The organism is Hamadaea sp. NPDC050747, from assembly GCF_040654195.1.
Lineage (GTDB): Bacteria > Actinomycetota > Actinomycetes > Mycobacteriales > Micromonosporaceae > Hamadaea.
This window is the reverse complement of the sequence record NZ_JBFAHM010000016.1, coordinates 1-55,646: the sequence shown is the minus strand read 5'-3', so window position 1 is coordinate 55,646 and position 55,646 is coordinate 1. Positions and strand designations below refer to the sequence as shown.

Here is a 55,646-nt window from a genome sequence, read left to right as displayed (position 1 = left end):
GCGCTGGAGATGAACGTCATGCCCATGCCGAACGGGCCGTCCAGCGGCACGACCGCGAGGATGACGAGCGCACCCGTGGTGCAGACCGCGGCGGCCAGCGTACGGAACACCCAGCCGGTCCGGCCCTCGACGAGGGTCTCCTGCAACGCCTGCGCGGGGGCGATCCGGATCGCCCGGCGGGCGGCCAACCGGGCGCTGAACTGCGCGACCAGGACGGTGACCGCGATCGCGGCGAGCAGCACGCCGACGTTGAGGCGTACGGCGAACTGCGGCGGCACCGCGCCGAGGTCGCGGAAGCGGGCGGCGATCACCTCGGCCACCACGACGCCGAGTGGACCGCCGACGATCGCCGCGACCAGCGTCACGAACAGCGTCTCGGCACTGAGCAGCCGCCACAGTTGGCGGGGCGTCGCGCCGGTCGCCCGCAGCAGAGCCAGCTCCCGCAGCCGCTGCCGGACCGTCAGCGCGACCGTGCCGGTCAGCACGAACACCGTGGCGAACGAGGTGATGCCGATGACGAACCCGAAGATCGAGATCGCCCCGATGTAGTCCGGCAACGCCGACGGCAGATCCGCCTTGACCTTGTCCGGTCCTTCGTGGACGGCGTCGGTGCCGAGCGCGGCGCTGACCGCGTCGGCCGACACGGTGCCGAAGATCGCGTACGCGGTCGGGCCGGTCAGCCCGGAGATCGCCGCGACGTCGGTGTCGGCGACGAAGACGGCTTTCTGCTCGTCGAGCCGCTGCGCCAGTACGCCCGACACGACCGCTCGGCGGACTCCGGTCCGGCTGACCATCAGTACCTGGTCGCCGGTGTGCAGCCCGAGCGAAGGGTCGACGGCGATCTGGCCCCTCGCCGGGACGCTTCCACTCTGGAGGGTGAAGGGCATCAACGCGGCGCTCGCCCAGCCGTGGCCCACGGCGTTCCCGGTCGGCGATCCATCCATTGTGGTCAGACTGAGCGGGAAGGCGTAATCGGCCGTCACCTGCTCCACGCCCGGGAGCCCGGCCACCTGATCGCCCCAGGCGGAGGGCAGTGCGGGCGCGCCCGAGAGCCGTTCGGTCTTGGTCTTCGTCTTGTGTTTGCCCTTGCCCTTGTCCTTGACGGTGGTCAGGCTGACCTCGCGGTCCCCGCCGACCATCAGCGCGGCGGCGTCGAACCGGTGCGTCGTCGGGCTGGCGGTCAGCACCGAGAACAGCAGCAGCGCCGCCCCGCCGATGAGCGCCACCGCCAGCACGGCGGCCACGAACGTGCCCAGGAATGCGGCCAGGCGGCTGCGCAGCCCGGCGAGCGCGAGGCGGATCACTTGGTCACCGCCATCATCTCGTGCGCGATCAGCTCGGCGGTCGGCTCCGGCAGGTCGCGGACGATCCGGCCGTCGGCGAGGATGACGGCCCGGTCGGCCCACGCCGCGGCGGCGGGGTCGTGCGTCACCATGATCACCGCGGTGGCGTACTCGTCGACCACGGAGCGCAGCAGCGCCAGCACCTCCCGGCCCGACTGCAGGTCCAGAGCGCCGGTCGGCTCGTCGGCGAAGATCACCGCGGGACGCCCGGCCAGCGCGCGGGCCAACGCCACCCGCTGCCGTTGCCCGCCGGACAGCTGCGCCGGGCGCGCGTTCTCGCGCCCGGCCAGACCGACCTTGGCGAGCACCTCGCGCGCCCACGCCCGATCCGGGCGGACCCCGCACAACCGCTGCGGGAGCAGCACGTTCTGCTCGACGGTCAAGGCGTCGATCAAGTTGTACGCCTGGAAGACGAACCCGGTGTGCTGACGGCGGACGACGGTGAGCCTCGGTTCGCGGAGCGCGCCGAGTTCCTGTCCGGCCAGGCGTACCCGGCCGGCGTCGGCCCGATCGAGCCCGGCCGCGCATTGCAGCAGCGTCGACTTGCCCGATCCGGACGGTCCCATGACGGCGGTGAAGGTGGCGGCCGCGAAGGACAGGGACACTCCGTCGAGGGCTCGGGTGGTGGTGTCGCCGCTGCGATAGGTGCGGCGTACGTCGGTCAGCTCGACGACGGGGGTGGCGTTGTTCATGATCATGATCTTGTCAGGGTCGCCGGCGGAGGGTGAGACGGTCAGCAGGTGTCTTCCGGGGTATGGCCAGCCATGGGGTGGGCCACCGGAACGCGATTGGCCTTCGACAGCGGCCGCGCCACCTGCGATCGTTGGCTCATGATCAGCTTCGGTGCGCTGCTGGGCGTGGCGACGGTGGCGCTCGGCATGGTGCTCACCCCCGGCCCGAACATGATGTACGTCGTCTCCCGCAGCATCGGCCAGGGCCGCCGAGCCGGGCTGATCTCGCTCGGCGGGGTGGCCGTCGGCTTCGTCGTCTACATCGTCGCCACCGCGCTCGGCCTGTCGGCGCTGTTCGCGGCCGTCCCCGAGCTGTACCTGGCGGTGAAGATCGCCGGCGCCCTCTACATCGGCTGGCTCGCCTGGAAGGCGCTGCGACCCGGTGGCGTCTCGGTCTTCGCGCCCGTCGAGGTGGAGGCGCACCCGCCGCACAAGCTCTTCCTGATGGGGCTGGTCACGAACCTGCTCAACCCCAAAGCCGCCATCATGTACGCGTCGATGATCCCGCAGTTCCTCGACGTCGAGGCCGGGCACCTGTTCTGGCAGAGCGTCCAGCTCGGCGCGGTGCAGTTCTGCGTCAGCATGGCGGTCAACGGCGCGCTGATCTTCGCGGCGGGCACGATCGCCGTCTTCCTGTCCCGCCGTCCGAGCTGGCTGCGGATTCAGCGGTACGTCACGGGGACGCTGCTGGGCGCCATCGCGGTGAAGCTCGCGACCGACACGAGTCGGCCCGTGCCCGCCTAGTACGGCCCCTGCTCCGCTGAACAGCGGCCGCTCATGATCATGGTCATTTCTTCGTCGCCATGACGACTCGGAAATGACCATGATCAAGCGGCGGGTCTACACGGTGAGGACGATCTTCCCGGTCGTCCGGCCGCTCTCGCTGAGCGTGTGCGCCTCGGCCGCGGAGGCGAGCGGCAGCACTGTGGATACTTCCGGACGCAGCCGGCCGGCCTCGACGAGGGCGACGATCTCCCGCAGCCCGGCGTAGTCCGGCTCGACGAGGGTGAAGTTCTCGTCGGGCTCGGTCAGCCGGATCAGCTTCCCGCCCGGCCGCAGTACGCGCTGCGACCGCGGTCCGTAGTCGCCGCCGACGGTGTCCAGGACGAGGTCGACGTCGCGTACTGCCTCGGTGAAGTCGACCGTGCGGTAGTCGATCACCTCGTCGGCGCCGAGCCGGCGTACCAAGTCGTGCTTGGCGGCGCTGGCCGTCCCGATGACGTACGCCCCGCGCGCCTTGGCGATCTGCACGGCGAGGTGGCCGACTCCGCCTGCCGCCGCGTGGATGAGCACCCGATCCCCGGTACGCAGCCCGCCGGTCTCGATCAGCGACTGCCATGCGGTCAGCGCCGCCAGGGGGAGGGCGGCCGCCTCGACGTGACTGAGCCCGGCCGGTTTGCGGGCGAACTGGCGGGCGGGCGCGGTCACATATTCGGCGTACGCCCCGGCCTGCCGGGGGAACCACGGCATCCCGAAGACCTCGTCGCCGGGCTGATAGAGGGTGACGCCGAGGCCGACCTCCTCGACGACGCCGGAGACGTCGTAGCCGAGGATCACCGGGTCCTGCCAGTAGCCGGCACCGCTTCGGCGGGACTTCCAGTCGGTCGGGTTCACCCCCGCACCGTGGACCCGCACCAGGATCTCCGTCGCGATCGGCGACGGCCGGTCCACCTCGATCAGTTCCAGCACTTCGGGGCCGCCCCAGGTCCGGGCGCTCACCGCACGCATCTTCATGCGGTCCAGCTTGGCGAGCGCGGGACGGCGTCACGAGTGGCCGGATGGTCACCTTCCGATAAGATCTGGCCATGTCGTCAGTGCACAAGGTCGCGGTCCTGGCTCTCCCCGGCGTCATCCCGTTCGAGCTGGGCATACCGTCCCGCATCTTCGGCGCGGCCGACGACGACGGACGGCCGCGCTACGAGGTGGCGGTGTGCACGCTCGACGGTGGTCCGGTGCGCACCGAGGCCGGCTTCGGCATCACCGTCGACCACGGGCCGGAGCTGCTCGCCTCGGCCGACACCGTGGTCGTGCCGCCGTTTCACCCGCTCGACGCCGTCGCGCCCGGTTCGCCGGTGGCCGCCCAGCTCGCGTCGGCGCTCGCTTCCCTCCCGGCCGGTACGCGGAAAGTCGCGATCTGCACCGCCGCGTACGCGTTGGCCGTGTGCGGTCTGCTCGACGGCCGCCCGGCGACCACGCACTGGCATGAGGCAGACGAGTTCCAGCGGCGCTTCCCGCAGGTGAAGGTCGATGCCGGGGTGTTGTTCGTGGATGACGGCGACGTCCTGACCTCGGCCGGTGTCGCGTCCGGTGTGGACTTATGCCTGCATCTGATCCGCCGCGATCACGGCAGTGACGTCGCCGCCCTGGCGGCCCGGCGCTGCGTGGTGCCGCCGTGGCGCGACGGCGGTCAGGCCCAGTACGTCGAGCGCCCGGTGCCGGTGGAGTCCGGCGTCGGCACCGCCGCGACGCGGGAATGGGCGCTGCGCCGGCTGGCCGAACCGTTGTCGTTGCAGCAGCTGGCCGCGCACGCGCGGATGAGCGTACGCACCTTCACCCGGCGGTTCCGGGACGAGGTCGGGATGACTCCCGGGCAGTGGCTCATCCGGCAACGGGTCGACCACGCCCGTGCTCTGCTGGAGAGCACCGATCTGCCGATCGAGCTGATCGCCCGGCGCTCCGGCTTCGGCACCGCGCTGTCGTTGCGCCAGCATCTGCGAGCGGCGGCCGGGGTGTCCCCGGCGGACTATCGGCGGACGTTCCGGGCCCGGGATTCGGCGATCCGGGAGATGTCGGTGGGTGCCGCTACCGTGCACCCATGATCGACACGAGCGCGCGGGTGCGTCCCCTCGAAGACGGTGGCGAGCGCGAAACCCTCATCGGCATGCTCGACTTCCTGCGGGCGACCGTGGTCCTCAAGGTGGCCGGGCTCACCGACGAGCAAGCGGCGTCGCGGTCGGTCCCGGCCTCCGCATTGACCCCGGCCGGGCTGGTCAAGCACCTGACGGGAGTGGAGCGCTACTGGTTCAGCATCGACTTCGCCGGGCACGATCTGCCCGAGCCCTGGGGTGATGCCAACCCGGGTGCGTTCGCCGTCGAGCCGGGGGACACCTTGGCCGGTCTCGTCTCGGCATACGAGGCGGAGTGTGCCCGGTCCAACGCCGCCATCGTCGACGCCGATCTCGACGAGCGGGCGCACGCCGACGGGAACTCGTTCACCCTGCGCTACGCGTTGACGCACATGATCGAGGAGACCGCCCGGCACTGCGGCCACCTCGACCTGCTCCGCGAGAGCATCGACGGGCAGACGGGCCAATAGCTCGACGACGCTGGAGGCGTGCCGAGCCAAGTCGCGAGACCGCGTTATCCGGGAAAACGCGGTCTCGTCGGGTGTCCAACGCCGCGCCATCCCGGATAACGCGCCTCAATCCGCAGCGCGCAGGCGTCAGCGAGCGAGCAGCTCGCGAAGGATCGAGGCGATCTCGCCGGGTGCCTCCTCCGCCATGAAGTGCCCGTAGGCGACGGTCCGATGGTCGAGGTCAGGCGCCCAGGCCCGCCATCGGGCGGCGGCGTCGAAGCCGAGCGCGGCACCCCAGTCCTGCTGGAGCACGGTGACCGGCATCCGCAGGTGGGTGCCCGCTGCTTGATCGGCAAGATCGTGCTCGACGTCGACGGTGGCCGAGGCGCGATAGTCGGCGACGATCGAGGGGACGGCCGCCCGGCAGGCGTCGAGGTACGCCTGACGGACCTGAGCCGGGATGGCGTCCGGGCGACCGGCCCAGAGGTCGAGGAAGTGGCCGAAGAACGCGTCAGCGCTCGCCTCGATCAGCTGCTCGGGCAGGCCGGGGGGCTGTGCCATCAGGTAGAGGTGGAAGCCGACGGCGGCTGTGGTGCCGTGCATGACGTCCCACATGTCGAGCGTCGGCAGCACGTCCAGGCAGGCCAGATGGGAGACGGCGGCCGGATGGTCGAGTCCGGCCCGGAAGGCCACCAATGCGCCGCGGTCGTGTCCGGCCAGGGCGAACCGGTCGTGCCCGAGCGCCTGCGCGACGGCGACGACGTCGGCGGCCATGGTGCGCTTGGCGTACGTGGTGTCGCCGGACGCGCCGGCAAGCGGCTTGTCGCTGTCGCCGTAGCCCCGGAGGTCCGGCACGATCACGGTGTGGTCGGCCGCGAGGTCCCCGGCGACGTGCCGCCACATCAGGTGGGTCTGCGGGAAGCCGTGCAGCAGGACGATGGGCCGTCCCGATCCGGCGTACGCGACATTCAGCCGGACCCCGCCGGAGCCGGGCAGGGTGGCGTACTCGAAGGAGGGAATGCGTGCTGTCATGCGTCCACGGTGCGGCGCGCCGATGAGCAACGGATAAGCAGCGCTACGCTGCGCCGGGTGCGGGTCGAATTCGGGGTGCTCGGGCCGGTCGCCGCCTGGTCGGGCGAGCACGAGCCGGTCGCACTGCGGGGTCCCCGGCATCGGGCGGTGCTGGCCCGGCTGATCGTGGCGCGGACGCGCCTGGTGCCGCTCGACGTGCTCATCGATGATCTCTGGCCGGTGCCGCCGGAGAACGCCGCCGCGGCGGTCCGGACCTTCGTCGCCGATCTGCGCCGGGCGCTGGAACCGGACCGGCGGCCGCGTACGCCGGCGAAACTCCTGGTCACCGAGGGTCCCGGGTACGCACTGAGAACCGATGCGGTGGACGCCTGGCGGTTCGAAGACGCGGTGCGGACGGCGTCGAAGAGCGCTCCGGCGGTGGCGGCCGAGCGGCTGGCGGAGGCGCTGACCTGGTGGCGCGGTCCGGCGTACGCGGACTTCCCGGACGAGCCGTGGACCCGGCCGGACCGGACCCGGCTCAACGAGCTGCGGTCGCAGGCGGTCGAGGCGCTCGCCGAGGCACGGTTGGAGCTGGGGCAGGCCGCAGCCGTGCTCGGGGATCTCGATACGCATACCGCCGAGCACCCGTGGCGGGAGAACGCCTGGCGGCTGCTGGCGCTCGCCCTCTACCGCGACGGACGGCAGGCCGAGGCGCTCGGCGTCCTCCGGCGCGCTCGCGAGATGCTGTCCGAGCAGCTCGGTCTCGATCCCGGTCCGGAGTTGGCCCGCCTCGAGGCCGGCATTCTGCGGCACGATCCGGCGTTGCGGCCGCTCGCGGGGCAGGTGTGGAGTGCGGCGACCACGGCCTTCGACCGGGCGCTCGCCGCCGACGCGCGGCTGCGTCTGGAGTCCACTGTGGGCATTCTGCGCGGGCTGGCGGTCACGGGCGGCACCGGCTTGCAGACGTCGCGGGAGCACCGGCTGGCCGCGGTCGCCGCCGCGGAACAGCTCGGCGACCCCGACCTGACCGCTCGGGTCATCGGCGCGTACGACGTGCCGGCCGTCTGGAGCCGGGTCGACGACCCGGACCAGGCCGCGCGGATCGTGGCCGCGGCCCGCCGCACGCTCCTGGCGTTGCCCGAGGGCACACCGGTCGGTCCGCGCGCGCGTCTGCTCGCCACCATCGCTCTGGAATCCCGAGGGGTACGCGAGCCGCAGCCGGCCGAGGCCGCGCGGGAGTCGGTGGCGCTGGCCCGGGATCTCCAGGATCCCGGCGTCCTGGTCTTCGCGCTCAACGGCCTGTTCATGCAGAGTTTCGGCCGGTGCGGGCTGGCGCCGGCGCGCGACGCCATCGGAGCCGAGCTGATCGAGGTGTCCGCCCGGCACGGGCTGCCGACGTACGAGGTGCTCGGACACCTCGTACGCCTGCAGGCGCGCAGCGCGCTCGGCGACCTGGCCGGAGCCGCCCGGTACGCCGAAGCCGCCGACGAGCTGGCGAACCGGCACGATCTGCCGCTCGTGCGGGTCTTCACCACCTGGTTCCGAGCGCTCCGGCAGGCGGTCGACGGTGACCCCGACGAAGCCGATTACGCCTACCGCGCCGCCGCCGGGACGCTCACCGACGCGGGGATGCCCGGGTTGTCGGCGGGCCTGCTGCCGTTGGCGTTGCTGGGCTTGCGGCTGACGACCGGCCGTCCGATCGGGGATCTCGGCGATCTCGGCGGCTGGGGTCCCTACGAGCCGTGGGCGCGCCCGTTGCTGCTGCTCGACGAGGGTGCGCCCGATGCTGCTCGGGTGGCGCTGCGAGGCCTGCCCGATCCGCCCGCCGATCACGTTCAGGAAGCCCTGTGGTGTCTCGCCGGCCGGGCGGCGATCGCGGTGGGAGACGAGGATCTCGCGCGCCGGGCGTACGCGGCGCTGCTGCCCGCGGCCGAGGAGGTGGCCGGCGCCGGCAGCGGGATGGTCACCTTCGGTCCGGTCACTGCGCAGCTGAAAGCCCTGGTCGCAGCCATCGGGTGATACCCGGGGTTCGCACGGGATTTCCGCCGTGTCGAGGTTGACTCCGCACGATTGTCACGCTCTGCTAGTAAGCGACTACTTTGTGTGATTTGTTGTGATCTGGGGGGACCGTGGACCTTCACGGCGAGACTTCGCGCAGGCCGTTCTGGCGTCAGCGCACCGTCGCGCTCGCGTGCGCGCTGGGACTCGGCATCGGTGGCACCGTCACCTTCATGGGCGTCGCGTTCGGTGCGTCGGGCACGCTGGCCAGCCAACTGGTCCTGGTGAGCAGCGGCAGCCGGCCGTTCGACGCCACATCGGGTCCCGGCAAGGACGACTCGCCCATCGACGAGGTGGTGCGGACCAGCGACACCGTGACCTACCGGGTGGACCTGTCGAGCCGGGGCACCGTGGACGAGGTCACGGCGAACCTGGTGACCGCCGGACCGGCGACCTTCCAGACCGTCCCGCCGCTCTGCACCAACCGCGAGGACGCGATCAGCCGCGACGGCAAGGCCATCAGCTGCGACATCGGCGCGCAGACGAACCAGACCAACGGCGTCGAGTTCAGCCTCAAGGTCGACGGCGACGCCGCCGACGGGGCCGAGGTGAAGACCACGGCCACGGTCGCCGGCCAGGGTGTGGCGGCGGTCCCGGCCGGGGAGTCCACTGTGGTCGTCTCGGCCGCACCGGAATGGGACCTGTCGGCGACCGAGGCGCAACCGCTGATCACCGGCGGCGCGCGCGACGGCGTCTACGGCAACTTCATCGCCTTCCCGCTCGCGATCCTCCACCGGGGACCGGGCGTACGCGGGGTGGAGGCGCTCAATCCGGCGCTGTCGTTCGGCGTCGACCTGAGCAAGCTGTACGAGGCGGAGGCGCCCGGCACCGGCGACTGGCAGCTCGTCGGGTGTTCCCCCAACGGCGTCGGCGACCCGGTGTTCCCGGCCCTCCCCGGTACGCGAGACTTCGGCAACCCGGCGACGATCGGCTGCACGCGTACGGGCGACACGGTGGACGTGGTGCTCGACGGGCTCGACACGAGCATGAAGCAGTCGCCGCTGCACACCTACGGCAACCTGCCGCTGCCCCTCGAGACCACGTACGCCTTCGCCGGCAAGCTGGTCGTCTTCATCCCTGGTGAGGATCTGCTGAAGTACGGCGAGTCCAAGCAGGGCGTCAACTTCCTGCGGCTGCGGGCCGAGCTGCCGCGGCTCGCCGTGAAGAGCATCTCGGGGGCGCTCAACGAGGGCGACCTGCCGACGAACAACGCGGCGAGCACCGAGCTGAACGACGCCGCCGCCGGTGAGATCGCGACGCTGTTCGGCTCCGAGATGGCCAACGGCGACGCCACCATGGTCGCGCCGGGCCGGGAGACGCCGCTCGACCGCAAGGGCAAGATCACTCCGGGGACGAAGTACACCGTCCAGGTCGTCTCCAAGAACCTCGGCAAGGTCCCGCACGGTGAACCGGGCCGGGTGTGCGCGGTGTTCGACAACTCCGTCCAGCAGCCGACCGGCCAGTACGCCGCGGTCGCCGGGCTCGCCGACGGCGGCAAGGAACCGGTGCCCGGCGCACAGCTGTCGTGGGGCGTGGGCACTGGACCGGTCGGCCCGGCGAGCGGCTGTGGCGACGACGAGGCCACGTGGTATCCGTCGCTGGACGCCGTGCCCGGCGGAGCCGCCGAGGTCGACCGCGCTCGCTGGATCGTCACCGAACCGCAGCCGGTCGGCTCCTACTACCGGTTCGTGCTGGAGGAGAAGATCTCGCCGTCGGCCACCGACGGTACGGAGGTCAAGACGTGGGGCCGGGCGAGCTGGGCCGGGCGTCACGGCGGCGCGGAGGAGCGCCCGGCGCCCGACGACGTCAGCGCGGTCGGCCCGATGTCGGACCGCATGGTGGTGCTGGCCTCGGCTGCCCGGGTCACCGTCAAGACGGCGGAGACGGCCGACAGCGCCGAGCGCCCGTCGGACGACCTTCAGTCGGTCCAGCCGGACCAGCCGGTGCGGTTCATCGTGCAGGCCACCTTGACCGACAGCACCGCCAAGGTCGGCCGGGCCTGCCCGGTCAGCGTGGAGGTAAAGCTCCCGGCCCAGGTACGCGTCGTCGACGCCGCCGCGAGCCTCACCCCGGCCGCCACGACGAAGCTGCCGGACGGATCGACGAGCCTGCGCTGGGAGCTCGGCGAACGGCACATCAACGAACTGCTGCCCGCCATCGATCTGCGGACGAGCGTCACCAAGGACGTCTCGGCCGGGCACGACCTCACCGCGATCGCGACGATCTCGACCGTCTGCGACGTGTCGCCGGCCGAGGACCGTACGGCGTCGCGCTCGCTGACCGTGACCGGGCAGGGGGCGTACCGGGTGGTCATGGAGGCCGCCGCGCCCGCCGTGGCGGTGGGGGACGACGTCTCCTTCCTGCTCAAGGAGACCAACGCCTGGACCAGCCCGGTCCGCTCCAGCGACCTCATCATGAAGGTCCCGGCCAGCGGCGACGTCGCGAACACCGACGTCAGCGGCCCGGTCGTCCTGGAGAAGGTGCAGGCTCCGGCCGGCGCGACCGTCCGGTACACCGGCGTACCCGGCGATCGGATCGACCTCGACGTCAACGACAAGTCCAACCAGCCCGGCGGCGACACCGCCTGGTGCCTGGCGGAGGAGTTCGGCCGGGAGCGGTGCCCGGAGAAGACGGCCGCCGTCACCGGCATCCGGGTCAGCTCCACCGTCCCGCTGGCCGCCAACGGCACCCGGGTGACCACTGTGGTCCTCGACGCGCCGCAGTCCAAGGACGCCGAGGAACTCGGCGGGGTGTTCGGGGCCAAGGCGGACGGGCTGGCACTGCCGGTCCGGTCCAACGACCTGACCGTACGCCTGCTCGCGGGTTCGGTCAGCGGGCGCGTCTGGCGGGACCTGGACCGCGACGGCGTACGCGACGACGGCGAACCCAGCCTGGCCGGGATTCCCGTCAAGCTGACCGGAGACCCGGAGAACTGCACGATGAGCGAGCGCCGGACGACGACCGACGCGCAGGGCCGCTACCGGTTCGCCGAGTTGTGCCCCGGCTCCTACCAGGTGGATCTCGACGCTCCGCCCGGATCCCGGTTCACGACGGAGAACGCGGTGGCCGACCCGCAGCGGGACTCCAATGTGAACTCCGACGGCACCTCCGCGCCGTTGGCCGTACGCCGCCTGTTCGTCGCCGCGGCGACCGGTCGACAGCTCGACGACGTCAGCGACCTCCCGGCAGTCGACGCGGGCCTCGTCACCGAGGCCGCCCCGGCGACTCCGATCGCGACGACCAGCGGTGGCGCGCCGGTGCCCACCACGGCGCCGGGTGGCGGGACGCCAACGGCGGGCAGCAGTGTCGATCCGGTCGGCGCCACCTCGACCGCCGTGGCCGCACCGACGTCGGGAGCGAATCCGATCGGGTCGACGCCGTCCGCCGGCAGCAACCCGACCGCGTCGACGCCCGGATCGAGCGGCGGCACCGAAGATCCCGGCGTCGGCACGCTGGAGGCTCCGGTGACCTCGTCGGCAACCGACGGATCCACGACCGGAACCGACGGGACGGGGTCCCCGACGGCCGGAGCGGACTCGACCACCACGTCGGACACGACGGGCGCGGACGACCTGCCGCACACCGGCGCACCGGGCTGGCTGTGGCCGAGCGTGTTCACCGGCACCGCCGCGGTCCTCATCGGCGCGCTGTTGCTGATCATCACGTTGCGGCGGCGGCGCTTCGAGTAACGCATCCGCGTGCGCGCTGGATCAGGGATCCCGGTCGAATCTTGACCGACCGCACTCCTGGCGGCTCGCCCAAGAGGCTCCCCGGCGAGATTCGACGCGGATCCCTGATCCAGCGCGGAACGACCGTAGGAGGGTCAGCCGGCCACCGGCGTACGCCGGAAGACGACCGGCGCGAACGCGGCGGCCAGGCACAGCCCGGCGACCGGCATCAGGTCCAGCGTGACCGGCGGCAGCAGGATGCCGACGACTACCAGGACGGCGCTCCACCACGGCAGCTTGCGGGCGATCGCCGCGGCGACGGCGAGGACGATCAGGCCGAGGAAGAACAGCTGCGGGCCGACGCTGTAGAAGGCGAGCGTGACGCCGGGGATTGAGGAGAACGAGTCGCTGAGCGAGGACATCTCGGCCTTGTCCGCCGCCAGGAAGCCCTCGACGATGTCCGCTCCGAATTGGACGACCGAGGCCACCAGACCGATCAGGGTCACCACGACGAGCGTGGTACGCCACCTCGACGGCCGCAGCATCCGTCCCAAGGCGAGAACCACCGGCGTGAACAGCAGCAGACCGAGGACTCCGGCGAAGTGCGCCAGTTGCCAGTCCCAGCCGGGACCGTAGACGCCGTCGGCCTTCCCGGCGAGGCGGAGCACACCGTAAAGGGCGAGGAACAACGGTGCGGCGAGAAAGGACGGCTTCACGAGACTCATGCGCTTGATCTTGCTGGCGGTACGCGGACCGCGCCTCCAGGCGTACCCCTCATCGGAACCCGGAGATGCCCCCGAGCCGGGACCCTGAGAGGGTGTAGCGATGATCACGGCCGATCAAGCGATGAATCAGATCAACCGCGCGGTGGGCGCGATCGTTCGCCCGCTGGGTTTTCCGGGCTCGCGGGGCGTCTGGACGCGCGTCACGGGGGAGGGCATCGCAGCGGTCGGCACTACCCGGAGCGTCATGAGTTTCCAGGGCACGGTCTTCGTGCAGGTGGCGATCAGCGCCGTCCCACGGTCCTGGTGGGAGTACCGCAATCACCAGGCCGTCCAGCGGAGTGAGCCGCCGATCGCGTACGACGCGTCGGCGGTCACGTATGACATCGGCTTCGTCGAGGCCCGGCTGCGGCCGGAGCGGGCCTTCTACCACATGAAGATCCCGGCCGGTGGGTACCGGACGGTCCCTCAGGACGAAGTCGACCATGCCGTCGACCTGTTGACGACGGCGGCCGGAATCCTGGCTCCGATGGCGATCGATCTCGTACGCCCCGGCCGCTACCTGGCGGAGATGAGGGCCGACCCGTCCCGGGGCATCGGCTTCTGGGAACCCTTCATCGTGCTGCTGGCCGACGAAGGGCCGTCCGATGAGCTGGACGACGCCATCGACGAGATATGTGCGGCGTACGCCGAGCGCGGAGCGGACCGGCCGGACGACGTCATCGCGTACGCCCGGGCACGGGCGGCGGACGTCGAGCGCGGCTAATGGTCGCTCAGCCAGTCGACGATCGTGGACGCCAGCCAGCGGGCGTGGGACAGGTGGATGTCATGCCCGCCTCCTGCCTCCAGATAGGTCCCACGGGGCAGGGCGTCGGCCATCTCGCGTACCAGGGCGGGCGGGCAGAAGGGATCGTAGGTCCCGGCGATCAGCAGCGCGGGACAGGTGATGCCGGACGCCCGTGACCGGCTGACGTCGCCGCCCGCCTCGATGACGGCGCTCATCGCCTCCGCCCAGCTGCGGGCCATGATCCGGGCCTGGTCGACGCCGTAGTGCTCGGCCAGGTACGCCGCCAGCGGCTTGAGCTCGTCCGGTGGATCGGTCAGCAGGTTCGCGAGCCCGTCGAGTGCCTCGGGGGAGGCGACGATGTGCCCGGCGGCGCCCCACGTGAGGACCGACAGCGCCCGGGACGGGTGGAGCGCCGCCATGAGCAGCGCCTCCTCGCCGCCGTCGCTGAACCCCACCAGGTGGGCGACCTCGACGTGCAGCTCGTCGAGCAGCCCGAGCAGGAGCCAGGCGTCGTCCAGGTAGTAGGTCGGTGGATAGTGCCGCGGTTGAGGCTGCGAGCGTCCCGATCCCGGTAGGTCCACGGCGATCACCCGGAATCCGTACGCGAGCGCGTCGCGCAGGCGGTTGAGGTCGACGACGCTGCTGCCCCAGCCGGGCATCAGCACGACGGTGTCGCCCTGACCGGTGTCCTCGTAGTAGACCTGCTGCCCGTCCGGCCCGTACCAGCTCATCGTTTCCCTTCCCGCGCCCGCGCACCCGCGCCCGCGCCCTCGCCCTCGCCCTCGCACCCGGCACGACGATACGGCGGCAGCGCGGATCGAAGACCGCGTTATCCGGGAAATCGTTCCCTCGCCCGATGCCGAAGGCCGCGTTGTCCCGGATAACGCGAGACACCGCCGGCGCACCGAGGCGTCGATCTAGACGCGAGTCATCGCCTGCCCGTGCGACCGCGTCCAGGCGACCGGGACGCCGTCCAGCGCGAGCAGGTTGTACGTGTTGCCGTCCGGCGGGTGCGGGGCGTCCGGGATGAGGTCGGGGATGTCGTTGGCCAGCCAATGTCCGGGCAGGTCGCGGACGGTCGCACGGAACGACGGCCACCGCGATGGCGGCACTTGGTAGAGCACCGAGGTGTGGAAGACGACCAGCGTGGCTCCCGCCGGGGCCTGGGCGGCGAGCGCTGGCAGGTCCGTGACGAGGTCGCCCCGGACCAGCAGCGGCGGGTCGGCTGCGGCGATCTCGGTCGCCTGACGCAGGCGGTCCCGGCGATGGAGCTGGTCGGGCCAGATGAGCGCGTCGAGCCAGGCGATGTCGCGGGGGTCGGTCACGTCGAGCGGATTCAGGTCGATCCCCGCGCGCCACACCACCTCCGGCCGGGCCGCCGGTGGTTCGATCCCGGTCAGCGTGCTCTCCAGTACTGGGCTGCCCTCGCCGAGGGTGCGAAGACCGTAGCGGTAGCTGTACCGATCGGGGTAGAGGCAGAGGCCCGCGGATGCGCCTACCTCCAGCAGCGCCAGCGGTTGGGGGAGGGACGCGAGGATCGGCAGCAGCACGGCGCACCGGCCGGGCTCGTTGGTCTGTGTTGCCCGCTGTCGGATTTCCGCCTCGATTGCAGGCCACCGCTCGATCGTGAAGTCGCGGAAGGCGACCGGATCGCCGACCGGGCCGCCGAGGAGGCGTACGACGCCGAAGAGCAGCTGGGGCTGGGTCTGATCAGGGATCAGGGCCAGCAGATCCGGGTCGGTGGAGACGAACTCGCCGAGCCGTTCATAGATCGGCGACACCCCACGGGCCTCGGCCGCGGCGAACTCGGCGTAGATCTCCGCCACGCTCATGGGGCCCCTCCGCGACGCGCGATCTCATATATGAGATAGTCCTCGCCATGCCTGAAAGCCTGACGCGCTCCGGTGACACGCTACGCCGCATCGGCACCCTCATCCGCGACGCCCGCCGCCACCGCGGCTGGTCCCAAGCCCGCCTGGCCGAAGCCCTCGGCACCAGCCAGAGCGCGATCAACCGGATCGAACAGGGCAACCAGAACCTCAGCCTCGACACCCTCAGCCGCATCTCCGAGGTGCTCGACTCCGAGATCGTCTCGCTCGGCCACTCCGGCCCGATGCACCTGCGCATCGAGGGCGGCCGCCGGCTCTCCGGCAGCATCAACGTCAAGACCAGCAAGAACGCCGGCGTCGCGTTGCTGTGCGCGTCCCTGCTCAACCGTGGGCGTACGACCTTGCGCAAGGTCGCGCGGATCGAGGAGGTCAACCGCATCCTCGAGGTCCTCGGCAGCATCGGCGTCAAGCACCGCTGGCTCAACGCCGACAACGACCTCGAAATCACCCCGCCCGCACGGTTCGACCTCGACTCGCTCGACGTCGTGGCGGCGCGGCGCACGCGCAGCATCATCATGTTCCTCGCGCCGCTCATGCACGACCACGCCACGTTCTCCCTGCCGTACGCCGGAGGCTGCGACCTGGGCACGCGAACCGTCGAGCCGCACCTGATCGCGTTGCGCCCGTTCGGCCTGGAGGTGAAGGCGACCGGCGGTCTCTACCACGCCGACGTCGACCCGAGCGTGCACCCGGCCCGGCCGGTGGTGCTGACCGAACGCGGCGACACCGTGACGGAGAACGCCCTGATGGCGGCGGCCCGCCGGGACGCGGTGACGGTCATCCGCAACGCCAGCCCGAACTACATGGTGCAGGATCTGTGCTTCTTCCTCACCGACCTCGGCGTACGCATCGACGGCATCGGCACGACGACGCTGACCGTCCACGGCAAGGCGATCATCGACTCCGATGTGGACTACGCGCCCTCGGAGGACCCGATCGAGGCGATGAGCCTCATCACCGCCGCCGTCGTCACCGACTCCGAGATCACCGTACGCCGCGTCCCGATCGAGTTCATGGAGATCGAACTGGCCCTGCTGACGGAGATGGGGCTCGACTACGACCAGACGGACGAATACGCCGCCGCCAACGGGCGTACGCGCCTGGTCGACGTGACCGTGCGCCCGTCCCGGCTCCGCGCGCCGATCGACAAGATCCACCCGATGCCGTTCCCCGGCCTGAACATCGACAACCTGCCGTTCTTCGCGCTGATCGCGGCGGTGGCCGAAGGGTCGACGCTGGTCCACGACTGGGTCTACGAGAACCGGGCGCTGCACCTGACCGAGCTGACCAAGCTCGGCGCCCGGGTGACCCTGATGGACCCGCACCGGCTGCACATCACCGGTCCCACCCACTGGTCCGGCGCCGAAGTCGTCTGCCCGCCCGCGCTACGCCCGGCGGTTGTCGTCCTGCTCGCGATGCTGGCGGCGAAGGGCACGTCGGTGCTCCGGCACGTGTATGTGATCAACCGCGGCTACGAGCAGCTGGCCGAGCGCCTCACCGAGCTGGGGGCGAGCATCGAGACCTTCCGCGACATCTAAAAAGTTAGCAGAGAACCCGGTGGAGGGGTATCGGGTCATTTGCCGAGTGTGCAGCTCACGGGCCGGTCGTAAGGTCTGCTCTGTCCGCCGGAACGCCTGGCGGGCAGAGAAGGAGTCTTGTGACCTACCCGCGTGCCCTCACCGAACTGTTCCTGCAGGACGAACCGAGGGCGAAGGCCCGTAGCATCAACCCTCCGGCCGGCGAGCCCCGGCATGCCAAGCGGATCGCCCTGAAGGCGCGCCGCCGGCAGACCCGGGACCTAGGTACGATCTGACCCTTCGACGAGCCCGGCCCACTGCATGCGTGGGCCGGGCTCCTCGCTTTCCGCCAGGGAGGCCGAAACCACCGCACCTCCGGCATGATCGACAGCCGCACCGGCGGTTGATACCTTCCGGCGGTGAGCCTCCCCGACCTCGCCACCGCCACCGTCGCCGGCCTGCGTACCCTCCTCGACTCCGGCGAGATCACGAGCCGTGACCTCGTCTCGGCCCACCTCGACCGGATCAGCCGGTACGACGCCGTGTTCGGCGCGATCCGCTGCCTCGCCCCGGACGCGCTGGAGCAGGCGGAGGAGAGCGACCGCGTACGCCGGGAGGAGGGCGCGCGTAGCCCGATCGAGGGCATCCCCATGCTGGTCAAGGACAACATCGACGTCGCCGGACTGCCGACCACCGGCGGCGCGCTCGCCTTGGAGCACAGCATGCCGATGTTGGACGCCCCGATCGTCGCCAAACTCCGGGCGGCCGGCGCCGTCGTGCTGGGCAAGACGAACCTGTCCGAACTGGCGAACTTCCTCACCGAGGACATGCCGTCGGGCTACTCCTCCCTCGGCGGGCAGGTGCTCAACGCGTACGACACGGCGATCACGCCGAGCGGCAGCAGCAGCGGCTCCGGCGTCGCCGCCGCCCTCGGGTACGCACCCCTGACCGTGGGCACCGAGACCGACGGCTCGATCACCAGCCCGGCCGACTATCAGAGTCTGGTCGGGATGAAGCCGACATTGGGCCTGGTGAGCCGGACGGGGATCCTGCCGATCGCGCCCAGCCAGGACACCGCCGGGCCGATGACGCGTACGGTGGCGGACGCGGCCGTGCTGCTCGCCGCGATCGCCGGTCCGGACGTCGCCGACCCGGTGACCGCCGCGTCCGGCGGGGTCGCCGAGGCGTTGCAGAACCTCGTCTTCGACGTACGCCACCTGCGCGGCGCACGGATCGCCGTCGTCCAGTCCGACGACGCCGACTTCCCGCACGCCGCGCTCGCCGCACTACGCCAGGCCGGAGCGTCCCTTGTGGACGTGGAGATGCCGGAGAGCGGGCACGAAGACGAACTCGCCGTTCTCCACTACGAGTTCGCCCCGGCGGTCGACCGCTATCTCGCCGGGCTCGGCCAGGACTCGCCGATGCGTACGCTGGCCGACATCCAGGCCTTCAACCTGGAGCATGCGGAGGTCGCCCTCAAGTTCCGGCAGGTCCACGTCGACACCGCGCTCGCGATCGACCACGTCGCGCAGCGGCCGGCGTACGAGCAGACCCGGGCGCGTGACCTCGCCTTCGCCACCGAAAGCCTGCTCGCCGCGCTCGGCGGGAACGAGTTCCTCGCCTTCACCGGGGCGTCCGGCTGCTCCTGGGCGGCTCGGGCCGGCTGGCCGAGCATCGTGATTCCGGCCGCGTACGCCGAGAACAACCGCCGGCCCAAGGGACTGATGCTCGTGGCGCGCCCGTGGAACGACGCGCGTCTGCTGCAGATCGCGTACGCCGCCGAGCAGGCGCATCCGGTGCGGCGTACGCCGTTCCAGGTGAACCCGGCGATCTTCCGCAACCTCTAGCCGCAGCCTCCAGCAGACGCAACCTCTAGGCGCAACCTCCAGTCGCATTCTCCAGACGGGCTGTCGCTCAGGCGCGACGCCGACGGCGTATCCGGAAGAGTCCCACGAGGACGGACAGCCCCGTGGCGACGGCCACCCCGGCGGCGATCGGGATCGGCGCCCACATGCTGCTGGTCGCCGCCTCGGCGATCATCGGGGCGCCGGCCGAACCGCTCGGGGACGGGGCCGGATGCGCCTCCTCCGGCGTCACGAGGTGCCCGACCGAGGTGCCCGACGGGAGACTGAAACCCCAGTCGAGCAGGGCGGCGCCCTGCTGCCAACCGCGCTGCGGCTTGGGTTCGGCGCCCATGAGCGTCACGACGAGGCGACGGCCGTTGCGTTCGGCCGCACCGACGTAGGTGTGCCGGGCCAGACTGGTGAACCCCGTCTTGCCGCCGAGAGCGCCGGGGTACTTGTAGATCAGCTGGTTCTCGTTCTGGATCTGGAAGCCCTTGTGCTTCGGCGGCTGCGCGGGGATCTGCGTACGCTGCGTCAGCGCGTACTTGCGGAAGGTCTCGTTGTCGAAGCAGACCCGGGCGATCAACGCCAGGTCGTACGCGCTGGTGAACTGCCCGGCGCCGTCATAGCCCGACGGGGTCACCGCGTGCGTCTGGAAAGCCCCGAGCTTGTCCGCCTCGGCGTTCATCCCCTGTACGCCCGCCGCCACGGTCCCGCCGCCGAGCCGGGCCAGCACGGTTGCGGCGTCGTTGCCCGACTGGAGCAGCAGACCGAGCCACAGGGTCTCGACGCTGTACTTGCCGCCCTCGACCAGGCCGACGAGGGAACTGTCGGAGGGCACCTGCGCCAGGTCGGCGTGGGTGACGGTGGCGACCTGCTTCGGGTCGAGTTTGTCCAGGTAGGTGGCGGTCAGCAGCAGCTTCTGCACGCTGGCGGGCGTGCCGTACTCGTGAGCGCCGCACGCGCCCAGGATCTCGCCGGTGTCGAGATCGGCGACCAGCCAGGAGATCGCGGTGTTCGCGGGCGGGCCGGCGACGCCGGACGAGACGACCAGACCGGGTGAGGCGAGCTGCTCGCCGCCGAGGGCCTTCTGTGCAGGGTTGTCCGCCGGGGGAGTCGGCCGCTTCGGCCGGGAGGTCTTCGGCGCGATCGCCTTCGGACAGGGGATCGGTGCGCCGGCGCTGGCCGTCGCGGTAGGAGTGGAGGTCGGTTCCGCCAGCGCCGCCGACGGGGTGCTCCAGGGGACCGCGAGGGCCGCGACGGTGAGCACGACGGTCAGGCGGCGTCGGGCGGAGGAACTCATGGGGCGCAACGGTAGCCGGTCCGGCGGCGCGTCGCATGCCAACCCGGCACATCATCAAGCGCTGGATCAGGGATCCGGGTCGAATCTTGGGGCAAGATTCGACTGGGATCCCTGATCCAGCGCCCAGGGAGCAGCGCCTACCTGACCGGTGGTTCGGCGGGGGTGGCCGCCCAGCTGGCCAGCAGCCGGAGGCGTTCGTCGGTCGGCGAGCCCGCCTCGGCGATGTAGGTGACCATCAGGTGGTCGGGGTCGCCGGGCAGCGCGAACGTCTCGTAGGCGAGGTCGAGGTCGCCGACGACGGCATGCCGCAGCAGCTTGCGCCCGTGCGTCTTCTCCTTCACCGTGTGCGCCGCCCACAGCTCGCGGAACACCGGCTCGCGCAGCGACAGCTTGCCGACCAGCGCGGCCAGCTGCGGGTCGCCGGGGTGACGGCCCGCGTCCCGGCGCAGGTAGGCCACGGTCTCCTCGGCCACCGCGGCCCAGTCGCGGTAGAAGTCGCGTGCTCTCGGCTCCAAGAAGGTCTGGTACGCCACATTGCGCGGCCCGGTCATGGCGCTGAATCCGGCGACCGCGTCGGCCAGCGCGTTCCATGCGACGAGGTCCATTCGCCGGCCGAGCACGAAGGCGGGGACCGACTCCATGAGGTCCAGCATCCGGCGCAGCTCCGGCCGTAGCTTGGCCGGTCTCACCGGGGCGGCCGGCTTCGCCGGGCGGACCAGGTTGCGGAGGTGATCCCGCTCGGTGGCGTCCAGGCGCAGCACCCGGGCGATCGCGTCGAGGACCGCGTCCGAGACGCCGGTGCCCCGGCCCTGCTCCAGTCGCGTGTAGTAGTCGACGCTCACGCCGGCCAGCTGCGCGATCTCCTCGCGGCGCAACCCCGGTACGCGTCGCCGTCCGTAGTCGGGCAACCCGGCTTCGGCCGGGCTGATCCGGGCGCGACGCGTACGCAGGAACTCACCGATCTCTTGCACGCCGACCAGTCTGCCTCAGCGGCTCGCACTGATCCTGGTACTGCTAGACCTAGGTTGATCTCGCCCCTGGGTAGGGTCCGCGAATCGTCGCAGGCTTTCGGCATGACTTACTTCGACAGCCTGAACAACCGCACCGCCGTCGTCACCGGAGCCGCCAGCGGCATGGGGGCGGCCGTCGCCGAGCTGCTGGCCGCGTCCGGCGTACGCGTGGCGCTGCTGGCCCGCCGGGCCGACCGGATCGCCGGCCTCGCCGAGAAGATCGTCGCCGACGGAGGTCAGGCGGTCGCGGTCGCCACCGACGTCACCGACAGCGCCGCCGTGACGTCGGCCGCCGAAGCCGTACGCCGGGCGTACGGGCGGGTGGACCTGGTGGTCAACTCGGCCGGGGTGATGCTGCCCAACCCGATCGCCGCCGGTCGGGAGGACGAATGGCAGCGCATGATCGACACCAACGTGACCGGTGTGCTGCGGGTCATCCGGGCGTTCTCGGCCGACCTGATCGAGGCGGCGGCCGAGGGCCGGACGGCCGACCTGGTGAACATCTCCTCGATCGGCGCGCACGTGACCTTCCCCGACTACGCGGTCTACGGGGCGACGAAGGCGGCGCTGACGCATCTGTCGGCCGGGCTGCGGACCGAGTTCGGCCCGCGCGACGTGCGCGTCACCAACATCGAGCCCGGCCTGACCGACACCGAACTGGGCCACCATATCGACAATCCCACCCTGAGCCGGCAGCTCGGCGGTATGTTCGAGGCGCTGGGCGGGCTGTCCGCCGGGGAGATCGCCGACTTGGTCGCGTACGCGGTGAGCCGGCCTCGGCACGTCAATCTGCGTCAGCTGGTGGTGCTGCCGACGCGTCAGGCCTGACGGAGCTGTCCGGCCAGCCAGTCGCCGACGCGGGGGAGCGCCTGCGGGCCGCTGTCCCGCTCGACGTCGGCGACGAGGTCGGCGATCGTCGTGGCGCGGAGCGCGGCTCGCCACGCGTGGTCGGCTCGCAGCATCGCCCGGTGCACCGGGCACAGCTTCGTGCACTGCTCGGGCGGCGTCGCCAGCGGGCCACGCTGCCGGATCTCGGTGCACAGGAAGGTCGACCCTGGCCCGTCGATCGCCTCGACCACGTCGAGCACGGTGATCTCGGCAGCGGGCCGGGTCAGCCGGTAGCCGCCGGCATGACCCTGGACGGATTGGACGATCCCGGCGCGGGACAGGGCTTGGAGCTGCTTGGCGAGGTAACTGCCGGAGACGTCGTGAAGGTCGGCGAGCTGGGTCACCGGGACCGGCGACTGGGCGGTGGTGAGCACCACACAGCAGTGCAGAGCCCATTCCACGCCGCCGCTCAACTTCACGCGCCCATGCTACTTGACTCGGACCGAATGTGTCCGGGTAGCATCTCGGATAGAATTTATCCGAGTTAGACCGTGGAGGTTCGTCATGAAAATCGTCGTCATCGGGGGCACGGGACTCATCGGATCGCAGGTCGTGGGGATCCTGCGCGATCAGGGCCACGAAGCCGTCGCGGCGTCCCCGTCGTCGGGCGTCGACAGCACGACCGGCGAGGGCCTCGCCGACGCCCTCGCGGGCGCGCAGGTGGTCGTCGACGTCACGAACCCGCCGGTGTTCACGCCGGACGGGGTCATGGCCTTCTTCACCTCGTCGGGTCGCAACCTGGCCGAGGCCGAGGTGGCCGCGGGTGTCGGCCACCATGTGGCACTGTCGATCATCGGCCTTGATCGAGCCGGTGACGACGCGTTCTATCTGAAGGCCAAGATGGCTCAGGAGAAGCAGATCCGGGCGTCGGGAGTGCCGTACACGATCGTCCGGGCCACCCAGTTCTTCGAGTTCCTGAAGGGCATCGCGGACTCCTCGATGGTCGGCGACGAAGTCCGGGTGACCTCCAAGACCCTCCAGCCGCTCGCCGCCGCGGAAGTCGCGGCATACGTGGCCGAGGTGGCGGTGGCGCCGCCGGTCAACGGCATCGTGGAGATCGCCGGGCCGGAGCGCCTTCCGCTGGCCGACGCGGTGCGGCAGCGGCTCGCCGCGCTCGGCGACCCGCGGAAGGTCGTCGACGACGACTCCGCGCCCTACTTCGGCTCGGTCATCGGTGACGACACCCTGGTGCCGGGGAACGAACCGCACCGGACGGGGAAGATCACCTTCGCCGAATGGCTGGCCGCCCAGGCCTGAGCCGGGTCAGGCGGCGCGCCGCTGCTGCACGGTGACCTGCTGCCGGTACGCCACCCGCACCGGCAGCGGGTGCACCGTCGCCAACGGCCCGTCCTCGGCGATCCCGTCCGACGGCCCGCCGATCCGCCACGGCTTCGGCCTGCGGTCGCCGGGCGGTTCGCCGAATCCACGCCGGTTGAGCACCAAAAGCAGGGCGAACCCGACGAGGACGAAGCCGTGCGACAGGATGCGGCTGACCTCGACCCGGCCGATGATCGCGTCGTTGACCGTCAGCAGCGTCAGCACGGCGACGAAGGCTGTCATCACCGGCAGGAGCCCGCCGGGACGCGTACGCCGCCAGGCGAGCCAGGCCAGCGCGGCCCCGATCGCGACGTTCCAGGCGGCCGATTCGTGCCACAGGTGCCCGGACGAGACGGCGGCCACCACGGGATCGTGCGAGTGGGAGCCGCCCGCCGCGAGGCTGCTGATCTGGGCGACGCCGAGGAGGAACTGCGCCAGCCCCACGCACAGCAGCGCGATCCGGAGCACGTTGGGCAACCGGGAGCGCTTCGGCGCAGCGGCGACGATGGCCGCCAGTGCCTCCTCGCCGAGCCCCGGGGTCGGCAGCGCGATCGCCGTACGCGTCAGCCGGTCGAGCTGCTGGACCCGCTGCCACCAGGCCGAACACGAGTCGCACCCGGCCAGGTGCCGATCCGCCTCGGCCGATGGCGCGCCCTCCGTCGAGGCGACTGCGCCATCCATCGAGGCCGACAGATAGTCGCGGGTGATTTCGCAGGCCGGTGCCAGTCCCATGGCATACATTGTCGCCACGGTCACCCGGTTGGTTCCCGGTGTGCCCAGGTTCACCGGCTACCCTGGCGGGCGTGCTTGACGACGACGCGTACCTGACCGAGTTGGCGCTCGCCGCCAAGGCCGGTGACCAGCAGGCCGTCGCCCAGTTCGTCGCGCGTACGCAGCGGGACGTCATCCGGTTCGTCGGATATCTGGGGAATCCCGGGGAGGCCGAGGACCTCGCCCAGGAGACCTTCATCCGGGCGATGAAGGCGTTGCCGTCGTTCGAGGCGCGGTCACCCGCGCGTACCTGGCTGCTGGCCATCGCCCGGCACACCGTCTTCGACCACCTGCGTGCCCAGTCCCGCCGGCCCCGTGCGGCCGCCGTCGAGGACTGGACCCTGGCCGCCGACCTGACGCTGGCCGGCACCGGCCCGCGCTTCGACGAGCAGGTGCTGCTCCGGCACCTCGTCGCCGGGCTCGACGGCGACCGCCGTGAGGCCTTCGTCGCGACCCAGATCCTCGGCCTTTCGTACGAGCAGGCCGCCGACGTGCTCGGCTGCCCGGTCGGGACGATCCGGTCCCGGGTCGCCCGTGCTCGGGACGACCTCGCCGCCGCCCTCACCGACGACGGCGACCGCCGCCGCGGCCTCCGCGCGGTCTGACCCTCCCTCACCCGAGTACGCGAATCGTCCGCGCGACGGCCGCGATGAGCAGATCGTTCTCCGGGGCGGGACCGCCGGTCGGGGTGAACCGCCGACGCGTATAGCTGTACGCGAGGCCGGAGTCCGGGTCGGCGAAGGACTCGGCCCCGATCGCTCCGCTGTGACCGAACGCCCGCCGGCCGAGCACCGGGTAGCGGACGCCGGTCGCCTCGAAGCCGAGCAGGAAGTGATCCGGTTCGCCGGTCACCAGATCGGTCCCCGGCGTGTGGAGCGTGGTGAACTCGGCGAGAGTCGCCTCGGTCAGCAACGGCGGCCGCCCGTCGATCCCGCTCACCGCGGCGGCGTACATCTTCGCCAGGCCGCGCGCGTTCCCGACGCCACCAGAGGACGCCGACCCGAGAGCGCGTACGCGTCGGGTGTTGGCGAAGTCGACGAGGTCGGTCGGGGCGTCGGCGTGCAGATTGAACGCGATGCCCAGCAGACTGTGCGGATCGACGCCGGCTCCGGCGGACCGGTCCTGCGCCGGCTGCACCGGGCGGTAGCGGGTCTCTTCGCTCTCCGGCAGACCGAGGTAGAAGTCCAGTCCATAGGGGCGGCGTACGCGTTCGTCGTAGATGTCGCGCAGGGACCGTCCAGTGGCGCGCCGGACCACTTCGCCGGTCAGTGCCCCGATCACGAACGCGTGGTAGCCGTATCCCTCGCCGGGCGTCCAGAACGGCTTCTGGTTCGCCAGCCGAGCGGCGATGACCTGGTCGTCGGCGAGATCCTCGCTGGTGAATCCGCCGTCCACGCCGATCAGGCCGGACTGGTGACTGAGCAGCTGCCGGACGGTCACCGAGTCGAGGGCGAACTCGGGCCAGTACCGCTGAACCGGGCGGTCCAGCTCCAGTACGCCGTCCTGGACGAGCAGCGCCGTCACGAGATGAGCGGCACCCTTGGCGGAGGAGTAGAGCCCGGTCAGGTCGTCGTGGTCCATCCCGGCGGCCAGGTCGACGACCATCCGGCCGTGGTGGTACGCGACGAGCTGGGCGCCGAGCCCTGGTTCGGCCGCGACGACTTCGAAGAACGCGGTACGCACCGGCCCGAAGCCCGCGGCGAGGTAACCGGCAGCGATGTAATCAGCCATGCGGCAAACTGTACCGCACAGTTCAGATGAACTCAACGGTACAGTTCAGGTCGTGTTACGCTGCCCGCGTGGCCAACGACACCCCGCGGGAACTGACCGGCGACCGCGCCGCGCGTAAGCGGGAAGCGATCGTCAAGGCGGCCCGGACCTCCTTTGTGCGTGACGGCTTCGACGCCGGGATGGACGCCATCGCGGCCGAGGCCGGCGTCTCCAAGGTCACCGTCTACAACCATTACGGCAACAAGGAGACGCTGTTCATCGCCGTCGTCGGCGACGCGCTCGAAGAGGCCCTCGCCGAGGCCATCGCCGGGACCGCCGAACGGCTGTCAGCCTCCGACGATCTGCGCAGCGCGTTGAAGTGGACCGCCCGCGCCTGGGTCACGAGCATGACGCGGCCGGACATGGTCGCGCTGCGCCATCTCGTCGTCAGCGAGGTCCGTCGCTTCCCGCAGCTCGGCGTCGCCTGGCGCGAACACGGCCCGGATCGCGCCCGGCCCGCACTCGCCGCCGCGTTCCGCCGCCTGGCCGAGGCGGGGCGCCTGGACATGCCCGACGTCGACCTCGCGATCCTGCAGCTCTACTCGCTCGTGCTCTACCCGCACCTCGTGCACAGCGCGTACGGGACGACGCTCGACGAGGACACCACCGAGCGGCTCATCGACTCCGGTGTCGACATGTTCCTCGGGTTCTACGGCTACCGTTGACGATCATGGAAGACCTCCGGCCCATCGCCGCCCGCCTGGCCGAGATCCCCGGCGTGGTCGCCGTGGCGCTCGGCGGCAGCCGGGCCCGCGGCACCCACCGCCCGGACTCCGACATCGACCTCGGGCTCTACTACCGCGGCTCGCTCTCCGTCGATCGGTTGCGCGCTCTGGCCCGGGAATTGACGGGTACGCCCACCGAGGTGACCGAACCCGGCGGGTGGGGTCCCTGGGTGAACGGCGGCGGCTGGCTCACCGTCGACGGGTGGCGCGTCGACTGGATCTACCGGGATCTCGACCGTGTCCGGGGCGTCGTCGACGAGGTGCAGGCAGGCCGCTACGAAATCGGCGTCCAACCTGGCCATCCCTTGGGGTTCTACTCCCACGCGTACGCCGGCGAGGTGGCCCTCGGCCAGATCCTGGCCGACCCCACCGGCGAACTCACCGGCCTCAAAGCGCTGCTTTCGGCGTATCCCCGGAAGTTGGCGGACAGCTTGGCCCACGGCCTGTGGGAAGCCGACTTCCTGGTGGGCTCGGCGAAGTACGCCGTGGCCGGCGCCGATCCCGCCTACGCCGCAGGCTGTCTGTTCCGGATGATCGGCGTGCTGTGCCACGCGTTGCACGCGCACGACGGAGCGTGGCTGATCAACGAGAAGGGCATGATCGCCGCGACCGGGCGGCTGCCCTCCGCGCCGCCGGAGTTCGCCACGCGAGCGCAGGCGATCTTCGCGGCGCTCGACCCGCTGGAGCAGACGGTGGCCGACGCCGCCGCCCTGGTCGGCGAGGTCCGTTCCATCGTGGACCCCCGCTAGAGCAGGTTCCCGCAGGCGATCCTCGCGCCGGGGCGGTCCGCCGTCGGTCGCTGATGCACGGTGACCTCCCGGATCCCCAGCAGGTGCGCGACCGGCGTCAACCGTCCACAGTCGAACACTCGCTCGTGGAAGTCGGCCTGGTACGACGCGGGCATCGTGATCGTGCTGACCTGCTGGGCGAGCGCGGGGTCGCCCCGCAGCCCGTCCTGCATCTTCCGCTGCGCATCCTCGCTGCTTTCGAAGACGACTTCCTCGACTCCGTCGAGTGCGGACAGCGCGGACTGCACGGCCGCCTTCTGCTCGGCCGTCACGTTCTCCTCCAAGATTGCCATGACGGTGAATCGATGAGCGGGCTCAAGGCGCCCGGTGAGCACGATGACCGCGGTCGCCGCGGCGGCGCCGACCAGAAACGCCGACACCACGGACACGGGCAGCACCCAGCGGCGACGAGCGCTGGACGCCACGGGGTTCGGAGCCGATTCGTCAGCGTCCTGATCAAGGGAGTCGGACATGAAGGTCAGTTCTACCAGCCGGCCCCGGCATCACGCAGCCCCGCGGGGCATCATCACGGGATGAGCCAGATCTTCCGGACGGGTGACGTGCCGGACGGTGTCGGCCGGCTCGGTGACGCGGATCGGTTGCGGGAACTGGCATCGGCTCACGCTCAGGCGATGCCGCGCTGACCCGCGTACGCGCAGCGCCCGACCTGCGGGGAGCGTGCGCCGAGGCGGCACTCGGCCAATTTTGATTCACGGCCTTCACTGGGTGAAGCGGAGTCCATAGACTCTCGGCGATGCATTCCCTCATCCGGATGGAGACCCCATGCTAAGACGACTCGCCATCACCCTTGGCGCGACCGTCCTCGGCGCCGCCACGCTGGCCGGCCCGACCCCCGCTGCCGCGGACACCCTGCAGGCGGCCAGTCTCACCGCGACCATCGCGCTCAGCAACTGCTCGGCCTCGCTCGTCCGCTATCCCACCTCGGTGGACACCGACCGGGCGATGATGCTCACCAACGGCCACTGCTACGAGGGCGGGATGCCTGGGGCCGGCGTCGTGCTGACCAATCGGAGCAGCACCCGCTCCGGCACCCTGCTGAGTTCGACCGGCAGCAGCCTCGGCACCGTGCGGGCCGACCTCGTGCTGTACGCGACGATGACCAACACCGACGTCACGCTCTACCGGCTGAACACGACGTTCGCGTCGATCAAGACGAGCTACGGGGTCACCGCGCTGACCATCTCGGCGTCGCACCCGGTCGCCGGCAGCAGCATGTTCATCCCGTCCAGCTACTGGAAGCAGATCTGGAACTGCTCGATCAACGGCTTCGTCGGCACGCTCCGGGAAGACGCGTGGACCTTCCACGACTCGATCCGGTACGACCCGAACTGCGACACCACGCACGGCACCTCCGGGTCGCCGATCGTCGATCTCAACAGCAACCAGATCGTCGGCATCAACAACACCGGCAACGACAACGGTGAGATGTGCACTTTGGACAACCCGTGCGAGGTCGACCCCGACGGCACCACGCACGCGTACCAGGGGCAGAGCTACGGGCAGCAGACCTACTGGTTCACCACTTGCCTCACCGCCGCCAACGCCATCGACCTGAACAAGGCCGGCTGTTTGCTGCCCGGCGGCACCCCGCCCACGGGCAACACGGTCACCGTCACGAACCCCGGCAGCAAGACCGCGACCACCGGCACGCCGTTCAGCCTGCAGATCCAGGCCACCGACTCCGACAGCAGCCAGACGCTGACCTACAGCGCGACCGGACTGCCGGCGGGCCTGACCATCAACAGCTCCACCGGTCTCATCAGTGGCACGCCCACGACCGTGCAGACGTCGTCGGTGACCGTCAGCGCCAAGGACACGACCAACGCCAGCGGTTCGGCGACGTTCAGCATCGCGGTCGGTTCGCCGGGCGGGTCCTGCTCGGGCCAGCTCCTCGGCAACGCCGGGTTCGAGACGGGCACGGCCTCGCCGTGGAGCTCGTCGTCGGGCGTCGTCGACAACAGCTCCAGCCAGGCGGCGCACTCCGGTTCGTGGAAGGCGTGGCTGGACGGTTACGGCAGCACCCACACCGACACGTTGCAGCAGGCCGTCTCGATTCCGGCCGGCTGCCACGCGACGCTGACCTACTGGCTGCACATCGACACGGCCGAGACGACCACGTCGACGCAGTACGACAAGCTCACGGTCACCGTCAACGGCGCCAGCGTGGCGACCTACTCCAACCTCAACAAGGCGAGCGGCTACGCCCAGCGCACGATCGACATCTCGGCGTACGCCGGAACGACCGCGACCCTGAAGTTCACCGGCACCGAGGACTCCTCGCTGCAGACGTCGTTCGTCATCGACGACGCGGCGATCACGCTGTCCTGAGTGCTTGATCAGGGTCATTTCCGGGTTGCCATGGCAGCATGGAAATGACCCTGATCATGAGTCAGGCGTCGCGCCGATGCAGCACGAGCGCGGCGAGCAGCAGCGCCCCGGCCGCCCACGCCGCCACTACGCCCAGCCCTTGCCAAGGAGTCAGCGGCAACGTCGACAGCTTCGTCGTGGCTTGGACGGACAATCCGGCGGTGGGCGCGATCTGCTGCAGGTGACGTTTCCAGTCCGGATCGGTGATCGCCTGGCTGACCAGTGGAACCAGGTAGAGCAGTCCGAGCATCAGGCCGATCGACGCGGCGGATTCGCGTACCACTGTGGACAGACCTAGGGCCACCAGGGCGATGAGCACGAGGTAGAGCACCGAGCCGGCGGTCGCCCGGAGGACTGCGCCGTCGGACAGGGAAAGGCGCGCGAAACCGTGCGCCTCGGTGAAGCCGCTGCCGGGCAGCAGCACGCGGCCGACGGCGAACGAGCCCGCCACGGCGAGGAGGCCGGCCGCGCCGATCGCGCCCGTCACCACGATCGCCTTGGCCGTCAGCAGCCGTAACCGGTTCGGGACGGCGGACAGGCTCACCCGCAGCATCCCGGTAGCGTGTTCGCCGCTGATCGCCAGGACGGCGAGGATGACGACGACCGCCTGCCCGAGCTGGACGCCGGTGAGACTGATCTTCGCCGGGTCCTCGGGGCACCCGGTGGCGGTGCAGGTGATGGTGGCGGCGGCTGCCGCGCCGACTCCGACGGTCAGCGCGACGACGGTCAGGAGCAGCCAGGCCGTCCCTGGTGACGTCCGCAGCTTCGTCCACTCCGCGTGCAGGGCGGCGGTCATACGTCCCTCCGGCGCACGAGCAGGGTCGCGGCGGCCAACGCGAGCGCGGTCCAGCCGCACAACACGGCGAACCCGGCCCACGGCACCAGGGGGAAGTACCCGTTCACCGGTGTGTAGATGTTGTCCACTTGGGCGTACTGGGGGGTGCTCTGCTGCACGGCGAACGCGGCGGCCGGCGTCAGCCGCAGCAGCCACTGTCCCGCCCCGGCGGGCAGCACGGTCATCGTCAGCAGGTAGGGCAGCACGATCGCGACGATCGCCGTGGTCACGGCGGCCGCGCTGCGCCGCACGATCGTCCCCAGCGCCAGCGCGAGCACGGCCGACACCGCCAGCACCGCCGCCGTCCCGACGATCACCTGGATCTCGGTCGCGGTGGAGACCGCGTGCACGTAAACACCGTTGGCGCGCAAGACTTTCCGCCCGATCATGACCACCGCCGCCACCCCCGGCAGGCTCGTGGCGAAGGTGACCGCGCCGAGCACCACGGCCTTCGCGGCCAGCGTGCGGCCACGCCGTGGATTCGCCGCCATCGTGGTACGCACGAGGCCGCGCCGGTATTCGGCGGTGATGAACATGGTGCCGACCACGACCACGACGATGAGCCCGGCGAAGGTGCCCACGAGGGTCTGCGTGATGGTGACGCCCAGCCCGGCGGCGCCGGAGACGGCGGGTGCGATGTCGCCGGAGCCGCTGACGGTGAAGCGCCCGTTGTCGTCCGACGTCCCGCTCGCGCTGTCGTCAGCCCCGCCGACCTTCTCGCCGCGCCAAGCTCCGCTCGCCGTGCCGCTGAGGGAGACGTTCTCGAAGACGCCGGTCGCCTGGGTGGGACCGCCGGAAGCGCCCGACATCCCGAACGCGCCGCTGGTCGCGGCGGAGTACTGCGGAGACGTGGCGAACAGGCCGACCTCCACCGTGGCCGGAAGCCCGCCGAGTTCGGCGGTGCCGACGGTCTGCCAGCTCGTCCCGTCGGCGGAGACCTCGGCCCGGACGACGTCCCCGGTACGCGTCAGCCGCAACCACTGCGGCGTCGGTGTCGTCGCCGGTCCGGCCACGTCGTGCGTGTAGTCGTACTGCAGGCGTACGCCGTGCGCACCGGTCAGCATGACGGCCGCGTACGCCGAACCCGGCCGGGTGCCGTCCTTCAGGAGGAGGCCCGCCTTCGCCCACGGGACCAGACCGGGCCGGCCGTCGGCTGCTCCGTTCGCCGCGCTCGGCCCGGTTCCGCCGGACTGTTCGGCGCTGGGGTCGGGGTCGACCGGCAGAACTCCCGTCATCGAGGTCAGCCGGGCGGTGATGGTTCCGTCGCCGATCAGCGACTGATGCAGGAAGGTGAAGGCGTCGGTGACCTCCTCGCCGCCCGGCCCGACCGGCAGACCGCAGTCCGCTCGGCAGGTGCCCTGCATGCCCGGCAGGACGCCCAGGCCGACGATCGCAGCCGACGCCACGATCATCGCCAGCACCCAGCCGCGTACGGTGCGGAACTTCGTCCATTCGGCGCGCAGGGTCCTCATCGGGCCACCTCGCCCGCGCGATACTCGACGGCGTCCCGCGTGAGTTCGAGGTACGCCTCCTCCAAGGTGGCTCGATGCGCGGTCACCTCCGAGAACTCCACCTGACGGGCGGTCAGCGCGGCGACGACGTGCGGCGCAAGCAGCCCGACCACGGTGAGCACGCCCGGTTCGGCGACGGCGACGGAACCTCCCGCCGCGGTCAGCACCGCCGCCGCGGCTTCGTCGTCGGTGCGTACGCTGACCCGACCGTCCGAGATCGTCGCGCGTAACTCGGCGACGGTGGTGTCGGCGAGCACCCGTCCACGTCCGACGACCACGACGTGATCGGCGGTGTCCTGGAGTTCGCTCATCAGGTGGCTGGAGACGAGGACGGCCCGGCCCTGCCCGGCCAGTTCCCGCAGGAAGCCGCGCATCCAGATGATGCCCTCGGGATCCATGCCGTTGAACGGCTCGTCGAGCATCAACGTACGCGGATCGCCCAGCAGCGCGGCGGCGATGCCGAGCCGCTGGCGCATCCCGAGGGAGAACCCGCCCGCACGCCGCCGGGCCGCACTCCCGAGCCCGGTCAGCTCGATCACCTCTTCCACCCGGCGTACGCCCAGGCCCTGGGAGTGCGCGAGCCACAGCAGGTGATTGCGGGCGGTGCGGCTGGGCTGCACCGCCGAGGCGTCGAGCAGCGAGCCGAGCTGGGTCAGCGGCCGGGGCAGCGTGCGATACGGGCGGCCGCTCACCAGCGCGGCCCCGCCGTCGGGCCGGTCGAGTCCCAACACGACCCGCATCGTGGTGGACTTCCCCGCGCCGTTCGGCCCGATGAACCCGGTCACCCGACCGGCGTCGACGGCGAAGGTCATGCCGTCCAGCGCTTGCTTCGAGCCGAACCGCTTCCGCAGCCCGTCGACGACGATGTTCTGAGTCATGCGAGCAGTTCTACGGAGCGGCCGCTAACACGACCCGAACCGCCGCTGTTAGGCCCCTGTTAGGGGCTCAGCTGGGCGAGGTCGGCTTACGCAGGCCGAGCCAGATCAGCACCAGGCCGACGACGGCCACGATCGGGCCGATCACGGCCCACATCGACTCGCCGGTCATGCTGCTGCCGCCGAGCACGCCCACACCCTGCAACGTCCAGGTAGCGCCGGACAGCACCAGCAGGATGCCCAGAATCAGCCAGACCCATCGCATACGCCGACGCTACGCTCACCTGCGCGCCAGCACCACGATCCGATCGGCCTCGGCGAACGTGATCGCCTCGCCCTTGTCGGGATTCAGGCGTACGCCGAAGGCCGGAGCCTGATCGGTCAGGTCGTGGCGGCGGTAGCCGAAGGCGGTCTCGCCCCGGCGGATCGCCGCTTCGATGACGGTGGCGAACGTCGTCTCCACGCCGGGCCGGACGTACTCGTCGACCGGCTTGAGGTAGATGTCGGAGCCGCCCGGCTCGAACAGCTCGGCGAAGACCGCGCTCAGGTGGCCGTTGCGGGCCAGCTGGGTCAGCAGCAGGCTGATCATCTTCTGGCTCACGACGAAGTCGTCGGCCCGGGTCACCTGCGCCAGCCGTCGGTTCGCGTCGTCGTTCAGCTCGCCGACGATCGCGTACGACGCCTCGCCGCGTTCCTTGATGTCCCGCAGATGCAGCAGGGTCACCAGGCTCCGGGCGTCGGACTGGGCCGCGTCCAGCTCGTCGTCGGCCAGCACCACGACGTGCTCGTAACTCGCGGGGTTCAGCGCCTCCAGCGCCCGGCGGTTCGTCGGATCGCAGCGGGACGTGCTCACCGACAGGTGGCGTACGCCGTCCACAGTGGTGTCGACGTCGAGCCGGGTGGCTGCGACGTGCAGCGTCGAGCCTTCGGTGAGGTAGCGGTCGAGCAGCCGGACGATGGTCGGCCCCCGGTCGTTCCAGCCCAGCACGAGGGTGTCGTCGGCGACCGGGGTGCTCTTGCCGTTGACGCTGATCGTCTCGGCGTTCGGCAGGTAGGGCTCGGCCGCCAGGCGGATCGCCGACCGGTTCTCGGCCAGCTGGATCAGCTCGTCCCCGTCCTGGAGGACCGTCCCGGCGTCCGGGTTCACCTCGACCCGGCCGTCGTTGTGGCGTACGCCCACGACGGTGCTGGTCGCGTACCGCTGGAGAATCGCGGCGTAGGGCTGCCCGGACAGGGCCGGTTCGGCGAGCATGTGCAGCTCGACGCCCTCGAAGCCGAGCAGGTCGGTGCAGACGGCGGACAGGCCGGGGTGCCGCCGCGACTGCACGAGCAGGCGCGCCGTGATGTCCTCGGCGTCGATGATGGTGACCTCGGCGCCGCCGGCGAGCGTCGCGGCAGGCATGTTGCCGGTGTCGCGGATGACCGCGACCGCCGGGGGCCGGCCCTTGGGCCAGTCGAGCTGGCGCAGCGCGAGCAGTGACTTGACCACTTGGATGTCGGGGCTGTCACCGGCCGGCGACGGCATCATCACGACGCGCGCCTCCTCCGGGCGCACGATACGCAGATCTGCGGGATCGGCCGGATTGCCGGTCCGGCACACGAAACGCACGTCGCCCGCGTCGCCGACCTTGTCCCGCAGCTCGTCCTCCATCGCGACCTTGTCCCGGTCGGCAAGGATCGCGACGGTGGTCCGTCCCGACTCCGACAGCGACAGCTCGCGGATGATCGTCGGCAACTGGTCGGACCAGCCGAGGACCACCGTGTGGCCGCGCTCGATGACCTGCGAACGGCCCTTTCGCAGCTCGGCGAGCCGGTCGGACAGGCCGGTCGTCAGGACGCCGACCAGCGCCGAGAGGATGAAGATGCCGCCGACCGTCGCGACGAACATCAGCGCGACGTAGAGCGGCTTGCTCTCGTCGTCGCCGCCGATCGTCCCCGCGTCCAGGGCGTGCAGGAAGTTCTTCCACAGCGCGTCGCCCGGACCATCCACAGCGGACGGAGTGAGGACCAGCACGATGCCGGCCAGCACGACCACCAATCCCACCGTCGCCAGGCCCAGCAGGCCGGTCAAGGCGGGGGTGCCCCGGGACATCAGGTTGTCGAACCAGTACCGCAGACGTGCCGAGATCACGAGGGGCCTCACATCGCGAGAGGGGGTGTCGACCGGTGATGCTATCGGCCGCCGCCGCGCGGTCGTCGGTGCATGCCGTCAGCGCATGTCGTCAGCGCATGTCGTCAGTGCAGGGACAGCTTGAGGACCATCAGGACGACGCCGAACAGGCCCGCCGCCCCGGTGACGATGACGAGCGGCCACCCGGTCACCCCACGCCGCCGTCCCGCGATGAAACCCATGAGGAACAACCACGCGACCGTGAAGCCCATCGCGATGGTCAACGCCGCCGGGGTGTCCGCGCCCAGCAGCGCCGCCACGATGAGCACGATCAGCGGGGCGTAGGAGGCCCGGATCAACGGCAGGCCTTCGCTGAGCGAGTGACGGACGTCGGCCCGGGTCAGATGGTGGCCGTGGGCGTACGCGCCCAGCAGGTCGGCGTACCGCTCGGCGAGCCAGTAGACGAACACCGTGACGAGCACGAGCACGACGACGGTCAGCACGGAGTCCTGCGGGGCGGCGGCCATCACCGAGCCGCTGATGATCGTGCCGTAGATCGCGGCTGCCTGATGCCGGGGCGATGCCTCCACGTGCTCATTTTCTCAAGATCGCCGGTCGGCTTAGCGGCAGATCACGAATATGCGGGTCATCTCGGCTGGAGCATCGCGGTGAGCAGGTCGGTCACCTCGTGCTGGTACGCCTTGTCGGCCGGTCGTCGCAGCAGGTAGATCCGGGCGAAGATCGAGCCGAGCACGAGCGAGTGCACCACTTCGGCGTCGGCCGGCGTACGCAGGTCGCCCCGGCGGGCGGCGCGGTCGAGGATCGTCTCGACGTAGGCCCGTTCCTCGGCGACGAAGGTACGCAGGAAGCGGTCGGCGATGTCGTCGTCGGCGGTGATGTCGGCGATCAGCGCCGGGACGGCGGCCCGCGTCTCCGGGCTGCTGAGGCTGCGGGCCACTCCGCCGACGAGCCAGCGCAGGTCGGTCCGCAGATCGCCGGAGTCGGGCGGCGGGTCGAGGGTCCGGCCGTGGACGGCCGCGGCGAACACGAGGTCCTGCTTGCCCGCGTATCGGCGGTAGATGGCGGCTTTGCCGACGTTGGCGTGGGCGGCGACGAGATCCATGGTCAGGGCGCCGTAGCCGACGTCGGCGAGCAGGCTGCGGGTGGCGGCCAGGATCGCGGCGTCCACCCGGGCGTCGCGGGGGCGGCCGCCCCGTTGTGCTTCGTCCGTCACCGTGCCATCATACGGAACTATGAGTTCCGAAACTAGCGGTTCCGTAACCTTGCTGGACGAGCTGCTGCCGGAGTACGCGTTCCGCTCCCGTTACAGCCGGACCATCGCCGCCGACCCGCCGACGGTCTGGGCGAGCCTGGACGAGATCCCGCGGTGGCGGCTGCCGGTGACCGGGCTGCTGATGGGCGTACGCACCCTGGGCGCGAAGCGGCTGCGCTCCGGCCCGCCGACGTTGGCCACGGTGGACGGCGTCGAGCAGGTACGCGGCGCGGTCGCGAAGTTCTGGCGCCTCAAGCCGGCGGTGGCGCCGATTCCGAACCCGGCGGCGTTCACGGGCTTCACCGAGCCGGGCTGGGCCAAGGCGGCGATGTCGGTGCGCCTGACGGCTCGGGGGAGCGGCACCGAGGTCGTCGTCGAGACGCGGGTGCAGCCCACGAGTTCGGAGGCGCGCCGGCGCTTCGCCCCGTACTGGTGGCTCATCAAGCTCGGCGGTGCGGGCCTGATCCGCCTCGAACTGCTGAGTGCCCTGGCCTGGACCGCCGAGCGCAAGACCAGAACCTGCAACAAACCTGCAAACGCATAACCTTGAATTTCGGAAAGCGCTTTCCCTAGGCTGAGCCTGTTTCGAACATATTTCGATCCCTCATCAGGCAAGACAAGCCAGCACCGGAAAGGCGAACGGAGATGCGCCCACTCCTCCGATGGAAAGCACCCATGGCCGCGATCATGGGTTCACTCGCCGCCGCAGCGACCGTCGTGATCGGACTGTCGAGTCCGGCCGTCGCGGCGACCCTCTTCAGCGACGACTTCAACGACGGCAACGCCAGCGGCTGGACCACCAGCGGCGGGTCCTGGTCGGTGGTCACCGACGGCACGCCCGCGTACCAGCAGGGCGGCACCAGCTCGGACGCGCGCGCCCGGGCCGGCACGAGCAGCTGGACGAACTACACGGTCACCGTGAACGTCAAGCCGACCGCGGTCAACGGCAGCAACCGCTTCGTGGCGGTGCTGGCCCGGGTGCAGTCGTCGACGAGCTACTACTATCTCGCGCTGCGCAGCAACAACACGGTCGAGCTGAAGAAGCTCGTCAGCGGTTCCTCCACGACCCTGGCCTCCGCGTCGCTGACCTTCTCGCTGAACACGACGTACGCGTTGAGCCTGCAGGTCTCCGGCACCACCTTGCGCGGCACCGTCAACGGCGGAACCGTGCTGACCGCCACCGACACGCAGTACGCCAGCGGCCAGATCGGCGTGGCGACCTACTACGCCAGCGCCCGTTTCGACGACGTCGTGGTGACCGACTCGGCCGGGCCGTCGCCGAGCGCGACGACCGGCAGTCCGACCAGTTCACCGACGTCGAGCCCGAGCCCCACTACCAGCCCGACGACGGGTGCGATCTACGTGTCGCCGAGCGGCACCGACGGCGCAGCCGGTACGCAGTCCAACCCGACGACGCTGACGTCGGCGCTCACCCGGATCGCGGCGGGCGGGACGATCTACCTGCGCGGCGGCACCTACAACTACTCGTCGACGGTGACCATCGCGCCCGCCAACAGTGGCACCTCCAGTGCCCGCAAGACGCTGTCGGCGTACCCGGGGGAGACGCCGGTGCTGAACTTCTCGGCACAGGCGGAAGACCCGGCCAACCGGGGGCTGGCGCTGAACGGCAACTACTGGCGCCTCTACGGCATCGTGGTCGAGCGTGCCGGGGACAACGGCATCTTCGTCGGCGGCAGCAACAACATCATCGAGCGCACGGTGACCCGGTTCAACCACGACACCGGTCTGCAGCTGTCCCGGATCGCCTCGGACACCCCGCAGTCCCAATGGCCGGCGAACAACCTGATCCTCAGCGCCGAGTCGCACGACAACGCCGACTCCGACGGTGAAGACGCCGACGGCTTCGCCGCCAAGCTGACGGTCGGCTCCGGCAACGTCTTCCGGTACGCCGTCTCGCACAACAACATCGACGACGGCTGGGACCTGTACACGAAGACCGACACCGGCCCGATCGGCGTGGTGACCATCGAGGACTCGCTGTCCTACAACAACGGCACCCTGAGCGACGGCAGCCAGGCCGGGGCGGGCGACCGCAACGGCTACAAGCTCGGCGGCGAGGACATCGGCGTGAACCACATCGTGCGGCGCAGCATCGCGTACCACAACGGTAAGCACGGCTTCACCTACAACAGCAACCCCGGCTCGATGACGATCTCGAACAACGTGAGCGTCGACAACGGCGAGCGCAACTTCAACTTCGACGCCGGCACCTCGGTGTTCCGGAACAACACGTCGTGCCGGTTCAGCAGCGGCACCAACGACCGGATCATCGGCGACTCCGACAGCTCCAACCAGTTCTGGAGCGGCGCCAACGGCTCCCGCTGCACCACCTACAGCGGCGCGTTGGGCTGGTCCTACGCCGCGGACGGCCACCTCGTGGTGACCTTCCACGGCGTCGTCGTCACGCTGTAAGCGGCAACGCCACCGTGAGGGCGGCGATGCTCCGGGCATCCCGGAGCACGCCGCCCGCCATCGCTTTCGGCAAGTCCGCGACCGGCATCGGCACAACTTCGATGTCGGCCTCGTCCGGATCGCCGACCGGCCGTTCCGCGAGTTCGACCAGGTCCGTGGCCCGGAAGACGTGCATCCGCTGAGTCAGCCAGCCGGGCGCGGAGAACAGGCACGCGACGAACTCACAGCGGCCCGCGCCGAAGCCGGTCTCCTCGGCCAGCTCCGCGAGCGCCTGCTCGCGTGGGTCGGTCCCGGCCGGAATCTTGCCCATCGGTACCTGGAGGACCCGCTCGCCGACCGCGGGCCGGAACTCGCGGATCAACAGCAGCTCGGTCCCGCGCACGGCCACGACCGCCACGACGTCCGGAGTGATCTGGTACGCCGGACGTCGTGGACCGCTCCCGTCACTCATCAGGCAGATCCGTCGGCCGACTCAGCCCCGGGAGCCGCAGAAATCTTGCGGCCTTCCGCTCGACGAAGAGATCCTCCTCGGAGATGTCGATCTCGTCGTCCTCGGCTTCCGAATCGTGGTCGGCGGCGAGAATGCCGGCGAGGGCGGCTCGCTGCTCGGCGATCGTCGCGCGATCGGTGACACCGTGGTAGCCGGCCCACCAGTCGGCCAGCGCGCCGGCTTCACGGTCCACGTCCGACGGAGCGGACGCAGTGTCGTCCCCGAAGTAGCTCCGCGGAGTGTCGAGCAGGTACGCGCCGAAGAAGCCCACGATGCATCTTAGGAGTGATGATCTCCGGCGGGTGGGATACCTGACCGGGCTGCGGAGAGGTACGCGAGCCTCCGGAGATCGTTTTCGCGAGTGAGTCAGGCGCGCTCGTAGTGGTTCACCACGATGCGGCCGTCGGCGACGGTGGAGTCCACGAGCTGGAGATTGAGCCGGTCGGCCGGGTGGGCGAAGACCGGGCGGCCGCCGCCGAGCACGACCGGGTGCACCGCGATGTGGTACTCGTCGATCAGTCCGTGGGCGGTCAGCGCGGCGGCCGCCCCGATGCCGCCGGTGAGCAGCAGGTCCCGGCCTTCCTGCTGCTTCAATTCGGCCACGGCGGCGGCCTCGACGACGGCGGACGTCCAGTCGTCGCCGGCGTAGGTGCGGGACAGGACGATCTTCGGGGTGGCCCGCCAGAACGGCGCGAACCTCGCCACGTGCGGGTCGTCGGAGAGCTGCTCGGCGGCCGGCCAGAAGCTCGACATCATGCCCCAGACCACCCGGCCGAACAGCAGCGTGTCGACTCGCTTGTCCAGTCCGTCGGAGTACGCCGACAGCTCCGGCCCCATCACGGGCCAGTCGAACTCGCCGTTGGGGCCGTCGACGAACCCGTCGATCGAGGTGTGCACCCAGTAGATGACCTTGCGCATGATCGGCTCCTTCCAGCCTTCGGTTTCGTGCCTGGGTCGGAGCCGGATCGGTCTTCTCTACATCGCGGCTGCCTCTACTCGGAAGATTTTTTCCGGCGAGCGACGGCGTCCCCGGCGGGCTGCCCGTCGACCAGCGTACGCAGGAAGGCGACGACGGTGGCCAGTTCGCGCGCCGAGCCGGCCGATTCGAGCAGGCGGTGCAGGTCGTCCTCGACCCCGGCGACCTTGCGGGCGAGCCGGGCGCCTGCCGGGGTCAGGCTCAGCTCGACCTGCCGCCGGTCCTGTTCCCCCGGTACGCGACGCACCAGGTCGGCGCTCACGAGCCGGTCGACGAGGCGGCTCGGATTGGTGCCGCTCTCGCAGACGAGGAGTTCGCCGAGGCCGGACAGGGTCAGTGGCTGGCGGTCGGCCAAGAGCCGGAGGACTTCGGCCTGGGCCGGCGTGATGCCGTGCGGGCGGAGCGCCTGGGCGAGCTGCCGGTTGCCCTCGCGCTGCGCGGCCAGGATCAAGTAGCGCAGTTCCTCAACGGGTGTCACAGCATTAGATTACACGACATGTATTTGTGACGACTGTCTCACTCTCCCGGCAATGTATGACACGACATCTGATGACGCGTAATGTAATCCGCATGAAGGTTTCCGTGATCAGCACCGGCAGCGTCCAGATCCGTCCGGAACACGTCGGCCCCACCCGCCAGCCCACCTACCTCTGGCTCATGGTCACCGCGCGCAGCTGGACGCCGCCGCGGCCGATCAACGCGTACGTCATCGAGCACCCCGAAGGTGTGGTGCTCTTCGACACCGGGCAGGACATCGCCTCGGTTACCGATCCGGCGTACTTCCCGGGCGGGCCGACCGGCCATCTCTACGACCGCCTGGCGAAGTTCGACATCACGCCGGCCCAGACACTCGCCGCTTCGCTGCGACGCCTCGGGCACGAGCCGGGCGACGTGCATACGGCGATCCTGTCCCATCTGCACCAGGACCACATCGGCGGACTTCGAGAGCTGACCCGGTCCCGGATCCTCGTCGGCGCCACCGAATGGGACGACATGCGAAAGCCGTTCCCGGCGCAACGCGGCTTTCTGCGTACCCATATAGACGTGCCGGGGTTGCGCTGGGAGCGAGTGACCCCGGAAGCGCTGGGCGACGCGGACCTGGGGCCGTTCACGACCGGGCACGACCTGTTCGGCGACGGCGCCCTGACCGTGCTCCCGACTCCCGGGCACACCGCGGGTTCCCAGTCCCTGCTGGTACGCCGCCCTGGCCGGGCGCCGCTGCTGATGGTCGGCGACCTCACCTATGACGCGGACCTGCTCGCGGCCGGGGAGATCCCGGGCGTCGGCGTCCGGAAGACGATGCGCCGGACCGTGGCGATGGTCAACGAGCTGCGCCGGAGCCACCCGGACCTGGTCGTGTTGCCGGCCCACGATCCGGGTGCGGCGGACCGGCTCGCCGCCGCCTGATGCGCGTGTCAGGTACGCAGGTAGGAAGCGCCGTTGAGGTCGATGATCGTGCCGGAGGCCCATTCGGCGAGCGGCGAGGCGAGCCAGTGCACCGCGGCGGCGATCTCCTCGGGCCGGGCGACGCGGTCGAACGGGCTCTGGGCGCGGATCGCCGCTCCGGCGGGCGAGGCGAGGTATTCGGTGACCATGTCGGTCTCCACGAACCCGGGCGCGACCGCCGCCACCGCGATCCCGTGGCGGCCGAGTTCGACCGCGAGCGACTGGGTGAGCGAGTTCAGCCCGGCCTTGGCCGCCCCGTACGCCACATGCTCGGGCTCGCCCCGGAAGGCTCCACGCGAACTCACGTTGATGATCCGGCCACCCTTGGCGCGCATGTGCCGGGCGGCGCACCAGATCGCGTTGGCCGGGCCGACGAGGTTGGTGGACAGCATCGCCCGCCACTGGTCCTGCCACTCGTCGTAGGTGGTCTCGAAGACCGGATGGGGTGCGTACGCGCCCGCGTTGTTCACCAGGACGTCCAGCCCGCCGAGCGCCTCGGCCGCTCCGTCGACCACTGTGCGTACGGCGTCGGGGTCGGCGAGGTCGCCCTGGACGACGACGTGCCCCTCGCCCGGCAGCGTTGCGCGTACCTGCTCGGCCTGGTCGGCCGACCCTCGATAGTGGACGGCCACGCGGTCGCCGCCCCGGGCGAACGCCTCGGCCACCGCCCGTCCGATCCCGCGGGAGGCTCCGGTCACCAGAATCGCGCGTCCACTCATGCCGCTCATGCGGCGATCATGCCGCAGTGGTTCGGGGGCGCTGGATCAGGGTTCCCGGTCGAATCTTGAGCCAAGATTCGACACGGAACCCTGATCCAGCGCCGAGAGTGGGGAGCCGGGGAGGCGTGGGGCGCAGAGACAGATGATGGTCATTGACTACCGGTCTAGACCGGAATATTGTCCGGACCATGCTTCGTCATCGACGTCGTTCATTCCTTGCCGCGCTGTCGGCACTCCTGCTGGTCGTGGTCGCCGCCGTCGCCGGTGGCGCGATCTCGGCCCGGCCCGCCCAAGCGGCGGGCCCGTATCCGAAGTCGATCGACCTGGGCCGCCCGCCGGTCAAGGGGGTGACGGCGGCGGGTGGTGAGACGGCGCGGATGGCCGACGGCAAGGTCCGGACATGGCTGGCGATCAGCGGCGCTCCGGCCGAGGGCGATCCGGCGTACCTGGCCGAGGTCGACCCGTTCGCCGGGAAGATGGTCGCCCGGTATCCGCTGGGCGGAGCCGAAGGCGCCTGGGGCGTCTCGGTCACACCGGACGGCAAGTACGTGTACGTCACCACGTACGGCCAGGGCCACGCGTTCCGGCTGACCTATACCGGGCGTACGCTCGCCGACCTGGGCGCGCCGTCGGCCGGGACGAGCTTCCTCTGGGAGGGCGACACCGACGACCAGGGGAACCTGTGGGTCGGCACCTTCCAGGGCTTCACCAAGCCCGCTCCGGCGGGACTGCTGACGAGCTGGTCGCCGGGGTCGAACTGGACGACCAGGGCCAGCTACGGCGACACCTACAAGTACGTCCGCTCGGTCGAGTACGCCCGGGGCCAGGTCTACGCGGGCCTCGGCCAGTTCACGAAGTTCGTGCGGTACGACCCGGCGACCGGGACGAGCACCGACATCCCGCTGCCGGCCGGCGTACCGTCCGACATGTACACCTACCAGCTCGACGACGCGGGCGACTACCTCTACGTCTACTTCGTCGGCGGCACGTCGTCGGCCAAGGCGTGGCTCTACAACCTCGTGACCCAGCAGTGGGTCCGCGAGATCCCCGGGTACGCCGGCCCGACCGTCTCCGACGAGGGCAGCGACGGGCTGACCTACCTCGTCATGTCGGGCGAGATCGTGGGCTACGACGCCGACACCGGCGCGGTGACGCACACCGGCTTCTCGGCCGGCGCGCCGAAGGGCATCCAGCGGGTGGTGAACCCGGCGAACGGCCACGAGACGGTGGTGACCGGGCAGGCCGACGGCTCGATCCTCCGGTACGACCTGGTGACCGGCACCGGATCGGTCTCGAACTGGGTGGACGTCGGCTTCCAGCCCGTGCTGACCTCGTTGCGGTCGCTGGGTATCGGCCCCAACGGCTGGGCGTACCTCGGCGGCTACTTTGCGGGCGGCTTCGCCGGGTACGACCCCGACGCCGAGGTGTGGCACGAGTACCGCTGGGCGCACCAGGTCGAGGGGATGGCCAGCCACGGCCGCAAGCTGTATCTGGGCGTCTACCCCAACGGCGCGCTCTACGAGTACGACCCGACGCTGCCGTTCGACTCGGCCAATCCGCGCAAGCTGTTCGACCTGCAGACCTATGGCCAGGAGCGACCCTGGACGGTGATCTCGGCCGGCAAGTACGTGGCGATCGGCACCAGCCCGAAGAACTCGCAGACCGACGGCGCGGTGACCCTCTACGACCCGGAGACCGGCGCCATCCGGGTCTTCAACGGCATCGCCGGCGCGGGCGAGATCAGCGCGCTCACTTATCAGAACGGGATCCTCTACGGCGGCACGCTCAACTGCTGCACCATCGCGGGACAAAGCCCCGGCAAGATCTTCGCCCTCGACGTCGAGACGGGGACGAAGTTGTGGCAGGCCACGCCGCTCGCGGGTGAGCTGGGTGTCAACGGTTTGGCGTTCGGTACCGATCCCAACGTCCTCATCGGGCTCACCGCCGGGAAGGCGTTCCGCTTCAACGTCAGCACGCGCCAGGTGCTGAGCAGCGCCACGCTGGTCGACTACGCCTGGAGCACGAGCTTCAACCCGCGTGCGGTCAACCTGACCTTCGACCCGCGCGACGGCTACCTCTACGGCACCGCGGTCGGCACGTTCCTCAAGCTCAACCCCACCACGCTCGCCAACGCCGCGCCGGCCGGCACGAAGGGCGGGCTGTTCGCCGCCGCGAACAGCGGCCGGAAGTTCGCCACCCAGTCCGTCGTCATGCCCGACGGGCATGTGGAGAACCACCTCATCATGACCCAGTGGTACGGACGACCGGCCGGAGCCGCGATGCTGTACGGCGGCGGTGGCAGCGCTTCCGCGTACCGGTGGAACTCCACGGAAGCGGCGTTCCAGATCGGCACCGGCTGGTCGCAGAGCAGCGGATATGACCTGGCCAGGGTCGGTGACCGCATGGTGAGCGGTGACTTCACCTGTGATGGGGTGGACGACATCGCGGTCGGCTACGACACCGGCGGAGCGCTGCGGTTCGACGTCTGGGACGGCACGGCGATCGCCGCCGGGCCTAAGGTCTGGGGGACCGCCGCCGTCGCGCCGGCGTCGGTGGGAGCCCGGATGACCGCCGGAGACTTCGACGGCAACGGCTGCACCGACATCGCCTTGTTCGAGGCGGTCGCCGGGACGACCGGAGCCAGGATTCACCGGCTGCTGTCCGACGGGACCTCGCTGACCAAGACGACGTCCGGCGACTGGAGCGCGTCCAGCGGCTACGACCTGGCCAACGTCGCCGGGCGGTTCGCCGCCGGAGACGTCGACCAGGACGGCCGGGACGACCTGATCACGGCGTACTCCTATGGCACCTATTTCCGGTTCCACGTGTGGACCGGCGCGACTGACTACAGTGGACCGGAAGGTTGGTATCAGTCCGGCGGGTTCGACCTGAACGCCGTCGCGGACCGGATGGTCGTCGGCGACTTCGACGGCGACGGCGATGACGAACCGGCGTTGTTCTACTCCTACGGCGGCAGCCACTCCCGGCTCTTCCGCTGGACGACGGCCAACGCGCACTTCACGCTCGCCACCCCGGACTGGGAGGTGACCTCCGGCTACACGCTCAGCCTGGTGGGCAACCGGATGGCGGTCGGCGACGCCAACGACGACGGCCGCGACGACATCATCACGGCGTACGACTATGGCTCAGATTTCCGCTATCACGTCTGGCTGAGCGGGTGGTCCTACACCGGTCCGGCCGGCTGGTTCGACTCGGGAACCTTCGACCTGTCGTTGGTCGGCGGCCGGGTGGTCATGCCGGTCTGGTGACCTCACCGTGACCGCCCGGGACGGCCGATGTTTCGGCTCGGCCGTCCCGGGCATTTGCCTGAGTCATGGAGGAACGGCACGCTCACCTGTCCGTGGGCTCGGCTGCCGATGGTGCCTCGATCCACCTGGTCGAGGCCGGCCCGATCGACGCCCCACCGGTCGTGCTGCTGCACGGCTGGCCCGAGACCTGGCTGGCCTGGCGGCCGCTGATGACCCTTGCCGAACGGCAGGCCCGCGTCCTGGCGCTCGACCTGCCGGAGGTCGGCGAGTCCACCGGACCAGCCGGGAAGACCAAGCGGGACCTCGCCCGCACGGTGCACGACCTGGTCACGAGGCTCGGACTCCGGGACGTCACGCTCGTCGGGCACGACGTCGGCGGCATGATCGCGTACGCGTATTGGCGAATGTTCGGCGACCTGGGCCGCGCAGTGATCATGGACGTCGCCGTTCCCGGCGTCGATCCCTGGACCGAGGTCGAGCGGAATCCCCGGATCTGGCACTTCGGCCTCCACCAGGTTCCCCGGCTACCGGAGGAACTCGTGCGTGGCCGCCAGCGCGCGTATTTCGACTTCTTCTACGACGCGCTGGCGGCCGACCCCACCCGGATCACTCCCGAAACCCGCCAGGCGTACGCCGACGCGTACGCGTCCGACGCCGCCCTCGCGGCAGGGTTCGCCTGGTATCGCTCATTTCCCGACGACGTTCAGGACAACGCCGACACCGCCCCTGTACGCACCCCGCTGTTGTATCTGCGCGGTGACCACGACCCCGGCGGCCTCGACGCGTACGCGGCCGGACTGCGTAGCGCCGGGGCGACCGAATTGGACTGCGCCCTGATCCCCGACGCCGGTCACTTCGCCCCCGAGGAGGCGCCGGCCGCGGTCTGGGCCGCCGTCAGCCAGTACGCCGAGCGAACGAGGCGGTCCAGTTGACCTCCCAGGTCTGCCCGCCGTCGGCGGAGAACGCCTGCTCCCAGCGGGGGTGCTCCGGGTCGACGGCGGTCCACCGGTAGCGCACCCGAATGTCCTGGCCGTTCCAGGTGTCGTCGCACTCGAAGGTGCCGACGCCGTCGGTGAACCGGCCGACGACCGGCTCGTCGAGCATCCCGCCGGACGTCTTGGACGCCCACCAGATCCGCCAGGCCTGCTCCTCGGGGTTGTAGAGACGCAGCGTGACGCCTTCGAGGTCGCGCTCGGGTGAGCGCAGCACGTCGAAGACCCCGTTGCCGTCCAGGAGCACCTGGCAGTCCAGGGTCGCGTCGAACTCGTACCACTCGTCGCTGCCGGCGAGGATCTTGACCAGGCGCCGTTGGCGGCTGGTCCACGCGCCGGTCAGGAAGTCGAAATCCGTATTCCTCATGTCAGCGACGCTAGGGGCGTACCCCTGACATGTTCTGTCAGTGGTCCGGAGGAAACTGAGATCGTGCGCGCCGATCGCTTAGTCGCCCTCCTGCTGCTGCTCCAGTCGCGGGGCCGGTTGAGCGCGGCCCAGCTCGCGGCGGAACTCGGCGTCTCGGTTCGCACGGTCTACCGCGACACCGTCGCCCTCAGCACGGCCGGAATCCCGATCTACGCCGACGCGTCGGGCTACCACCTGGTCGCGGGGTATCAGACCCAGCTGACCGGGCTGACCGCCGACGAGGCGCGCGGGCTGCCGCTGGCCGGGCTGCCCGGGGCGGCGGCCGCGCTGGGATTGGCCGAGGCGGTCGCCGCCGCCCAGCTCAAGCTGACCGCAGCGCTGCCGCAGACGCTGCGGGAACGAGCCACCCGGATGCGCGAGCGCTTCCACCTCGACACGCCCGGCTGGTACCAGGACGCCGACAACTGCCCCTTTCTCGCCGAGGTCGCCGACGCCGTCTGGCAGCAGCACGTCCTGGACGCCGAATACGAGAACTGGCAGGACGTGGCCCAGCACCGGCTGGAGCCGTACGGGTTGGTCTTGAAGGCGGGCAAGTGGTACCTCGTCGCGCACGCCCGGCGCGGTGTGCGTACCTTCCGGGTCAGCCAGATCCGTACGCTGACCGTCCGGGCCGAGCGATTCGACTGGCCCGCCGGGTTCGACCTGGCGGCGTACTGGCAGGAACACATCCAGGACTTCCGTGCGCGCCTGCACCGGGGCGAGGCGCTGGTGCGAGTGGACCCGGCGGCCGCCGACAACCTGCGCCATTTCCTGGGCCAGGCCGTCGCGGACGCCGCGGCGGCCGGCGAGCCGCAACCGGACGGATGGCTGCTGGCCCGGCTGCCGATCGAGTCCGAAAGCCACGCGACCCGTGAATTCCTGCGGCTCGGGCCGGTGATCGAAGTGCTCGAACCGGTGACGCTGCGGGCGCGGATCGCGGCTACTGTGGCCGACCTCGCCCGGCTCTACGCCACCGTGTGATCATCGCGTCAGCCATGCTTCAACGGGCATTTCGCCGCGCGAAACGACATGGCTGACACAATGATCACGGGAGTGCGGGGGCGGTCAGCGGCGGGCGTGGATGCGTTCGACCGAGCCCGCCTTGAGCCGCTCGGCCTCCACGATCTCGAATCCGGCCGCCCGCACGAGCGGAAGCTGGCGGCGGGTGAAGTGTTCCCCGGCGGCGCGGATGGTGAGCCGTTCGAGTAGCCACTGACCTGCCCGGATGGGCGGCCACGTGCTGCCGATGTGGTCGACCAGCAACAGGTCGCCGCCGGGTCGCAGGACGCGGCGCATCTCGGCGATGGCGGCGGGCGGCCTCGGAATGGTGCACAGGGAGAAAGCGCAGACCACGGTGTCGAACGACGCGTCGTCGAAGGGCAGGTGCTCGGCGTCGCCCTCGCGGAGATCAGCGGCGAGGCCGAGATCGGCGGCCCGGCGGCGGGCGTACGCCAGCATCGCCGGGCTCAACTCGATCCCGGTGACGGTCACGCCGGGCCGGTAATGGGGCAGGTTGCGCCCAGTCCCGATGGCGACCTCGAGCACCCGGCCGCCGGCCCGTTCGCCGAGCCACTCGCGGCTGCCGGTGAACCAGATCCGCTCGAACAACTGGATCTGCCGGTCGTAGCTCGGCGCGGACTTGTCCCAGACCCGTTTCTGCCGGGCGGTCGGCGTCTCCTCCATGACTCAAAGTGTGGCACCGAGCCGCCCTTCCAGCCGGTCCAAGGCGCCACGCGCCGCCCGGCGTACGCCGAGAGGCACCAGCGCGGCCCGACGGGGAACGCGGATGCCGCCGGTCAACGCGACCCGGGTACGCCCATCTGGTTGCGCGACGGCGGCCATGCCGATGAGCAGGAACCGGCTTTGCGCCCAGAACCAGCCCGGCCGGTGGACGCCGAGCAGCCGGGCGCGAAAACCCCATCGGCTGTGAGCCAGGAGTTCGACGCGTTCCCCGTCGCGGGCGAGGACGCGTACGCGGCGCATGTCCGGTTCGATGAGGCCGAAGGCGCCTTCGAAGTCCGACAGCACCGCCCAGACCTCGTCCAGCGGCGCGCCGACGGTTCGCTCGGTCACCGCGGCCCCGCGTACGCCGGCGGCCAAGGCCCGCAGCCGGGCCACTTCGTCCACCGCCGCGATCGGCCACTGTGGAATGCCGGTCATGCCGTCCACGCCTTTCGGAAACTCGCCCGGGCTCGGGCGAGCCGGGACTTCACGGTGCCCTTCGGTACTTCCAGCATCGCCGCCACGGTCTGCTCGTCGAGATCCTCCAGGTCCCGGAGCACGAGGATCGCGCGATGCTCCGGTGACAACCTGCGCAACACGTCGTGGACGTCGGCGGCCAGCTGCGGATCGCCTCGGGCGGGCACGGAACTGAGATCCGCCGGTACTCCGCCGTCGCGGCGGGCGATCTTCACGGCTTCGCGTACGGCGATGGCCCGGACCCAGCCCCGGAGCGCCTCCGGCCGGGTGAGACCGCGCAGTCCCCGGAAGACGGAGATGAGGGTCTCCTGCGCGGCGTCCGGGCCCCGGTCGAGCGCGATCGCTCCGCAGACGCGTCCGACATACGGCGTGAGCAGGTCCAGCAGGTGTGCCAGCGCAAGGGTGTCGCCCGCCTGCGCCTGCCGGACCAGCTCCGCTTCCGAGATCACGAGAGGAAGGCTCTCATCCGCATCGGCGTACCGCCGCGGGCGACCCGGAACGCGATCACCGCGAGCAGTCCGCAGAGCGGCAGGTAGAGCAGGAGGTTCAGCCAGTAGAACGGCGGTTCCGCGGTCGGCAGGCCGAGACCCACCGCCCACGCGAGCCGGGGCGGCACTTGGACGGCCGTGCCCACCGCGACCGCCAGCGCGATCAACCTGGCCACGCGCCCGGTGCCGCGCCACAGCGCGACGGCGGCCACCGACAGCGCGAGCGCCAGCGGGATCAGGGTCCGCGCGGTGAACGGCACCGCGAACCCCAGCACCGCCAGCGACAACGAATGTTCGTCGGCTGCGGGCCAAGTGGCCCCGGTCAGCCAGTACACATGCACCAGGGCGTCCGCGCCCAGCACACAGGCGGCCAGCCGCCTGCTCAGGCGCATGCCATCGATCGGCAACGTCTCGGTCACGGCCGTCCTTCCAGTCAGGGTTCTCGGATGTCACCCCTCCAGAGACAGCTGGTACGCCGAAGGTTCCGCGTGTGACGCAGTGCACCGCCTGCTGTTGTCAGCCCCTATACCTAGAACTACTATGCATCGCACTGCTATGCATGCTACTTCTAGGGAGAACGCATGTCACATCCCGAGTCCCGGCGGTGCTTCGGAGATATGGAGCGAGGCGTGGCGCTGGCAGATCGAGGACCGGCTGGTCCGGCCCCGGCGCCGACCGCGACGCCCGCTCCGGCCGGATCGGGAGCGGTCCGGCCGGATCTCGAACCGGTCTTCCGGGCGGCGTACGCCCGGGTCGTCGCGGTCGCCGCCCGGGTGCTCGGCGCCCGGGACGAGGCCGAGGACGTGGCGCAGGAGGTGTTCCTCGCGTTCGGGCGGACGACCGTCCCGGCCGAGGAGGCGGTGGGGTGGCTGTCGGTCGCGGCAGCCCACACCGCGCTCAACCAACTGCGCTCGCGGCGTCGGCGCGTACGCCGGGAGGAAGCCGTGGTCGGCAACCTCACCGCGCCGGACGTCGCCGACGACGTCGTCACCCTCGACGAGCGCCGCCGCGTGCGGTCGGCCCTGGCGCGACTGCCGCGAAAGCAGGCTGTCGCACTGGTGCTGCGGCACAGCGGGCTGAGCTACGCCGAAGTGGCGGCCGCGCTGGATCTGTCGCCCGGCAGCGTGGGCACCACGGTTCGCCGGGCCGAAGCCGCACTGCGAAAGGAGCTGAACCGTCATGCGTCATCCGAGTGAAGGCGTCCTGCGCCGACTGGTGGACGAGCCGTCCGGGGTGCCCGAAGCCGACCGCCGGCACGCCGACGACTGCCCGGCCTGCGCGTCCACAGTGGTCACCCTGCGGCGGGATGCCGTCCTGGCCGAAGCCGCGCTTGCCGTGAACGTCGATGTTGACGTGGAACGGGGCTGGCAGCGGCTGTCCCGCGGGACACCCGTGAAACCGGTCCGGGCAAGCCGGATCGTGCGATGGCGGACGGCACTGCGGAGCCCGGTGATCGCCGTCGCGGGCGTCGTCGCGCTGCTGGCCGGGGCCGGAGTCGCGGCTGCGACCGACTGGCTGCCGATCTTCCGGACCGAACAGATCGCCCCGGTCAGCGTGTCCGGCGCGGAACTGGTGCGGTTGCCGGACCTGAGCGGCTTCGGCGACCTCACCGTCACGGAGAAGCCCGGCGTACGCGAAGTCGCCGACGCCGCGGCGGCGCAGGCGGCCACGGGCCTGACCGTTCCGCAGGTAACCACGCTGCCCAATGGGGTGACGGGCGTACCGGCGTATCGAGCGGGGGGCCGGGCCAGTGCGGTGTTCACCTTCTCCGCCGCGAAGACCGCGCAGACCGCCGCGGCCGCCGGTCAGAGTGCGCCGCCGCCTCCGTCCGGGTTGGACGGCAGCCAGTTCCGGCTGGTCGCGGGACCCGGGCTCGCCGCGATCTGGTCCACGAACGGCTCGGTGCCGTCGCTGATCGTGGCGCGGATGGTCGCGCCGACGGCGTACTCGTCGGGGATCCCGTTCGCCACCGCGCGGGACTACCTGCTGTCGCTGTCGTTGCTGCCCCAGGACGTCGCCGCGCAATTGCGGACGTTCTCCGGCGACGGCACGACACTGCCGCTGCTCGTCTCGTCGGACGCGATGACCAGCGCCACCGCGGACATCGGCGGCGTACCGGCCACCGTCCTCACCGCCCGGAGCGGGGTGGTGGCGGCGGTCGTCTGGGTGGATCACGGGGTCATCACCGCCGTCGCGGGATCGGTGAGCGCCGACGAGGTGCTCGCGGTCGCCCGGGGACTCCGGTGACCGCCGTGACCGCAGCCTCCGCCACGGCCGCCGAGCCGGCCGTCGAATCGCCCGCCACCTCCGCCGTGTGGTGCTCGGGCCTGCGCAAACGCTACCGTCGCCGGGTTGCCGTGGACGACGTCTCGTTCAGCGTCGGCCGGGGTGAGGTGCTAGGCCTGCTGGGGCCGAACGGCGCCGGGAAGACCACCGTCATCAAGTCGCTGCTCGGCCTCGTCCGGCCGGACGCCGGAGAGATCCTGCTGCTGGGCCGGTCGGCGGCCGAGCCACCGGCCCGGGCCCGCGTCGGCTACCTCCCCGAACTGTTCCGCTACCAGCCTTGGCTGACCGCCGCCGAGGTGGTCGCGCTGCACGTCCGGCTGGCCGGGATCGGCGTACCGGTCCGGGAGCAGCACGAGTGCCTGGGCCGGGTGGGACTCGGCGATCGACGCCAAGACCGGGTCGGCGGCTTCTCCAAGGGCATGCAGCAGCGGCTCGGGCTCGCCCTCGCCCTCGTGGCCCGCCCCGAGCTGGTGGTGCTGGACGAGCCGACCAGCGCCCTGGACCCCCTCGGCCGCGCCGACGTCCGGGACATCGTCCTGGAGCTGAAGGCCCGGCAGGTCGCCGTCCTGCTCAACTCCCACCTGATCGGCGAGGTCGAACGGGTCTGCGACCGCGTCGTCATCCTGGATCACGGCAAGGTCGCCGCCGCGGGCACGCTCGCCGACCTGCTGGGTCAGCGGGAACTGCGGCTGCGCCTCGCCGACGTCGACGAGGCGGCGTACGCCCGGCTGGCCGAGACCGGCCGCGTCGTCCGCAGCGGCGACGCATACGCCGTGGAGCTGCCGGGCGACGCCGACGTCGCCACGGTCGTGCCGGACCTGGTCGCCGCGCTCGTCGGCTTCGGCGTACGCGTCCACGCGGTCGACCTGGGCCGGATCAGTCTCGAACAGCGCCTGCTGGACATTCTGCGTACCGGGAACGGCGAGGAGCCCCGATGATCGTCCACACTGTCCTGACCGTCGCCGCGCTGACGTTGCGTGAGGTCGCCCGGCGACGGGTGCTCCGGGCGCTGGCCGTCCTTACCGTGATCCTGCTGTCGTTGAGCGGCTGGGGATTCTCCCGGATCGACGCCGAGTTCGGTGGGCTCACCAGCGGTGAGGCTCGCATCGCCAGCGGCGTGGTGCTCAACCTGGTCATGTTCGGCCTGAGCCTGATCGCCGCGCTCGGCACGGCGTTCCTCGCCGGGCCGACGCTGGCGGGGGAGATCGAGTCCGGCATCGCGCTGGCCGTCCTCGCCCGGCCGGTACGCCGTTTCGCCGTCCTGCTCGGCAAGTGGCTGGGCCTGGTCGTCTTCGGCTGCGGATACGTCATCGTGGCCGGGTTCGCCCAACTCCTCATCGTCCGGTTCACCGTGGGCTACGCCCCGCCGCAGCCCGCCGTGGGACTGTTGCTGCTCGCCGCGCAGACGACGGCGCTGCTGACCCTGGGGCTGCTGCTGTCGACCGCCATCTCCCCGATGGCGTCGGGGATCGTCGCGGTCGGACTGTTCGGCGCGGCCTGGGTCGCGGGCGTGGTCGGCGGGATCGGCCAGGCACTGCACAACGACAGCGTCGCGCGGGTGGGCTCGGTCTCGCAGATGATCCTGCCGACCGACGGGCTCTGGCACGGCGCCATGTACGCCTTCCAGGATCCCGCCCTGCTCGGACCGCAGATGCTCGGCAGTCCGCTGGTCAGCCAGGCCCCGTTGACCGGGGCGTACCTGGGCTGGGCGGCAGTCTGGGTGCTCCTGATCCTCGGGCTCGCCGGACTGGCCTTCCAGCGGCGGGACCTCTGAGGCCGCGTTACCGTCGGATCATGTACGCCGAGACACCGGTTCACCTCGGAGTCCTCACTCCGTGGGTCGCGTGCGCCTGGGTGCGTCGCGTACCCGAGGCGGCCGGCGTCTCGGCCCTGATCGTCCCGGACGGCTGCGTCGACTTGATCTGGATGGACGAACGGCTGCAGGTCGTCGGGCCGGACACCCGTCCCCGGGAGGTGGTGCTGACCCCGCGTACGACGATCTCCGGCGTCCGGCTCCGGCCGGGGGCGGCCGGCCTGCTCACCGGCAGTACGCCGGTCTCGGCGTTGACGGACCGGCAGGTGGACTTGACGGAGCTGTGGGGTGCGACGGCGTACCAGCTGATGGAGCTGGTGGAACGCGGACCGGAGGTCGCCCGCGTGCTGGCGCGGGCACTGGCCGGGCGAGTCCCGCGGCATGCGCCCGAGCCGCTGGTGATGGCCGCGGCGCGGGCGCTCGATCAGGCGGAGCCGCCGACGGTGCCGAGCCTGGCCGCGGACCTGGGCGTCGCGGAACGCACCCTGCGCCGGAAACTGGTGGCGGCGGTCGGATACGGGCCGAAGACGCTGGAGCAGGTGCTGCGGTTCGGCCGGGCCAGTCGGGCCGCCGCGGACGGCGGCGACCTTGCGAGGGTGGCGCACGATGCCGGCTACGCCGACCAGGCGCACCTGAGCCGGGAGGTACGCCGCTGGTCAGGCCGGGCGACCCCACGCCCGGAGCGTGCGTAGCCGTTCGATCGTCAACCCGGGCCGAGCCTCGCTCTCCGTCGTCGGCGCCCAGCGACGCCACGAGATCTGCCAGCCGCCGTCGTCTCGCTGATCCGCGGCCAGTTTGTCCAAACTGGACGTCATTTCGGGCTCGGTGAACCATCGGGCCGCCACGCTGTCCGGCGTCGGCGCGAAGTCGTACGCGTAGTGGAACTCGGTCTCCGCATAGCCGGGCACCACCCGCCGTCCCTGGAACAACTCCTGGTCGCGAACCAGCTCACCGAGCCGGTCGGCGGCCTTCGCCGCGCGCCCGCGATCGGGCGCGTGATCGAGGAAGACCACACAGCAGTGGACCTCGTAAGGATGGGTGGCGGTCATCGCATCGAGCGCGGCCCAGCAGAACTCCGTCGCGGCAGGCAGCCACGGCGCGGTCACCCCGTGCTTGAACAGGAGCCCGGCGATGCGAGCCGTCGGCAGCAGGCTGCCCAGCGGCTCGGCCGGCGGCTCGATCCACGGCGGACGAGGGTAGTCGTGCGTCGCCGGGAGGAGCGCCGGAATACCACCGTCCGCCGTGACCTGCCGTCCCAGCCAGCGAGTGATCGGCGCCGCACGCGCCTCGTCCAGCGCGTCGATCTCGTCCAGCAGCCGCAAGGCGGTCATGGCCGTGATCGGCTGCGGCACCGGGCCCTTGATGTCCGGCTCCAGGCCGTACGCGTATGCGCCGTCGGGGGTCGCGAAGCCCGCCAGTGCGGCGAGTACGCCCTCCTTCGTGGCCTGGCTCTCGGAGACGAAGTGCTCCAGCCGTCGCTGATCGAGTACGCGCCCGGTCAGCCAGATGAACTCGGCCGCCCGCTGTACCTGTGCAGTGCTCATACACCCACCGTATGCAGGGTCGCGCCGGCCGTCTTGAAGGAATCGGCCACGCCCGGGAGTCGATCTAGGTGTTCTGTCCACGGACGTTGGTGACTGGATCTTGAAAGGGTGAGGACCTCCGGGTAGGTGTGGAGCTACCAAGACAGCCACCCCACC

Annotated in this window: 56 protein-coding genes (1 of these 56 running past the window's edge); 25 read left to right on the top strand and 31 right to left on the bottom strand. The window is 70.8% G+C overall.

What is annotated here, in order from left to right:
- Together AB0H43_RS32800 and AB0H43_RS32795 are read right to left on the bottom strand one after the other, a co-directional pair.
- Nucleotides 1-1,304 carry the 5' portion of an ABC transporter permease gene (locus AB0H43_RS32800; protein ID WP_360005795.1) on the bottom strand. The gene continues 1,171 nt to the left of window position 1, outside the view, so 1,304 of the gene's 2,475 nt are visible here — the first part of the coding sequence; its start codon is at nt 1,302-1,304; its stop codon lies off the left edge, out of view.
- Complete coding sequence (locus AB0H43_RS32795; protein ID WP_360005793.1) at nt 1,301-2,035, bottom strand: ABC transporter ATP-binding protein; 735 nt, start codon at nt 2,033-2,035, stop codon at nt 1,301-1,303. The genes AB0H43_RS32800 and AB0H43_RS32795 overlap by 4 nt, the downstream gene beginning before the upstream one ends.
- Nucleotides 2,036-2,173: 138 nt before the next feature.
- On the opposite strand from AB0H43_RS32795, the gene AB0H43_RS32790 reads away from it, so the two are divergent.
- Nucleotides 2,174-2,818 carry a LysE family translocator gene (locus AB0H43_RS32790; RefSeq protein WP_360005791.1) on the top strand — a complete coding sequence of 215 codons (645 nt, stop codon included), beginning with the start codon at nt 2,174-2,176 and terminating at the stop codon, nt 2,816-2,818.
- A 96-nt stretch (nt 2,819-2,914) separates the two neighbouring features.
- Here the strand turns inward: AB0H43_RS32790 and AB0H43_RS32785 are convergent, their stop codons facing one another.
- Nucleotides 2,915-3,808 carry an NADP-dependent oxidoreductase gene (locus tag AB0H43_RS32785; RefSeq protein ID WP_360005789.1) on the bottom strand — a complete coding sequence of 298 codons (894 nt, stop codon included), beginning with the start codon at nt 3,806-3,808 and terminating at the stop codon, nt 2,915-2,917.
- Nucleotides 3,809-3,879: 71 nt separating this feature from the next.
- Between AB0H43_RS32785 and AB0H43_RS32780 the strand changes: the two genes are divergently transcribed.
- Entirely contained in the window at nt 3,880-4,893 is a 1,014-nt protein-coding gene (locus tag AB0H43_RS32780; protein WP_360005787.1) for a helix-turn-helix domain-containing protein, read from the top strand.
- Nucleotides 4,890-5,390 carry a DinB family protein gene (locus AB0H43_RS32775; RefSeq protein WP_360005786.1) on the top strand — a complete coding sequence of 167 codons (501 nt, stop codon included), beginning with the start codon at nt 4,890-4,892 and terminating at the stop codon, nt 5,388-5,390. The genes AB0H43_RS32780 and AB0H43_RS32775 overlap by 4 nt, the downstream gene beginning before the upstream one ends.
- Before the next feature lie 126 nt (nt 5,391-5,516).
- Here the strand turns inward: AB0H43_RS32775 and AB0H43_RS32770 are convergent, their stop codons facing one another.
- On the bottom strand, nt 5,517-6,401 hold the full coding sequence (locus tag AB0H43_RS32770; protein WP_360005784.1) for an alpha/beta hydrolase: 885 nt from the start codon (nt 6,399-6,401) through the stop codon (nt 5,517-5,519).
- Nucleotides 6,402-6,458: 57 nt separating this feature from the next.
- Between AB0H43_RS32770 and AB0H43_RS32765 the strand changes: the two genes are divergently transcribed.
- Complete coding sequence (locus AB0H43_RS32765; RefSeq protein WP_360005782.1) at nt 6,459-8,399, top strand: BTAD domain-containing putative transcriptional regulator; 1,941 nt, start codon at nt 6,459-6,461, stop codon at nt 8,397-8,399.
- A 110-nt stretch (nt 8,400-8,509) separates the two neighbouring features.
- Complete coding sequence (locus AB0H43_RS32760; RefSeq protein WP_360005780.1) at nt 8,510-12,127, top strand: SdrD B-like domain-containing protein; 3,618 nt, start codon at nt 8,510-8,512, stop codon at nt 12,125-12,127.
- A gap of 134 nt (nt 12,128-12,261) precedes the next feature.
- Here the strand turns inward: AB0H43_RS32760 and AB0H43_RS32755 are convergent, their stop codons facing one another.
- Nucleotides 12,262-12,831, bottom strand: coding sequence for a hypothetical protein (locus AB0H43_RS32755; RefSeq protein ID WP_360005778.1), 570 nt, complete (start codon nt 12,829-12,831; stop codon nt 12,262-12,264).
- 100 nt (nt 12,832-12,931) lie between these two features.
- On the opposite strand from AB0H43_RS32755, the gene AB0H43_RS32750 reads away from it, so the two are divergent.
- Complete coding sequence (locus tag AB0H43_RS32750; protein ID WP_360005776.1) at nt 12,932-13,594, top strand: hypothetical protein; 663 nt, start codon at nt 12,932-12,934, stop codon at nt 13,592-13,594.
- On the opposite strand, the gene AB0H43_RS32745 is transcribed toward AB0H43_RS32750, so the two are convergent.
- Nucleotides 13,591-14,346 (bottom strand): alpha/beta hydrolase, encoded by a 756-nt coding sequence (locus tag AB0H43_RS32745; protein ID WP_360005774.1) that lies wholly within the window; start codon nt 14,344-14,346, stop codon nt 13,591-13,593. The genes AB0H43_RS32750 and AB0H43_RS32745 overlap by 4 nt on opposite strands.
- Before the next feature lie 186 nt (nt 14,347-14,532).
- The gene (locus AB0H43_RS32740; RefSeq protein ID WP_360005772.1) at nt 14,533-15,447 is read right to left on the bottom strand and encodes a DUF2332 domain-containing protein; all 915 of its coding nucleotides are present in this window, start codon (nt 15,445-15,447) and stop codon (nt 14,533-14,535) included.
- A 47-nt stretch (nt 15,448-15,494) separates the two neighbouring features.
- Between AB0H43_RS32740 and AB0H43_RS32735 the strand changes: the two genes are divergently transcribed.
- Together AB0H43_RS32735 and AB0H43_RS32730 are read left to right on the top strand one after the other, a co-directional pair.
- Nucleotides 15,495-17,042 (top strand): UDP-N-acetylglucosamine 1-carboxyvinyltransferase, encoded by a 1,548-nt coding sequence (locus AB0H43_RS32735; protein ID WP_360005770.1) that lies wholly within the window; start codon nt 15,495-15,497, stop codon nt 17,040-17,042.
- Between the two features lie 398 nt (nt 17,043-17,440).
- Nucleotides 17,441-18,868 carry an amidase family protein gene (locus AB0H43_RS32730; RefSeq protein WP_360005768.1) on the top strand — a complete coding sequence of 476 codons (1,428 nt, stop codon included), beginning with the start codon at nt 17,441-17,443 and terminating at the stop codon, nt 18,866-18,868.
- 67 nt (nt 18,869-18,935) lie between these two features.
- On the opposite strand, the gene AB0H43_RS32725 is transcribed toward AB0H43_RS32730, so the two are convergent.
- Together AB0H43_RS32725 and AB0H43_RS32720 are read right to left on the bottom strand one after the other, a co-directional pair.
- Nucleotides 18,936-20,168 carry a D-alanyl-D-alanine carboxypeptidase gene (locus AB0H43_RS32725; protein WP_360005766.1) on the bottom strand — a complete coding sequence of 411 codons (1,233 nt, stop codon included), beginning with the start codon at nt 20,166-20,168 and terminating at the stop codon, nt 18,936-18,938.
- Nucleotides 20,169-20,305: 137 nt separating this feature from the next.
- Nucleotides 20,306-21,139 carry a helix-turn-helix transcriptional regulator gene (locus tag AB0H43_RS32720; protein WP_360005764.1) on the bottom strand — a complete coding sequence of 278 codons (834 nt, stop codon included), beginning with the start codon at nt 21,137-21,139 and terminating at the stop codon, nt 20,306-20,308.
- 102 nt (nt 21,140-21,241) lie between these two features.
- Here AB0H43_RS32720 and AB0H43_RS32715 point away from each other — a divergent pair, with 102 nt between their 5' ends.
- Entirely contained in the window at nt 21,242-22,006 is a 765-nt protein-coding gene (locus tag AB0H43_RS32715; RefSeq protein WP_360005762.1) for an SDR family oxidoreductase, read from the top strand.
- On the opposite strand, the gene AB0H43_RS32710 is transcribed toward AB0H43_RS32715, so the two are convergent.
- Nucleotides 21,997-22,485: an Rrf2 family transcriptional regulator gene (locus tag AB0H43_RS32710; RefSeq protein WP_360005760.1), complete on the bottom strand. Its 489-nt coding sequence runs from the start codon at nt 22,483-22,485 to the stop codon at nt 21,997-21,999. The genes AB0H43_RS32715 and AB0H43_RS32710 overlap by 10 nt on opposite strands.
- An 85-nt stretch (nt 22,486-22,570) precedes the next feature.
- Here AB0H43_RS32710 and AB0H43_RS32705 point away from each other — a divergent pair, with 85 nt between their 5' ends.
- A complete protein-coding gene (locus AB0H43_RS32705; RefSeq protein WP_360005758.1) occupies nt 22,571-23,323 on the top strand; it encodes an SDR family oxidoreductase in 753 nt (250 codons plus the stop codon).
- A gap of 6 nt (nt 23,324-23,329) precedes the next feature.
- Here AB0H43_RS32705 and AB0H43_RS32700 read toward each other — a convergent pair whose 3' ends face one another.
- Nucleotides 23,330-24,115 (bottom strand): hypothetical protein, encoded by a 786-nt coding sequence (locus tag AB0H43_RS32700; RefSeq protein ID WP_360005756.1) that lies wholly within the window; start codon nt 24,113-24,115, stop codon nt 23,330-23,332.
- A 71-nt stretch (nt 24,116-24,186) separates the two neighbouring features.
- On the opposite strand from AB0H43_RS32700, the gene AB0H43_RS32695 reads away from it, so the two are divergent.
- Complete coding sequence (locus AB0H43_RS32695; protein WP_360005754.1) at nt 24,187-24,759, top strand: sigma-70 family RNA polymerase sigma factor; 573 nt, start codon at nt 24,187-24,189, stop codon at nt 24,757-24,759.
- A gap of 7 nt (nt 24,760-24,766) precedes the next feature.
- Here the strand turns inward: AB0H43_RS32695 and AB0H43_RS32690 are convergent, their stop codons facing one another.
- Nucleotides 24,767-25,885: a serine hydrolase domain-containing protein gene (locus AB0H43_RS32690; protein ID WP_360005752.1), complete on the bottom strand. Its 1,119-nt coding sequence runs from the start codon at nt 25,883-25,885 to the stop codon at nt 24,767-24,769.
- Nucleotides 25,886-25,953: 68 nt separating this feature from the next.
- Between AB0H43_RS32690 and AB0H43_RS32685 the strand changes: the two genes are divergently transcribed.
- Entirely contained in the window at nt 25,954-26,589 is a 636-nt protein-coding gene (locus AB0H43_RS32685) for a TetR/AcrR family transcriptional regulator (RefSeq protein ID WP_360005750.1), read from the top strand.
- Between the two features lie 5 nt (nt 26,590-26,594).
- Nucleotides 26,595-27,398, top strand: a complete 804-nt coding sequence (locus AB0H43_RS32680; RefSeq protein WP_360005748.1) for a nucleotidyltransferase domain-containing protein — start codon at nt 26,595-26,597, stop codon at nt 27,396-27,398.
- Here AB0H43_RS32680 and AB0H43_RS32675 read toward each other — a convergent pair.
- A complete protein-coding gene (locus AB0H43_RS32675) occupies nt 27,395-27,910 on the bottom strand; it encodes a permease-like cell division protein FtsX (RefSeq protein WP_360005746.1) in 516 nt (171 codons plus the stop codon). The genes AB0H43_RS32680 and AB0H43_RS32675 overlap by 4 nt on opposite strands.
- 310 nt (nt 27,911-28,220) lie before the next feature.
- On the opposite strand from AB0H43_RS32675, the gene AB0H43_RS32670 reads away from it, so the two are divergent.
- The gene (locus AB0H43_RS32670; protein ID WP_360005744.1) at nt 28,221-29,786 is read left to right on the top strand and encodes a putative Ig domain-containing protein; all 1,566 of its coding nucleotides are present in this window, start codon (nt 28,221-28,223) and stop codon (nt 29,784-29,786) included.
- 61 nt (nt 29,787-29,847) lie between these two features.
- Here AB0H43_RS32670 and AB0H43_RS32665 read toward each other — a convergent pair whose 3' ends face one another.
- The 7 genes from AB0H43_RS32665 to AB0H43_RS32635 all read right to left on the bottom strand — a co-directional run bounded on the left by AB0H43_RS32665 (nt 29,848) and on the right by AB0H43_RS32635 (nt 36,390).
- Nucleotides 29,848-30,621, bottom strand: coding sequence for an ABC transporter permease (locus AB0H43_RS32665; protein WP_360005742.1), 774 nt, complete (start codon nt 30,619-30,621; stop codon nt 29,848-29,850).
- A complete protein-coding gene (locus AB0H43_RS32660; protein WP_360005740.1) occupies nt 30,618-32,132 on the bottom strand; it encodes an ABC transporter permease subunit in 1,515 nt (504 codons plus the stop codon). The genes AB0H43_RS32665 and AB0H43_RS32660 overlap by 4 nt, the downstream gene beginning before the upstream one ends.
- Complete coding sequence (locus tag AB0H43_RS32655; RefSeq protein ID WP_360005738.1) at nt 32,129-33,049, bottom strand: ATP-binding cassette domain-containing protein; 921 nt, start codon at nt 33,047-33,049, stop codon at nt 32,129-32,131. Before AB0H43_RS32655 ends, AB0H43_RS32660 begins: the two co-directional genes overlap by 4 nt.
- Nucleotides 33,050-33,116: 67 nt before the next feature.
- The gene (locus AB0H43_RS32650) at nt 33,117-33,311 is read right to left on the bottom strand and encodes a hypothetical protein (RefSeq protein WP_360005736.1); all 195 of its coding nucleotides are present in this window, start codon (nt 33,309-33,311) and stop codon (nt 33,117-33,119) included.
- 15 nt (nt 33,312-33,326) lie between these two features.
- Nucleotides 33,327-35,177: a hypothetical protein gene (locus AB0H43_RS32645; RefSeq protein ID WP_360005734.1), complete on the bottom strand. Its 1,851-nt coding sequence runs from the start codon at nt 35,175-35,177 to the stop codon at nt 33,327-33,329.
- Nucleotides 35,178-35,281: 104 nt separating this feature from the next.
- Entirely contained in the window at nt 35,282-35,746 is a 465-nt protein-coding gene (locus tag AB0H43_RS32640; protein ID WP_360005732.1) for a hypothetical protein, read from the bottom strand.
- A gap of 56 nt (nt 35,747-35,802) precedes the next feature.
- A complete protein-coding gene (locus tag AB0H43_RS32635) occupies nt 35,803-36,390 on the bottom strand; it encodes a TetR/AcrR family transcriptional regulator (RefSeq protein ID WP_360005730.1) in 588 nt (195 codons plus the stop codon).
- Nucleotides 36,391-36,409: 19 nt separating this feature from the next.
- Between AB0H43_RS32635 and AB0H43_RS32630 the strand changes: the two genes are divergently transcribed.
- Nucleotides 36,410-36,973 (top strand): hypothetical protein, encoded by a 564-nt coding sequence (locus tag AB0H43_RS32630; RefSeq protein ID WP_360005728.1) that lies wholly within the window; start codon nt 36,410-36,412, stop codon nt 36,971-36,973.
- A gap of 131 nt (nt 36,974-37,104) precedes the next feature.
- Entirely contained in the window at nt 37,105-38,862 is a 1,758-nt protein-coding gene (locus tag AB0H43_RS32625) for a cellulose-binding protein (RefSeq protein WP_360005726.1), read from the top strand.
- On the opposite strand, the gene AB0H43_RS32620 is transcribed toward AB0H43_RS32625, so the two are convergent.
- From AB0H43_RS32620 to AB0H43_RS32605, 4 genes are all read right to left on the bottom strand, one after another.
- Nucleotides 38,852-39,313: an NUDIX hydrolase gene (locus AB0H43_RS32620; protein WP_360005724.1), complete on the bottom strand. Its 462-nt coding sequence runs from the start codon at nt 39,311-39,313 to the stop codon at nt 38,852-38,854. The genes AB0H43_RS32625 and AB0H43_RS32620 overlap by 11 nt on opposite strands.
- A complete protein-coding gene (locus AB0H43_RS32615) occupies nt 39,306-39,623 on the bottom strand; it encodes a hypothetical protein (protein WP_360005722.1) in 318 nt (105 codons plus the stop codon). The genes AB0H43_RS32620 and AB0H43_RS32615 overlap by 8 nt, the downstream gene beginning before the upstream one ends.
- A 95-nt stretch (nt 39,624-39,718) precedes the next feature.
- Nucleotides 39,719-40,270, bottom strand: coding sequence for a dihydrofolate reductase family protein (locus AB0H43_RS32610; RefSeq protein WP_360005720.1), 552 nt, complete (start codon nt 40,268-40,270; stop codon nt 39,719-39,721).
- A 74-nt stretch (nt 40,271-40,344) separates the two neighbouring features.
- Nucleotides 40,345-40,806 carry a MarR family transcriptional regulator gene (locus AB0H43_RS32605; protein WP_360005718.1) on the bottom strand — a complete coding sequence of 154 codons (462 nt, stop codon included), beginning with the start codon at nt 40,804-40,806 and terminating at the stop codon, nt 40,345-40,347.
- Between the two features lie 92 nt (nt 40,807-40,898).
- Here AB0H43_RS32605 and AB0H43_RS32600 point away from each other — a divergent pair, with 92 nt between their 5' ends.
- The gene (locus AB0H43_RS32600) at nt 40,899-41,735 is read left to right on the top strand and encodes an N-acyl homoserine lactonase family protein (RefSeq protein ID WP_360005716.1); all 837 of its coding nucleotides are present in this window, start codon (nt 40,899-40,901) and stop codon (nt 41,733-41,735) included.
- 8 nt (nt 41,736-41,743) lie between these two features.
- Here the strand turns inward: AB0H43_RS32600 and AB0H43_RS32595 are convergent, their stop codons facing one another.
- Entirely contained in the window at nt 41,744-42,493 is a 750-nt protein-coding gene (locus AB0H43_RS32595) for an SDR family oxidoreductase (RefSeq protein WP_360006038.1), read from the bottom strand.
- 188 nt (nt 42,494-42,681) lie between these two features.
- Here AB0H43_RS32595 and AB0H43_RS32590 point away from each other — a divergent pair, with 188 nt between their 5' ends.
- On the top strand, nt 42,682-45,762 hold the full coding sequence (locus tag AB0H43_RS32590) for a hypothetical protein (RefSeq protein ID WP_360005714.1): 3,081 nt from the start codon (nt 42,682-42,684) through the stop codon (nt 45,760-45,762).
- A 65-nt stretch (nt 45,763-45,827) separates the two neighbouring features.
- On the top strand, nt 45,828-46,694 hold the full coding sequence (locus tag AB0H43_RS32585; RefSeq protein WP_360005712.1) for an alpha/beta hydrolase: 867 nt from the start codon (nt 45,828-45,830) through the stop codon (nt 46,692-46,694).
- Here AB0H43_RS32585 and AB0H43_RS32580 read toward each other — a convergent pair.
- Nucleotides 46,657-47,121: a hypothetical protein gene (locus AB0H43_RS32580; protein ID WP_360005710.1), complete on the bottom strand. Its 465-nt coding sequence runs from the start codon at nt 47,119-47,121 to the stop codon at nt 46,657-46,659. The genes AB0H43_RS32585 and AB0H43_RS32580 overlap by 38 nt on opposite strands.
- Before the next feature lie 63 nt (nt 47,122-47,184).
- Here AB0H43_RS32580 and AB0H43_RS32575 point away from each other — a divergent pair, with 63 nt between their 5' ends.
- The gene (locus tag AB0H43_RS32575) at nt 47,185-48,141 is read left to right on the top strand and encodes a transcriptional regulator (RefSeq protein ID WP_360005709.1); all 957 of its coding nucleotides are present in this window, start codon (nt 47,185-47,187) and stop codon (nt 48,139-48,141) included.
- Nucleotides 48,142-48,225: 84 nt separating this feature from the next.
- Here the strand turns inward: AB0H43_RS32575 and AB0H43_RS32570 are convergent, their stop codons facing one another.
- Genes AB0H43_RS32570 through AB0H43_RS32555 form a run of 4 tightly spaced genes read right to left on the bottom strand, consistent with a single transcriptional unit; the run spans nt 48,226 to nt 50,266 of the window.
- Nucleotides 48,226-48,843 (bottom strand): methyltransferase domain-containing protein, encoded by a 618-nt coding sequence (locus AB0H43_RS32570; protein WP_360005707.1) that lies wholly within the window; start codon nt 48,841-48,843, stop codon nt 48,226-48,228.
- A gap of 3 nt (nt 48,844-48,846) precedes the next feature.
- A complete protein-coding gene (locus tag AB0H43_RS32565) occupies nt 48,847-49,320 on the bottom strand; it encodes a hypothetical protein (protein WP_360005705.1) in 474 nt (157 codons plus the stop codon).
- Nucleotides 49,317-49,808: a sigma-70 family RNA polymerase sigma factor gene (locus AB0H43_RS32560; RefSeq protein ID WP_360005703.1), complete on the bottom strand. Its 492-nt coding sequence runs from the start codon at nt 49,806-49,808 to the stop codon at nt 49,317-49,319. The genes AB0H43_RS32565 and AB0H43_RS32560 overlap by 4 nt, the downstream gene beginning before the upstream one ends.
- Nucleotides 49,805-50,266 (bottom strand): hypothetical protein, encoded by a 462-nt coding sequence (locus AB0H43_RS32555; protein ID WP_360005702.1) that lies wholly within the window; start codon nt 50,264-50,266, stop codon nt 49,805-49,807. Before AB0H43_RS32555 ends, AB0H43_RS32560 begins: the two co-directional genes overlap by 4 nt.
- 210 nt (nt 50,267-50,476) lie before the next feature.
- Between AB0H43_RS32555 and AB0H43_RS32550 the strand changes: the two genes are divergently transcribed.
- The 5 genes from AB0H43_RS32550 to AB0H43_RS32530 are packed head-to-tail and all read left to right on the top strand — an operon-like array spanning nt 50,477 to nt 54,638.
- The gene (locus AB0H43_RS32550) at nt 50,477-51,043 is read left to right on the top strand and encodes a sigma-70 family RNA polymerase sigma factor (RefSeq protein ID WP_360005700.1); all 567 of its coding nucleotides are present in this window, start codon (nt 50,477-50,479) and stop codon (nt 51,041-51,043) included.
- Entirely contained in the window at nt 51,027-52,094 is a 1,068-nt protein-coding gene (locus AB0H43_RS32545; protein WP_360005698.1) for a hypothetical protein, read from the top strand. Before AB0H43_RS32550 ends, AB0H43_RS32545 begins: the two co-directional genes overlap by 17 nt.
- A 5-nt stretch (nt 52,095-52,099) precedes the next feature.
- The gene (locus AB0H43_RS32540) at nt 52,100-53,071 is read left to right on the top strand and encodes an ABC transporter ATP-binding protein (RefSeq protein ID WP_360005696.1); all 972 of its coding nucleotides are present in this window, start codon (nt 52,100-52,102) and stop codon (nt 53,069-53,071) included.
- Nucleotides 53,068-53,907, top strand: a complete 840-nt coding sequence (locus AB0H43_RS32535) for an ABC transporter permease subunit (protein WP_360005694.1) — start codon at nt 53,068-53,070, stop codon at nt 53,905-53,907. The genes AB0H43_RS32540 and AB0H43_RS32535 overlap by 4 nt, the downstream gene beginning before the upstream one ends.
- 20 nt (nt 53,908-53,927) lie before the next feature.
- Nucleotides 53,928-54,638 carry an AraC family transcriptional regulator gene (locus AB0H43_RS32530; RefSeq protein ID WP_360005692.1) on the top strand — a complete coding sequence of 237 codons (711 nt, stop codon included), beginning with the start codon at nt 53,928-53,930 and terminating at the stop codon, nt 54,636-54,638.
- On the opposite strand, the gene AB0H43_RS32525 is transcribed toward AB0H43_RS32530, so the two are convergent.
- Nucleotides 54,603-55,490, bottom strand: coding sequence for a hypothetical protein (locus AB0H43_RS32525; protein WP_360005690.1), 888 nt, complete (start codon nt 55,488-55,490; stop codon nt 54,603-54,605). The two genes, AB0H43_RS32530 and AB0H43_RS32525, sit on opposite strands and share 36 nt — an antisense overlap.
- Between the last annotated feature and the right edge of the window lie 156 nt (nt 55,491-55,646).

Bases quoted from the DNA above. Each gene is read 5' to 3' on its own strand.
- AB0H43_RS32795 (WP_360005793.1), bottom strand. From the start codon at position 2,035: ATGAACAACGCCACCCCCGTCGTCGAGCTGACCGACGTACGCCGCACC.
- AB0H43_RS32790 (WP_360005791.1), top strand. From the start codon at position 2,174: ATGATCAGCTTCGGTGCGCTGCTGGGCGTGGCGACGGTGGCGCTCGGC.
- AB0H43_RS32785 (WP_360005789.1), bottom strand. From the start codon at position 3,808: ATGAAGATGCGTGCGGTGAGCGCCCGGACCTGGGGCGGCCCCGAAGTG.
- AB0H43_RS32780 (WP_360005787.1), top strand. From the start codon at position 3,880: ATGTCGTCAGTGCACAAGGTCGCGGTCCTGGCTCTCCCCGGCGTCATC.
- AB0H43_RS32775 (WP_360005786.1), top strand. From the start codon at position 4,890: ATGATCGACACGAGCGCGCGGGTGCGTCCCCTCGAAGACGGTGGCGAG.
- AB0H43_RS32770 (WP_360005784.1), bottom strand. From the start codon at position 6,401: ATGACAGCACGCATTCCCTCCTTCGAGTACGCCACCCTGCCCGGCTCC.
- AB0H43_RS32755 (WP_360005778.1), bottom strand. From the start codon at position 12,831: ATGAGTCTCGTGAAGCCGTCCTTTCTCGCCGCACCGTTGTTCCTCGCC.
- AB0H43_RS32750 (WP_360005776.1), top strand. From the start codon at position 12,932: ATGATCACGGCCGATCAAGCGATGAATCAGATCAACCGCGCGGTGGGC.
- AB0H43_RS32745 (WP_360005774.1), bottom strand. From the start codon at position 14,346: ATGAGCTGGTACGGGCCGGACGGGCAGCAGGTCTACTACGAGGACACC.
- AB0H43_RS32740 (WP_360005772.1), bottom strand. From the start codon at position 15,447: ATGAGCGTGGCGGAGATCTACGCCGAGTTCGCCGCGGCCGAGGCCCGT.
- AB0H43_RS32735 (WP_360005770.1), top strand. From the start codon at position 15,495: ATGCCTGAAAGCCTGACGCGCTCCGGTGACACGCTACGCCGCATCGGC.
- AB0H43_RS32725 (WP_360005766.1), bottom strand. From the start codon at position 20,168: ATGAGTTCCTCCGCCCGACGCCGCCTGACCGTCGTGCTCACCGTCGCG.
- AB0H43_RS32715 (WP_360005762.1), top strand. From the start codon at position 21,242: ATGACTTACTTCGACAGCCTGAACAACCGCACCGCCGTCGTCACCGGA.
- AB0H43_RS32705 (WP_360005758.1), top strand. From the start codon at position 22,571: ATGAAAATCGTCGTCATCGGGGGCACGGGACTCATCGGATCGCAGGTC.
- AB0H43_RS32700 (WP_360005756.1), bottom strand. From the start codon at position 24,115: ATGGGACTGGCACCGGCCTGCGAAATCACCCGCGACTATCTGTCGGCC.
- AB0H43_RS32690 (WP_360005752.1), bottom strand. From the start codon at position 25,885: ATGGCTGATTACATCGCTGCCGGTTACCTCGCCGCGGGCTTCGGGCCG.
- AB0H43_RS32680 (WP_360005748.1), top strand. From the start codon at position 26,595: ATGGAAGACCTCCGGCCCATCGCCGCCCGCCTGGCCGAGATCCCCGGC.
- AB0H43_RS32675 (WP_360005746.1), bottom strand. From the start codon at position 27,910: ATGTCCGACTCCCTTGATCAGGACGCTGACGAATCGGCTCCGAACCCC.
- AB0H43_RS32670 (WP_360005744.1), top strand. From the start codon at position 28,221: ATGCTAAGACGACTCGCCATCACCCTTGGCGCGACCGTCCTCGGCGCC.
- AB0H43_RS32665 (WP_360005742.1), bottom strand. From the start codon at position 30,621: ATGACCGCCGCCCTGCACGCGGAGTGGACGAAGCTGCGGACGTCACCA.
- AB0H43_RS32660 (WP_360005740.1), bottom strand. From the start codon at position 32,132: ATGAGGACCCTGCGCGCCGAATGGACGAAGTTCCGCACCGTACGCGGC.
- AB0H43_RS32655 (WP_360005738.1), bottom strand. From the start codon at position 33,049: ATGACTCAGAACATCGTCGTCGACGGGCTGCGGAAGCGGTTCGGCTCG.
- AB0H43_RS32650 (WP_360005736.1), bottom strand. From the start codon at position 33,311: ATGCGATGGGTCTGGCTGATTCTGGGCATCCTGCTGGTGCTGTCCGGC.
- AB0H43_RS32630 (WP_360005728.1), top strand. From the start codon at position 36,410: ATGAGTTCCGAAACTAGCGGTTCCGTAACCTTGCTGGACGAGCTGCTG.
- AB0H43_RS32625 (WP_360005726.1), top strand. From the start codon at position 37,105: ATGGCCGCGATCATGGGTTCACTCGCCGCCGCAGCGACCGTCGTGATC.
- AB0H43_RS32620 (WP_360005724.1), bottom strand. From the start codon at position 39,313: ATGAGTGACGGGAGCGGTCCACGACGTCCGGCGTACCAGATCACTCCG.
- AB0H43_RS32610 (WP_360005720.1), bottom strand. From the start codon at position 40,270: ATGCGCAAGGTCATCTACTGGGTGCACACCTCGATCGACGGGTTCGTC.
- AB0H43_RS32600 (WP_360005716.1), top strand. From the start codon at position 40,899: ATGAAGGTTTCCGTGATCAGCACCGGCAGCGTCCAGATCCGTCCGGAA.
- AB0H43_RS32595 (WP_360006038.1), bottom strand. From the start codon at position 42,493: ATGAGTGGACGCGCGATTCTGGTGACCGGAGCCTCCCGCGGGATCGGA.
- AB0H43_RS32590 (WP_360005714.1), top strand. From the start codon at position 42,682: ATGCTTCGTCATCGACGTCGTTCATTCCTTGCCGCGCTGTCGGCACTC.
- AB0H43_RS32585 (WP_360005712.1), top strand. From the start codon at position 45,828: ATGGAGGAACGGCACGCTCACCTGTCCGTGGGCTCGGCTGCCGATGGT.
- AB0H43_RS32580 (WP_360005710.1), bottom strand. From the start codon at position 47,121: ATGAGGAATACGGATTTCGACTTCCTGACCGGCGCGTGGACCAGCCGC.
- AB0H43_RS32570 (WP_360005707.1), bottom strand. From the start codon at position 48,843: ATGGAGGAGACGCCGACCGCCCGGCAGAAACGGGTCTGGGACAAGTCC.
- AB0H43_RS32565 (WP_360005705.1), bottom strand. From the start codon at position 49,320: ATGACCGGCATTCCACAGTGGCCGATCGCGGCGGTGGACGAAGTGGCC.
- AB0H43_RS32545 (WP_360005698.1), top strand. From the start codon at position 51,027: ATGCGTCATCCGAGTGAAGGCGTCCTGCGCCGACTGGTGGACGAGCCG.
- AB0H43_RS32535 (WP_360005694.1), top strand. From the start codon at position 53,068: ATGATCGTCCACACTGTCCTGACCGTCGCCGCGCTGACGTTGCGTGAG.
- AB0H43_RS32530 (WP_360005692.1), top strand. From the start codon at position 53,928: ATGTACGCCGAGACACCGGTTCACCTCGGAGTCCTCACTCCGTGGGTC.
- AB0H43_RS32525 (WP_360005690.1), bottom strand. From the start codon at position 55,490: ATGAGCACTGCACAGGTACAGCGGGCGGCCGAGTTCATCTGGCTGACC.